The organism is Rossellomorea sp. QJM3NY_18, assembly GCF_056173145.1.
The window spans coordinates 3,315,501-3,373,051 of sequence record NZ_CM149659.1 but is presented as its reverse complement, the minus strand read 5'-3'; the positions used below and the strand labels follow the sequence as shown (position 1 = coordinate 3,373,051).

Here is a 57,551-nt window from a genome sequence, read left to right as displayed (position 1 = left end):
CTTTCGAAATATCTTCAAGCTTCACTTCTTCCCGTTCCAGGTCGGTCCGGAGTTTCCCGAGATAGACATCGTCCGAGAAGTAAAGTCGAGAGGTTTCCTCGTAGTTGTAGATGTCCTTTTTCATTTGGTCATAAGGACGGATTGGTTCTTCCTTGACGAGTGAAGCGAAATAACCCGCTCCGACTCCTCCTGCAAATGCGAATCCCAATACAAAGATCACGATCAGGATCAAAGACAGGTTCCAGAATACACCGTATGTAATTCTTGCTCGTTTTTGTAGTCTAGTATTTGAAAAGAACCTGATTGCAGGGTCTAATTTTTCACGTAATATGTTCCATTTTTCCTTCATATATCATTCCCCCCAGAACATTCCCATTATAGCATAATTACAGGAAGGCTGTCGTAAAAAGTCAAATAAAATGGTCTTTTATCATCCGTTTAGTTGACTATTATTTTGGAATATGGTAAAAACCTAATATAGCGAAATGAATGATGATCCGGCATATATTCGGATTTCTGTATGAAAAATAAATGTGTAAACGCAATGAGAGGAATAAGTAGTCTGCCTTCCCTGTTACGAAGAGAGTCAGTGGGTGCTGTGAACTGACACAAATGGCCGATGAATTACATCCTGGAGCTTTTGCTGTGAACTTCTAGTAGCAGCAAACGGTGCAAGCCGTTATCTTGAATGAGTGAAGGATGTTATTCCTTAATTTGGGTGGTACCGCGCGACAGCGTCCCTGCATATATGCAGGGACTTTTTTGTTGTCAGCATGTTTATCAAAAGGAGGAAATAAAGATGGATTTACTAAAGGACTTGGAATGGCGTGGGATCACGTATCAGCAAACGGATGCAGATGGCTTGAAGGACCTGTTGAATAAAGAAAGCATTTCGATTTACTGCGGGATCGATCCGACAGCGGACAGTATGCATATCGGGCATCTGCTTCCATTCCTGACGCTTCGCCGTTTCCAGAATCAAGGGCATCGTCCCCTTGTACTGGTTGGAGGGGCAACAGGTTTGATCGGTGACCCGAGCGGTAAAAACGAAGAGCGGAAACTGCAGACGGTTGAAGCGATTCAGGGGAATGTAGCGAGCATTAAAGGGCAGCTCCAAAGCATCTTTGATTTCGAAGGGGAAAACGGGGCAGTGATGGTGAATAACTATGACTGGATCGGAGCAATGGACGTTGTGACTTTCCTTCGTGATTTCGGTAAGCATGTAGGGGTGAATTACATGCTGGCGAAAGATACGATTTCGTCCCGTCTGGAATCGGGTATTTCGTTCACTGAATTTACGTATACGATTCTCCAGGCGATGGATTTCAATCATCTATACGACAACTACAATTGTAAGCTGCAGATCGGAGGCAGCGATCAGTGGGGGAATATCACGACCGGCCTTGAATTGATCAGACGTACACATGAAGAAGAAACGAAGGCATTTGGTTTCACGATTCCACTTGTAACGAAAGCGGACGGAACGAAATTCGGGAAAACAGAGAGCGGAGCAGTATGGCTCGATCCGAAGAAGACGTCTCCATATGAGTTCTACCAGTTCTGGATCAACGCGGCTGACGCAGATGTCGTGAAATACTTGAAATACTTTACCTTCCTTTCTCATGAAGAGATCGAGGCACTAGCTGCGTCCGTTGAAACAGAACCTCATCTTCGCAAAGCACAAAAGACACTGGCGGAAGAAATGACGAAGCTGATCCACGGTGAAGAAGCCCTTGATCAGGCGATCCGTATCACTCAAGCGTTATTCAGCGGTGACATCAAGTCATTGTCCGCTTCTGAAATACTGGAAGGATTCAAAGATGTCCCTTCTTTTGAACAGGCAAAAGGAGAAGAAATCGGATTGATCGATCTCCTCGTCAATGCGAAAATCTCGCCATCCAAGCGTCAGGCACGTGAAGACGTCGGGAACGGTGCGATCTACATCAACGGTGAACGTATCACGGATCTTCAGCATGTAATGGGCGAAGGGGATAAGATCGAAGGACAATTTACGATCATCCGACGCGGAAAGAAGAAATATTTCAGAGTTCAGTACGTATAATAGAATATAGAATCTATCAGCGCGGTATCCGTTTCTCTTATTTTGGAGCGGGTGCCGTGCTTTTTAAAATACAAAAAAACACTGCCCATAAAATGGACAGTGTCTCTTTCACAAAGATTAACGAGAGTAGAACTCAATGAATTAATCAACCCTTGATATACAACGCTTACAACAGTATTTTTTTAAGACGTTCTAATAAAAGAATACCTATTATGATTTGTTAGATGGCCAACCTGATTAATTGAATATTAAATTCAAGACCGATTTCTAGAGTTGTAAATACAGCTGCCTAGAAAAAGCGGTGCATTTTTGTATGACCAAGTAATGTAATCGATTATTAAAATATAGACTATATTTACCACTTAGTATTTTTGTATAATGATAATATAGAATATTTTGGTTTAATATTTGATAATAAAGTAGGTGTAATATTGAAGTTATTAGATGTTTTATTGCGAAACATAGATAATAAGTCACATAACCCAACAGAAAATGTAAACGATGATATACGAATACAGTATCTCGAGCAAGAATTGTCAAAACTTCAAGAAGAAATATTGCAGAAAGAGGAAGTATACAAACAATTAGACTATAAATTAGAAATTTACAATAAGATCGAAGAGAATGTAAAGAATGTTGAATTTGAAGAACTGAAACTATGCTACAAAAAACTTGAAGAGGAAAATAAAGATCTAAGTAAGCGTCCAACAATAGAAGACTATAACTCTAAAAATAATCTAATTCAGCAACTAGCAATGCGATTAAAAAAAGTCAACGAAGTAAATATATCTAAAGAAGTTTATGAACAATTAGAGATTGAGTCAGTGGCATTAAAAGAAGAGCTACAAACGATGACTAATAAAGTTGAAGAGTTAGAAAATATAGCTAGTGTTAATGAAACTCTTCAAATGCAATTGAATCAGTTAGAAGATAAGCAATCAACAATGATTGATGCAATGCTTTTTAACACGTTAAAGGAAAATTACGATGCATTACAAGCTACTAATGATGACTTGCAATATAAAAATAATCAATTGAATTTACAGATTCAGAAGTTACAAGAACAAATTGGTGAAATCCACCAATTTGATCAGGGAGAGTTACTACCAGATGTGGTAGAGGACGAAGTATCCCTAGATTTATTACCTGTACCTTCATCAAATTCAGATGAAGATGGAACTAATCATATAGAATTTGACGAGGTATCTCTAGAAGAATTCGATGAGAATGAGTTCTTTCTCGAACAAGAAGTTGATCACTTACATATGGTACAAGAAATGTCCGAGGTTTTGTTAAAAACTGTACCGACAATTGATGAAGGTGTAAAAGCTATATTTCCTGTATATGATTCTTCTTCTTTTTTACCACGTCATAATGAGTCAGAGTATAGCTATTTAACACGAGTAATTGACAAAATTAATGCGTCAATGCGTGAAATTTCTAATATACAGTTTAATAGTACATATGAAATAGATTATTCAACAGCATATGCAGAAGGGATATTGCGGAAGAGATTTTACGAACATAACCAAAGCTTAAAGTTTATAAAAGATCGCCCTTATATTGGACGTGTTGACTATGTGACATTAGCTGGTACAGAAACAATATATATTGGTGAACAAGGCATTGATGATTATGTAATCTCATGGAAGGCCGAAGCTGCATCTCTTTATTATCTACGCACTGTTGGTCAAGCAATTGCACATAAGACTCTTGGGGATGTCATTGTAGATTATATAAGACAAATAGATATTCAATCTGGAAAAATCAGGACTCTTCATCCGCCAATTACGGCGTCAAGCCAATATTTTAAAGATGAGGGATTAGTTTCTGCTCTTGCAAACAAACGTGGAACGGATATGCAAACTATTGTTGCGACATTACAAAAAGAGCAATATGAGATTATTCGTTTACCGATGAAACAACCAATTATTATCCAAGGTTCAGCAGGTAGCGGTAAATCTGCAATTGCGCTTCATAGATTAAGCTACCTACTCTACAAATATCAAAATTTAACACCTGAGAGTGTTGCGATATTAGGTCCAAATAAGGCATTCTTAAAACATATTCAAAATGTGTTGCCTACATTAGGTGATTATGGCATTAAACAGACGACATTTTTAGAAATAGCTTGCGACATTTTAATGATATCTACATCTAAAGTCAATCGTCATCAAGCATCTGATCTGGAAATAATAAAAATGAAGGGCTCTTTAGAGTTTAGAAATGTTGTTCAACAAACAACTATGGGCATTATCAATGATCTTCGAATTTGGGCAAAGGATTTTACATTAAAAGAGGTTTCGATCCCTATTGTACCAATCTTGAAGGAAATGGAAAGGTATCCGCAACTTACTTTAAAAGAGCGAGAAAACTTATATTTCAACTTCTTCTATAGAAGCTTACAGAAAGAGTTGCAAAATGAAAATGAAATTCAAAAGCAAATGAAGCAATGGGTGAAAGAGAAGGCCGAAGCTATATTGAATCAGGAAGTGAAGAATTTAACTCTCTATCAAAACGAATTCATCACTACTGATATAGCAGAACTAGGACAGCAATGGATCAAGTTCGTAGAAGAAAAAAGTGATAATCCTTCAAATGCTCAAAACAAGAGAGCTGATTTAATGCGCCAAAAGTTTTTAGCGGAGATTAAGAATGCCGTTGAATTAAAGATGACGGACCACTTAATAGATCTACAAAAAATGATTCCTGATACTATTGTTTACTCAATTATTGATGAAGCTTGGAAATACCAAATGAAGCGTGAAGTACTAATAGCGAATGATTCTGTTATCTTAAAGTATATAAGAGAGCAACCTGAAGAAGTACTTAATATAGATATCATTAAAGAAACTTCTATAGTCCAACATTATCTAGAAGAAGCGAAAGAGCGCGTACTTCAAGACTTAGAAAAGGAAAAGCAAGTATACTATAATGAGTTGCAAGAAAAGCTTCAACTAGCATTACTTGCAGAAAGTTTAATGTTGTTGGAACAAGCTTACTATAAACAGATTTTAGTAGCGTTGAAGAATATCTATCAGTTGGAATACAGTTTTAGCAATCAATATAAAGGCTATGACTTTGAGGAAGAGCATCATATCTCAACAAAAGAGAGCGACATAATGAAAAAATATGTAATCAAGCATCTTGAACTTGATTACATAGATTGCTTTGATGAGTCAATAAAAGTTGCAAAATCAAATAACCTACTACCCAATGACTATCAATCTTTTGATATTTTCTACGAAGATTTACCTGCATTATTGCATATTAACCGTTTATTGAATGGCATATTAAAAGACCACATGCTATCTTACTTAATCGTTGATGAAGCACAAGACTATATGCCTTATGAAATTGTTGAAATGAATTCATTAACTCGAAAAAATGGATTAATGTTAATAGGTGATCTCGGACAAAATTTAAATCGGTCAAGTTCTTTACAGGATTGGCATACTCTTGATACGTTAATTGGTGGGTCAGTTTACTATGAACTTCAAGCAACTTACCGTTCAACGGCTCAAATTGTAGAAGTGAGTAACGAAATTATCAAACCGTTCGCAAATGATAAATATAAGCTATCTACAGAGACATTCCGTGATGGTGAAGACGTAAAATGGGTAGAGTTTACACGCGCAACAGAAGAGAAAAAGCTCATTTCAATATTGGAAAAGGCGATCTTTACAAATAATTATGAGTCTGTAGCAGTTGTAGTAAAAGATGAATCTTTACTTCAGCGATATCAATATATGATTGATCCATATTTCTCTGTAGCTATACAAACTGAATTAGATCTACCACAAAGTGTAAAAGTAGTTGTTACCACCCCATCTGCAGTAAAAGGATTGGAATTTGAAGCTGTTGTAATTGCGCGTTTCAATGACTATAGTTTTACAGACTTTGATCGTAAGTTGGCATACGTTGCCACAAGCCGAGCGTTACATCAATTATATATTACGTTTGAACAGGGAAGAAAAACATTAATCCCTAAAATATACAACTCATGATTGATTGAAAAGCAGGCTATATGTACTGCTGTTGTCATTAACGAAATAATATTGGTGCGGAATGATTAGTTTTAAACAATGTTTAGTAATCGTATTGATACTAATAAGCATTGGGAGTACATTCCCAATGCTTATTTTTTGCTTCTCAAATAACTACAGTGAACCATACAACAGGTAAGAAAAAGTGAAGAATTCTATTTTAGTGGTTAGTATCATTCCTAATAAAGTTTATATATAAACGTTGTTTCCATAAACTCCGTTGTTTTTGTGAATTATTCTATGATAGTATTTTTCGAAAATATTTTTAATTATAAGTTATTCTGATTCGTATCTTTTGCATCTTAACCACGGTGGAACGTACTGTGTTAATAATCAATTACTGCCAATATATAGTATGGTATTTTTTTAACAGCGGTTGCCACAAAACCAGTTGCTATAGAGCGTTTAACAAGGAAGTAACGTCAAGGCTTTTCAAATAGCCCATAACACATGTAGAATATTGCTCTTTTCTTTCCATCCCTTCACCCATGCCAGTAATTTATTTGCTCCCAAAATTGGCCCAAGTTGGCCCCAATTTAGTGCATTAACCTGCATAATTTTGCAAAGTAGATAAAAATAAAAAATCCCCTGAAATGTTGTTACATCAACATTTCAGGGGATTTTTTGCATCACTCTGCAATCTAGAAAGATTAACGAGAGTAGAACTCAACGATAAGAGCTTCGTTAATTTCAGCTGGTAATTCAGAACGTTCAGGAACGCGTGTGAATGTACCTTCTAGTTTGTCAGCATCGAAAGTTAGGAATTCAGGAACAAAGCTGTTCACTTCCATCGCTTCTTTGATGATATCAAGGTTACGTGATTTTTCACGAACTGAGATTGTTTGACCAGGAAGTACGCGGAATGAAGGGATGTCTACGCGAGATCCGTTCACTGTAACGTGACCGTGGTTAACAAGTTGACGTGCTTGACGGCGAGTACGAGCAAGACCTAAACGATAAACAACGTTATCCAGGCGGCACTCAAGTAGCGCCATGAAGTTTTCACCGTGTTTACCTTGTAATTTGCCAGCTTGGTCAAATAGGTTACGGAATTGACGCTCAGTTACTCCGTACATGTGACGAAGTTTTTGCTTCTCTTGAAGTTGTAAACCATACTCAGAGATTTTTTTACGTTGGTTAGGACCATGTTGTCCAGGAGCGTAAGGACGCTTTTCTAATTCTTTACCCGTTCCGCTTAGAGAGATTCCAAGACGACGAGATAATTTCCAGCTTGGGCCAGTATATCGAGCCATGAATGACTCCTCCTTTATTGTTTTTATTTTGTTGTAAAATAAAAACACCTGTGAATAAACAATTATGTGCATTTTGTTTTCATGTACCTTCGCCCTAGCAGCAGAGGGTTACAAGATACACCTCAACACAGAGGAACAAAATACGAGCATAAAGGACTTCACTGAAGCTGCATTATTTTACACAAGAATATTATATGATGCGAGAGAATAGAAGTCAAGTGAGTATTTTATAGATTCATGAAAAGAGCAATCTGGATTGCACAAACAAAATAGTCCATAAGTCATTTGTTGTGATATAATAAAAGTTGAAAATTATGTTAAATAGGTGAGCAGATTTGCAGGAATCAAAGAGAGAGAAAATTCTTCGATATCTATTGATCGGTATCTGTCTGCTAGTCGTTTTAGGAGGTTTCCTTTATTCCTCCTCATCGGAGAAAGTCGAGGAGATCGAACCCTCCATTCATGCCGAAGTGTTGTCCAGGGGAGACGGCAGTCATAACCCGGTCATCGCAGTGGCAAAGGTGGTAGAAGAGCAGCCGGTCCTTGTCATATATGAAATTGATCAAAAAAATCATGATTACTTTAAGGTATTACATAGTGTGTCGTTACATAATTCAGTGAAAACGCTCGGCGTTACAAAGGAACATAATGGGATCTGGGTCCAGTTAGAAGAGAAGAAATGGGTACTATTTTCTGAATCATTAGAGGTATTACAGGAGCGGAATCGTGATCCGTCTTCCGTCATCTCAAGCCGGCAGCCCTTTCACATTGAGAAAGAAACCGGATTTATCAGCATTCCACAGGGGTCTCGTGATGTCCAACTGGATCTTACAGACAAAAGCGGGGAACCGAAAGAAATCCATTCCTTATCAGGAGACGATTCAGTATGGCTGGTTGTCTTTCAAAAGGATATGGTACTGGCCAGGAGCCGGTGATGTAATTCGTTTCACAAACCTTTCAGGTGTGGGTGAGAAAAATGTACGTTATCCAACATGCTTTGCATGAATACAAGTCAAAGTTATTCGATTTAATATACGAAGAAATGTCAGTAAATGCAGATCATTCTGTTCAATTGCAAAAATGGCTGACGGTTGTAAAGGATTGCCTGGAAATCGATCAGGCATTTTTATATTTTTATACCGATTCTATCTATTTCCTATACCATCCCCATCATAATGGTGGTGCTCCCCTCACACTTGCTGAAGCGACAGAGGAGTATATCATGCGTCCTATCTTAATAGAGAAGGAAGACCATTCCTCTATTAAGTTTCACTTTACGAAGAGTGATGGAAGTCCTTTGGCGATCCTCCAAGTGAAGACGGAGGATCCGAAAGGGTGGGCCGATGAAAGCTGGCTTCGTTCCTTTTGGAAGGCAAGCAATCAGTTTTTACAGCATACAGGAGGTATCCAGACCGTCCTTGAAGACGAGAGAAGATATAGGGAATTATTCAAAGTGACAGAGATCTTCCATTCAACGAGGGACGTTCATACTCTCCTTGTACAGATCATCGAGACGTTGAAACAGGTATTCCCGATTGATGAGTTCCGTTTGCTATTGTCCAATGACCGCTATGACTTCGGAGAACTGCCCATTAAGAGTTTCGATTTTGAGCGTGCCAATGAGTCGGCCATGCAGGCATTTGTGAACGGAAGCATTGAGTCCGGCGAAGAAGGCATCCTCTATGCACCTTTAAAAGGGAAGCAGGGGATCTACGGTGTCCTTGAGGTGAAGTCCGATTCCCGTGATTTTACGGATCAGAAGATCGAGTTCATCCGCCTCTTAGCCTATACGGGTGGGAGCGCCCTGGAGAACGCCAAGCTTTATGAACAGTCGAAAAGGCTTATCACCGATCTTCAGCTCATCAATGAAACGTCCCATCAATTAAACTTGAATTTACGTTTATCTGAAACCGTCCTGTTTTTAAAGAAACAGATTAAGCGTTCCTTCCAGGCATCCGCCATTGGGTTCGTCCTCCTTCAAAAAGGGGAGTATACCATTCTGGACGAAAGTTCCCCGGTCTTTTTTGAAGAGATCGGCAGGAGTTATATTTCTTATGTTAAGAAGCGTATTGAAGAGGAAAAGGACTCCATCTTTTTAGGGGATGTCAGTGATCGATTTGAAGACGCGACCGCCTTTCCGTCGATCATGGCTGCTCCCATGGTCCAAAACGAAGCATTGATCGGATTCTGTGTGGTGCTCCATAAGGAACCGTATATGTTTTCATTTGATATGTACAAGTTGCTGCAGTCGTTCATCCATCATTCCACCCTGGCCATCACCAATGCCACTCTCCGTGAAAAATTGGAGCATATGGTCATCACCGATCACATGACCAAACTGTTTGCACGGAATTATTTGGATGATGAAATGGAATCCTCCATGAATAAGGATGAACTGGGTACACTGCTCTTGATCGATATCGATGACTTCAAATCCATCAACGATAACTACGGTCATCAAATTGGAGATGAAGTCATCATAGAAGTATCCAATCTGATCAAGGGAATCGTCAGCCACCACGGATTCGTCGCAAGATGGGGAGGGGAAGAACTGGCCGTCTACCTGCCTTCCCTCGGTCGTAAAGAAGGAATGGAAATCGCAGAACGCATCATTAAGGACGTCCCATTGAAAACCGACCCATCCGTCACCCTTTCCTGCGGACTATCCATTTGGAGAGCCCATGACGACCACTGCCCCAAATCCGTCAAAGAATTAGTCAAAAAAGCCGACGAAGCACTCTACCTGGCCAAAAACAACGGAAAAAACCAGGTCGTGAAAGATTGTCAGTAAATCATATAAAATCAACAGGAAGAGCCGATAATGGTTCTTCCTTTTTTTTTGTTGGAAGACGTCACAAATAGGCACAACTTCCTTTACCACTTTAGTGTAAACGCTTTCTTTTTCACTCAGATTATCATATTCTAGAATAGTAGTTACTTAGACTTAAAGGGAATACTGGGAGGAATACTGGATGAGAGAAGAGAAACGTTTTGAAACAAGAGTGATTCACGAGGGGTATCAATCGTCTCAGCATTTTGATAGTTTAGCACCGCCATTATACCAAACCTCTACTTATACCTTCGCAAATGCGAAACAAGGTGAAAATCGATTCGCCGGTGAAGAAGAAGGATATATATATTCAAGACTGGGAAATCCGACGGTAGCGATCTTGGAAGAACGGATGGCGTCTTTGGAGGGGGGAGAAGCTGCCCTTGCATTCGGTTCCGGAATGGCGGCCGTAAGTGCGGTGTTATTCTCGTTAACGAAATCAGGTGATCACATCCTTTGCTCGCAAGGAGTGTATGGCTGTACGTTCGGTCTACTTGAGCTCCTAAAGGAGAAATTTGCGATCGGACATGATTTTTCTTCCATGGATTCTGAAGAGGAGATCCGCGGGAAAATCACGGATAACACCAGCTGCATTTATGTGGAAACCCCGATCAATCCGACCATGCAACTCATTGATTTGGAACTTGTGGTGAAGGTTGCGAAGGAAAAAGGGATTCCTGTCGTAGTGGATAACACATTCTGTTCACCGTATTTGCAACGTCCACTGGAGCTTGGATGTGACATCGTCATTCATAGCGCAACGAAATACATCGGGGGTCATGGAGATGTCGTTGCCGGCCTCGTCGTCGGTTCTCAGGAGAAAATGGCCGAGATCCGCATGACGACTCAAAAGGATATCGGAGGAATCATTTCCCCATTTGATGCATGGTTATTGCTGAGAGGATTAAAAACACTGGCTGTACGGATGGACCGTCACTGTGACAGTGCTGAAAAGATTGCCGATTTATTAGCCGGTCATCCCGCCGTGGAAACGGTCATCTATCCAGGACATGAGAGTCACCATCAGCACGCGGTCATGAAGAAACAAATGAAAAAACCGGGCGGAATGATCTCCTTCACGCTGAAAGGGTCCAAGGAAGAAGCGCAGAAGTTCATGGATGATCTCGGAATGATCAAGATCGCCGTAAGTCTAGGGGATGCCGAGACATTGATCCAGCATCCTGCCACCATGACTCATGCCGTCGTGCCGGAAGAGTCGAGAAAGACCATGGGAATCAATGATTCACTTCTGAGGCTCTCTGTAGGACTCGAAGCACCGGAGGATATTTGGAGTGACTTACATCAGGCGTTGGATAAAGCATAAGAAAAACAGGAAGGAACCGACCAGCGGTTCCTTCCTGTTTTTTGTCTATTATTTTTCCACATAGGCTTGCTTGGATTTCTTTGTGCTGACTCCATAAAGCTCAAACAGAATCCCATAAAGGAAGACCGATAGAAAGATCGAGCTGGTCACATCGAGGATATAATGCTGTTTCACAAAAAGGGTGGAAAGGATGATCAGCGATCCCATCACCGGTACAAAAGCAGTGTGGAATAGATGTTTATCCTTAATATTGAAATTTCCGAGAATAATGGCAAATGTCGTTAAAACATGGATGCTTGGAAACGCATTATAAGGCTGATCATGACTGTAAATCATCCGGACCAGGTCGACAAACAATCCGTCCCCCGCAACATCGGGGCGTGGTACCGTCGTTTGAAAATAAAAGTAGATGACAAAACAAACCAATTCACCGATGACAATGATGCCGAGGGTTTTCAGGAATGTCTGGACATCTTTATACCAAAAGTAAAAAAGGTATCCTAAAATAAAGGCGTACCATAAAATATACGGCAAAATGAAAGCCGGCACGAATGGGATCCATTCATCTATGGTCGTAGAAAGGATGACCGCTTCCCGGGCATCCGTATTCAATAGTGTATATAAAAAACCTAATGCCGGCATCACTAGCAAACATAATAAATAGGGTAAGTCTTTTTTCTTAGCGCTCATATCACACCTCTTTTTACTACTCCATTCTGGATATTGTATGGGATATCACTGTGTAAAGTTCTCAAGTATGTTACTCTTTTCCCTATAAAAAGGGCGGGGAAACGTGAACTTTTTAACAAGTCACCGAATTTCTTCCAACACAAAAAAACACCCTGGCGGAAATGTCGTATTCCCGGCAGGGCTTTATCCCTATTATACAGTATTAAAGATGTCTTAAAAGCTCATCTGTAAAGATTTCCAAATACTTCTGGTCTTCTTCATCAAATCTTTCTTTTTCAGGGCTGTCAATGTCGAGGACCCCGATCAGTTTTCCATCTTTGACGAGAGGGATGACGATTTCGGATTGGGAGGCAGCGTCACATGCGATGTGCCCGGGGAATTGATGGACATCCTCGATCCGCAGCGTCTTCTGTTCACTGGCAGCCGTACCGCAAACGCCTCTTCCTAAAGGAATCCTTACACATGCAGGCAGTCCCTGGAAAGGTCCGAGTACCAATTGATTGCTTTCTTCTTCAACTAAATAAAAGCCAACCCAGTTAATACGGTCCATGAATTGGTTCAGTAAGGCGGAAGCATTGCTCAAATTCGCGATCTGATTCGGTTCACCTTCCAATAAAGCCTTCAATTGTTTCGTGACAAGACCAAAGCCCTGTTCCTTTGTACCTTGATATTTTTCTACTTGAAACATCATAAACTCCCCCAATTCTACATATTCTGCGCTATTTCATGTCTAAGCGTTACCACAGGAACTCCAAGCGACAAATCCTGTCGAGAAATACTTAAAGGAAATCCATACGAAAACACGAATTCTTAGTGTAAACAACTTATAATAGAAACATCTATTGAACCATTTTTAGCATATTTCTTCATAACCTTCAATGATTTCGTTTTTATCTGAGAAGTTTTTATACATTGATCCTCGCCACTGTTTTTTTCATTCGCCTAATATACAGGAAAGAAGGGGAAATATGAAAAAACTAGATACCTCCAAGTCGACGAAAGAGTCCATCTTCAAAGCGGCTGTGTACCTGTTTAATGATCATGGTTTCGATGGGACGTCCGTCAGGGATATTGCGAAGAGAGCGGATGTGAATCCAGCTACGATTTCCTATTACTATAAAGGGAAGCAGGGTGTACTGGAAGCATGCTTCACCCATTTCTTTGAACCATACCTGCGTTTCCTTCAGGAAGAGGTGGAGGCGTTGAACTATATCAGTGCCGATCTGTGCCTGAAGCGGGCCGTCTATAAAATATTAAAATTCCAAAGCGAACATCATCAACTATCCCGATTCATCTGGAGGGAAATATCCATCGATTCCCAGGTGGTCCGGGAAATCATTTCTTCCTACTTAATGAAAGAAAGGCATTATATGAAGCGGTTGTTCGAACAGGGGATGAAAGACCATGCCTTGAAAAAACAGCCCGTCAGCTTCCTCGTCATCCAGCTCAAGTCCATGCTGACGATGCCGTTCCTTCATAGCCAGCAGCTAAGGGAAGTGTGGCAGATGTTCCCTCAGGAATACTATTTCATTGATCAATATTATAAAAACATTGATCAATGGATCGATCTCTTACTCGTTTCTGAAGCGAAAGAGATCATGAAAAAAGAGCTGATCATCTGAAAGAAAGAACTCTTCTCCGATTGAAGAAGAGTTCTTTCCTTTTATTTCATCAAGGCTCTTCCCTGATCCAGGCCATCAGCCGTATGGGCATCAGATCCATAGACGATTTTGATCCCCAACGTGCGGGCCTGTTTGATGACATCCGGCGGCGGGTAAGACTCACCGCAATAAGGTTTCACGAACCCCGCCCCGTTATAATCAAGCGCTAAATCCCTTCCGGTCATTTCCTGAAGGATGAGGGAAATCTCATCGGTAAAGGACTGGGAAGCAGGAAACAGCTTCTGAAATTTCTTTACGAGAGTGATGTGCCCGATACGCTTCGGCTTATAAAACCCCAAGTCTGCCCGGACCGATTGAAGGACCGTCTTATAATACCGCTTATAGATCTCATCGACCGATCCATAATAACCGATCATGGATTCGAACACATCGGGACTGTAATCAAGACAATCCCATTTCCCGCGGTGCTCTAAAAAATGAACAGAAAGAATACTGTCATCCATCCGCGGTCCGTAGGTCGAAAGGAAGTCTTCCGTCTCTTTCTCAAAACCTTCAATATAATCCACCTCGAGCCCCGAGCGGATGATGATCTTGTCCTTGTATTTCTCCTTCAAGACGTCCAGTGCATCAAAATAGTCCCCAATACGTGAAGGATCCATCCCGCTGTCCTCTTCAGGCGTCGTATCCCTGAACCCGACTGGCAGCGGAGCATGCTCCGTAAACGTTATAGCACTATAATCAAGAACAATCGCCCTCTCAACATACATCTCAAAAGAATCCCGACTCCCATGCGGACAAAACGGAGTATGCACATGCCCATCAACCTTAACCATTAGACTTCACATCCTTGTTATAAAAATCATTTGTGCTATTAAAATGGAATTTGGTAGAGATATTGTAAATTTGATAGGGAAAAGAATATATAGGGCCAAACGATGATTAGCTTAATTTATTTTTGGTTTATAGATTCTATATAAGTTGATTGAAGCGGAAGGTGCTCGACTCCGACGGGAAAAAACGAAAAGCGGAGGCGGCTTGCTCAGCCCCGACAAGCATAAGATGAATGGGCCGGGAAGGCGTTTTTTGCCTTCTTGGACCATTTAGCTTATGACCTCGAGGGGCTAGCCGCCGGAGCTGGACAAGGGTAGGACACCACTTGAAGCCGAGGAGGCTCACCGCCAGCCCCGCGGAAAGCGAGCACCTGGAACGGAAATCAACCACTACTCGCTCATTAAAACGGTGTTACAATTCCATTCTAATCAACACCAAACCCAATAATCATACCCATTTCCCCTCAAATCTGCTAAAATTAACTTTTATCACTAAAAAATCAGAAATTAATAGTCAAAAAATGTCGTTAACATGGTATCATTATAGCAATGACAAATTATTAATGAAACATTCACATTCATATAGATGTCTACTGAATAGTTGAACAGGGGGCTTAAGATGCAATACGTCATCGCTGGAATAATACTTATCTTAATCGTATTCCTAATCGGATTTATCTCTAGAAAGAAATATTACGCCGAAATCGATCGGTATGAAGCCTGGAAAATCGATATCATGAACAAACCGGTTTCAGACGAACTTTCCAGAGTGAAGCAACTGAATATGACGGGTCAGACGGAAGAATTGTTTGACGGCTGGAGACAGGGTTGGGATGAGATTGTTGCTGTGCAGCTTCCTGATGTTGAAGAACTACTATTCGATGCAGAAGAGTACACCGATAAATTTCGCTTTAATAAAACCAAAGAGGTCCTGTCAAGAATCGATCAGGTTCTCACCGATACCGAAAAGAAGATCGAACAGATCCTGAGCGAATTAAATGAACTGGTCGGCAGTGAAGAGAAGAACCGCGAAGAAATCCAGGCTCTTCAAGAAGAGTTCCGGAATAGCAAGAAACAATTGCTCGCCTATCGTCATACATACGGCCAAACGGCAAAGCATATGGAAGCCGTCCTTGATAAGCTTTCTGAACAGATCAAACAGTTCAATGAGCTGACGGAGCAGGGGAATTATCTGGATGCAAGGGAGATCGTGCTTAGCCTTGCAGAGGAAATGAAAATGGTTGCCTACAAGATGGAGACGGTACCGAAACTGATCACCGACTTTGAAAACGTATTGCCTTCCCAATTGTCCGAGCTTGAAGCAGGATACGTCGAGATGAAGGAACAGGGCTACACCCTTGATCATATTGAAGTGGACAAAGAAGTGGCCTCGTTGAAGGAAACCCTTCAAAACTTCAATAAAAATCTGGAAGAGCTTCAGGTCGAAGAAGTGGAAGCAGGCATACAGGAAATAAAAGTGAAGGTCGAGAGCCTTTATGATTTACTGGAAAAAGAAGTCCATGCCAAACATTTTGTAGAGCAGTATAGAGACCAAACGACGGAAGGGCTCATCAAGGCAAAGGAAGACAATGATGACATTCAATCGGAAGTAAGTATCGTGAAACAAGGATACCATCTTCAGGACGCGGATCTTAGTACACCGAGCGAGATTGATAAGAAGATCATCCAGCTCTCAAAGCGACATGAAATGCTGATGCACAAGGAAGAAACGAATGCGACGGCTTTCTCGAATTTAAGTGATGAACTGAAAGAAATCAGAAGTGGACTGGAAGAACTGAATCAACAACAAAGTGAGTTCTCCGTCTATCTGCAGAACCTCCGTAAAGATGAATTGGCTACAAGGGAAAAAATCCAGGAGCTTAAGAAAAAGGTGGCTGAAGCAAGCCGGATGATTTCAAAAAGCAATGTACCCGGATTACCGGCCGATTACAAGGATCTCCTTGATGAAGTCCATCGTAAGATCGAACAAGTGAATGCAAGTTTAACGGAAAAACCTTTAAACATGAAGTTCATCCAGGAAACATTATTGGGTGCTGAGGATACTGTTGACCATTTCTATACGAAAACGGGCGATCTGATCGAGAATGTTCTCTTATCCGAGAAAATCATTCAGTATGGAAATCGCTACCGCAGCAAATATAGCTCGGTACGGGAAGGTCTTCAGACGGCTGAACAAGCCTTCCGACAATATGATTACCGAAGAGCGCTGGAAGAAGCGGCCACAACCATCGAGAAAGTGGAGCCGGGCGCACTGAAGAAAATCGAGAAGATGATGGATCTTGAAGAAAGATCATAAATAAAAGGACTGATGTAGACGTTTCAATCTACATCAGTCCTTTTTTCATATGACTGCTTCAGCTCGCTTCGATCGTCCGTTTGGTTTGTCCTGCGAGTACGGCAATGACGAATCCGATAATGGCACCGATCATAGCTGGAACGATCCAGCCGATTCCTTGAGTATAAAACGGAAGGAATTCAAGTGATTGACTGACGGCCGTCACGTCAACACCAGCTGTCTTGATGCCATCGATCAAACTGATCAGACCCGTTGGAATCAATGCCCCTCCATAAACAAGGGAGTAACCGTTAAATCCATTATGCATGAATGATAGAAGAATCAGTACAATCGCCAATGGATAAATGAATATTAGAACAGGTAAAGATATGGCAATCAACTGAGTCAATCCGAAATTGGCTATGACCATGCTGAACAGAGAAATGATGATCACCAATTTAGGATAGGATACCGGCAGGATTTTTGCGAAAAATTGTGAGCATGCCGACACAAGTCCGACTGATGTCGTAATGCACGCAAACGTAATGGCAAGTCCAAGGATGACTGTCCCCATTGAACCGAATAAATGGCTCGCTGCAGCTGAAAGGATTGCTCCACCGTTGGCCTGCACGCCGATGGAATCCGTACTGCTCGCACCGATATAGCTTAAAGATAAATACACAAGAGCAAGTCCTGCGGCCGCAATGAATCCGGCAATGATCGTGATGCGCGTCAGGCTGGATTTATTGGTGATACCGCGATCTTTAATGGAATTGATGACGACAATTCCGAACACTAAAGCAGCGATCGTATCCATGGTCAGGTATCCTTCAATGAATCCCTTGAATAATGGTCCATCCTGATAGGCTTCATGCGGAGTGCCGAAGTCTCCCATCGGACTGATGATACTTTTGACCACTAGAATCGTCAGGATGACAATGAGGGAAGGAGTCAAGATCTTCCCGATTCGGTCAACAAGCTTTGACGGATTCATCGCAAGCCATGCCGTCAATCCAAAGAAGATAATTGTATAAATCAGTAAAGAAACTCCGTATTTTGCTGTTTCTTCAGGCAAGAATGGGATGACCCCGATTTCATATGCGACTGTTCCGGTCCGTGGAATTCCGAAGAACGGCCCGATCGCAAGGTACATAACAATCGTAAAGATAAGTCCGAATAATGGATGTACGCGGTTTGCAAGTGTCTGAAGATCCCCTCCGGATTTCGCAATGGCGATGACACCGAGTAAAGGAAGCCCCACTCCCGTAATAAGAAAGCCGATGATACCGGTCCAGACATGTTCTCCGGCCTGCTGCCCCAGGAATGGGGGGAAGATCATATTTCCTGCTCCAAGAAAAAGAGCGAAGAGCATTAATCCAATCGTCAAGATCTGACTGGATGATAGCGCTTTCTCGTTCATATATACCCCTCCGTTTGTAATCGTTATCATAAGCAAAAAATATCTTATCATAAGTTTGTAGAAAAATGTCGAAAAACTAAATAGTCTTACAATTTAGTATATTTAAATAACTTCGGATTCTGTTACCTTTTAGATTCTCGCAAAAATTCTGTCATTTTTCAATAATAATTTTTGGAAAATGAAAAAATATTTGTGAATGATGTGTTAAATCGTTTTTCTACTATAATTAATTCTTACGCCAAAATGAATTTCATATGGGATGGGCAGGATTTATGGTAAGATTAATGATTGAGTATAAAAGCGTTATGTAAAAGAAGGTGTAAACTTTGATCTATTTTGATAATAGTGCGACAACCAAGCCATATAAGGAAGTGCTGGACACATTCCTGAAAGTAAATGAAAGCTATTATGCCAACCCATCTTCCATCCATTCGTTCGGTGGTCAGGTGGAAAAGTTAATTCAACAATCCAGGGAGCAGATCGCTTCCCTAATAGGGATAAAGACAAAAGAGGTATTCTTCACCTCTGGAGGGACTGAATCAAATAATCTGGCTATAAAAGGAACCGCTCTGCAATACGGTCACAGAGGGAAGCATATCATTACGACCAGGATTGAGCATCCTTCCGTCATCAATGCCTTTAAGCAGTTAGAAGCGTTTGGTTACACAACGACCTATCTTGATGTCGATGCAGAGGGAAAGGTCCGTCCCTCAGAATTGAAAGAGGCGATTCAGGATGACACGATTCTTGTTTCGGTGATGCAGGTGAATAATGAAATCGGGAGCGTCCAGCCGATTAGGGAAATCGCGGAGATTTTGAAAGATTATTCTAAGATACTCTTTCATGTCGATGCTGTACAGGCCTGCGGGAAGGTCCCTCTTATTCTCGACGAAAAGCTCATCGATTTATGCAGCCTATCCGCCCATAAAATTCATGGCATCAAAGGAACCGGCATGCTATATGTGAGGGACGGACTTGAGATTTCGCCTATCCTGTCAGGTGGCGAGCAGGAAGGGAACCTGCGAAGCGGCACGGAAAACACCGGCGGGATCGTATCCTTCGCGAAGGCACTCCGAATGCATATGGAAGAAAGGAAACAAAAGTTGGTTATAATGGAAGAAAGCCAACAATTCCTGAGAGAAGAGCTGGAGAAAATCCAAGGTGTGACGATTCATACACCGGTCCGGAATCATGCCCCGCATATCCTGAATTTTTCAGTGGCGGATTTTAAAGGGGAAGTACTCATTCACGCCCTCGATCGGCATGAAGTGTACGTATCGACGACAAGCGCTTGTTCATCAAAGCAAAGTAAGCCCAGTCAGACCCTCTTATCCATGGGTGTACCGGACAACCTTGCCGGCAATTCGATCCGCATCAGTCTTTCCTTCCATAACACGATGAAAGAATGCAAAGAATTCATTGAATTACTAAAAAAAGAAATCGAAATCTTACAACATACAATGAGGAGATCAAGATGAAATATAATCGCATACTCGTACGATACGGTGAAATTTCAACCAAAGGAAGAAACCGTAAGATGTTCACAGCCAAGCTCCGTGAAAATATCCTGCACACGCTGAAGGATTTCCCGACGATTTCCGTTGCGGCGAGCAGGGATCGCCTCCATATTCAATTGGGAGACGAAAACGCAGAGGAAATCATTCCGAGACTTGAAAAAATCTTCGGAATCCAATCATTCAGTCCTGTTGTGAAAGTCCCTCAAAATATGGATGACATCATGAAAGCAGGGCTTACTCTCGTCGAAAAGAGCTTTTCCCCCGGCAAAACCTTTAAAGTGGCTGCCAGAAGAGCGGATAAAAAGTTTGAACTCGACACGAATGAATTAAACTATGAAGTGGGGTCCTATATTCTTCGCAATTTGGACGGATTGAAGGTGGATGTAAAGAATCCCGATATTCAACTGAATGTGGAAGTGAGGAAAGAAGGCGTATATCTTTCTTCTGAAATTTATCAAGGGTCCACTGGAATGCCGGTCGGGGCGAGCGGGAAGGCGATGCTTATGCTTTCAGGCGGAATCGACAGTCCAGTCGCCGGTTATCTGACAATGAAAAGGGGAGTGGAGATCGAAGCCGTCCATTTTCACAGCCCTCCATTTACAAGTGAACGAGCGAAGCAAAAGGTAATCGACCTCTCGAAAAAGCTCTCTGCATTCAGCGGAAAAGTGAAGCTTCACATCGTTCCATTTACAAAAGTTCAGCAAACGATCCATGATCAGGTTCCTGAAAATTATACGATGACGTCAACACGACGGATGATGCTCAGGATCGCGGATCAAATCCGTGAGAAGAATGAAGGACTGGCACTCATTACCGGGGAAAGCCTCGGTCAGGTGGCGAGTCAGACGTTAGAGAGCATGCAGGCGATTAACGATGTCACGAACACACCGGTGTTAAGACCTCTCATCGCCATGGATAAGCTTGAAATCATCGATATCGCCCAGAAGATCGATACCCATGACATTTCGATCCTGCCTTACGAAGATTGCTGTACGATTTTCACTCCGCCAGCACCGAAGACAAGGCCTAAAAAAGAAAAAGTGGAGTACTATGAAAGCTTCGTTGATTTCGAAACCCTCCTCAAAGAAGCTGTGGATGGTACAGAAACAATGACAATCGACGGTTCTACAGGCTCAAATGTAGAAAAAACGTTTGACGAATTACTCTAAAATTTTAGGATAATTTACCAAAGAAATTAACTGTATGAAGCCATGTGTTTTGACACAATCTATATTCAACAAGGAGGTGAAAACACATGGCAAACAACAGTTCAAATCAATTAGTAGCTCCAGGAGCTCAACAAGCAATCGACCAAATGAAATACGAAATCGCTTCTGAATTCGGAGTTCAACTTGGTCCAGATGCAACAGCACGCGCTAACGGTTCTGTAGGTGGTGAAATCACTAAACGTTTAGTTCAAATGGCTGAACAACAAATCGGTGGCGGATATTCAAAATAATTAAATACAATGGCTACAAGGAGCGGGATTCCCCGCTCCTTTTCTATTTATATAAAAAATGATGGCTGTTTTTCTTTTTAAGAAGCGAGTGGTGGTTGATTTCCGCTTCAATCAACTGTCAAAGTTTTTTTACTACATTCAAAATGCAGCCATTTTATTTAATATTAATAAGATAAAATGGCTCCAGTAACAGTGCATTTGAAAATGACAGTGTGAATTAACAAAAAAAATTTGAAATCATTCATTCTTAATAAATGTATTTTGCAGGTTCTAGCTGTTGATTGGAGTGCAAGACGTAGACTCCTACGGGAAAAGCGGAATAGGTAAGACCCCGCAGGAGCGAGAGCGACGAGGAGGCTTGCCTTCCGCCCGAGGAAAGCGAAGTCTTGCACGGAAATCAACAGCGGTATAACAAGTGATCCTAAAAATGTTTTATATCATTAGATAGAATTGATTTAGTTATGTCCCAGCCTTTTTGTCGATTAACCTCACATATTGACGATGATAGAATATAGCCAAATAATTTTAAAAATTTATATTATTTTGTATAATAGAAAAGAATCGACAAACAAGGGGGAGTCATAAGTGAAGAGGGAAGAATTGATCGCACCGGAAACGTACAATTTGGTGGAAGAAGTAGAGAAGTTTGCAAGTGATGGAGAAAAGCTTGCCATCAAGTGGGAAAACGAAGAAGGTAAAAAAGAAGACATTACATACAAACAATTATTGAAAAATGTAAATAAAATTGGAAACGTTTTCTCTGGAGAGGGGCTTGGAAAAGGGGATGTCATCCTTGTCATGGTTCCCCGCTTAATCGAGGCATATGCTGTCTATCTTGCCGCTCTGAAATCCGGGCTTGTCGTGATTCCAAGCTCTGAGATGCTGCGGACGAAAGATCTCGAATACCGCATCGATCATGGAGATGTGAAGGGGATTGTAGCGTATTCCCCTTTCGTCGAGCAGTTTGAAAACGTAAGGGGCATGGATAATCTCAAGAAGTTCGTAGTAGGGGACAAGCAGGACGGCTGGATTGCCATTGAAGAAGAAATGAAATCGGCCTCAGAGGATCTGGCATTCGCTGATACGAAAAGGGATGATATGGCCTTCCTTTCTTACACGTCAGGGACGACTGGGAATCCGAAAGGGGTTGTCCACACACACGGATGGGCCTATGCTCACCTGAAAACAGCGGCACGTGAATGGTTATGCATCGAAGAAGGAGACACGGTTTGGGCAACGGCAGGTCCGGGCTGGCAAAAGTGGATCTGGAGTCCGTTTCTGTCTGTCCTCGGTTCAGGTGCCACTGGTCTTGTGTACCAAGGGAAATTCGATCCGAACAAATACCTTCAGATGCTTGAGGATAACCATGTCAATGTTCTATGCTGTACGCCGACAGAGTATCGCCTGATGGCGAAAGTGGATAATCTGGGAACGTATAAGCTCGATCACCTGCACAGCGCCGTGTCGGCAGGGGAGCCGCTTAACAGGGAAGTCATCGATGCCTTCAAGAGACACTTCGAGATCGAAGTCCGTGACGGCTACGGCCAAACGGAGAATACCCTCCTTGTCGGAATTATGAAAGGGATGGAACTGAAACCGGGCTCCATGGGGAAACCAACCCCTGGAAACAGGGTCGAAATCATCAATGATGAAGGCTACCCTTGTGAAGTCGGCGAAGTGGGAGACATCGCGGTTCACGTAGAAACGCCGGCCCTGTTCAAAAATTATTACAAAGATCCTGAGCGCACGGCCATGCAGTTCAGGGGAGATTACTATATTACGGGAGATAAAGCCAAGAAGGATGAAGACGGCTACTTCTGGTTCGAAGGCCGTGGGGACGATATCATCATCAGCTCAGGCTACACAATTGGACCTTTCGAAGTGGAAGATGCCCTCGTAAAGCATCCTTCGGTTCAGGAATGTGCCGTCGTAGGAAGCCCCGATGAAGTAAGAGGACTGATCGTAAAGGCGTTTGTCGTCTTACGGGATGATGTGGATCAGAGGGATCCTGAGCTGATTCCTTCCCTTCAACAGCATGTAAAAGACTTAACGGCTCCTTACAAATATCCGCGTAAGATTGAATTTGTGAAGGAACTGCCGAAAACAACATCAGGAAAAATCAGAAGAATCGAACTGAGACAAAAAGAAATGAGTTCAGTGAAAAACTGATCAGGGATAGGGGGCCATTAAGGCTCTCTATTTTTTTTTGGTTTTTATCATTTCAGAATCTTCCTATAATATGATACATTTGAAAAATAGACTTTTATGAAAGAAGGCAATGCATCATGGGTACTTTATGGAGAAACGGCACCATCTATACAATGCAACAAGAAGGACATCATGTGGAAGCGGTTTTTACAGAGAATGGCCTGATTAAAGGATTAGGGACTTCGGAAGAACTTGAGCAGACGTTCACGATAGATTCAGTGGTGGATTTAGAGAAGAAGATCATGTTCCCGGGATTTGTCGATAGTCACATGCATCTCATCGGTCACGGTGAGACGCTGATGAGACTTGATCTTTCCAGTATGAACAGCAAGCGTGAAGTGCTGGATGCCATCAAGGAAAAAGCCAAAGGCGTCGAAGAAGGAAAATGGATCATCGGGGAAGGCTGGAATGAGAATTTATGGAGTGATGCAGCGGTCTTGACCAAGCAGGAAATCGATGCAGTCGTTCCGAACCATCCGGTGCTTCTAAAACGGATTTGCCGACATGCCATGGTGGTGAATTCACTTGCCTTTAAACATGCGGGTATCGATGAAAGCACTCCGAATCCAGCAGGCGGTTTAATTGAACGAGATGATGAAGGCGGGTTAAATGGTTTATTAAAGGATAAGGCACAGGATCTCATGGTCGATGCCCTGCCTGCCATTTCGTCAGAGTATCTTGTCGAAGCCCTGACAAAAGGAATCGAAAGCTGCTGGGAGCATGGATTGGTGGGCGGACATACAGAGGACCTGAGCTATTACGGAAACTTCAAGAAAACATATGGTGCGTTCCTTAAAACCATAAACGAAGGCAAAAGGAAATTCAGGGCCCATCTTCTTGTCCATCATGAAGTAATTGAAGATTGGAAGGAAGATGGCCATCAGTTCCTGAGCGGAAATGAATTCATTGAATTCGGTGCCATGAAAATCTTCGCGGATGGTGCACTGGGTGGCAGGACGGCACTCTTAAGCTATCCGTACGCCGATGATCCAAACACGACGGGAGTCAGTATCCACACGAACGAGCGACTTCTGGAACTTGTGAAGAAAGCAAGAAAATATGAACTGCCGATTGCCGTCCATACGATCGGGGATCAGGCATTTGAAAATGTCGTCGACAGTATTGTGGAGGCGCCGACCCTTCATGGTAGACGGGACCGGTTAATCCATGCCCAGATCCTCCGTAAAGAACTGATCGAGAAGATCAAAGGGCTGCCCCTCATCCTGGATATTCAACCAAGGTTTGTGGCATCGGATTTCCCATGGGTCGTTGAACGACTGGGTAAAGAAAACATGAAGTACAATTATGCGTGGAAAACGCTCCTGGACGAAGGCATCCCGTGTGCAGGCGGCTCGGATGCCCCGATCGAACCGATCAATCCACTTTGGGGAATCCATGCAGCGGTTACCCGCACGAACCCGCTGGACCCCGACAGAACCGTGTATCGTCCGGAAGAAAAACTGACGATGTATGAAGCCATATCCCTTTTTACAAAGGGAAGCGCGTATGCCTGTCACCATGAGGAAGATCGAGGAGAGATCCGTGAAGGGTACACGGCAGACTTCACCGTATTGGATATCGACCCATTCACCGTCGAAACAGACGAAATACTTGGCAAAGTCGTCGATATGACAATCGTTGACGAGACCATCGTCTATAAAAAAAGTAAATAATCATTGCCCCCAAAACTTTTCACCGATATAATGGAGATATTTCGGAAATAGAAATAGTTTTGGGGGTGTTTTTTATGAAGCAAGATCAAGCCGGTATCCTGTATACGGCGTTTTCATACTTATTATGGGGGATTCTGCCGATCTATTGGAAATGGGTTAATCATGTGTCAGCGGATGAAATCCTCGCCAACCGCATCTTTTGGTCGTTCTGGTTCATGCTTCTATTCTTGTTTGTCAGCAAGCGTTGGAGGGAATTCACCAACTATCTGAAAACATCTCTCACTAAAAAGAAGCAGTTATTCGCTTTGCTGGTTGCTTCACTACTGATCAGTACGAACTGGTTCATCTACATATGGGCCGTGAATACCAACCAGATGGTGGAAGCAAGCCTAGGTTATTATATCAATCCACTGGTCAGCGTGCTGCTCGGTGTATTCATCCTGAAAGAAAGCCTGTCGAAGGCCCAGATCATTTCCTTTGGATTAGCCGCCATAGGAGTGCTGATCCTGACTCTGTCATACGGGGAATTCCCCTGGATCGCCGTCGGTCTCGCATTCTCTTTCGGCCTATACGGATTAGCCAAAAAGCTCATCCAAGTGGAATCATCCATCGGCCTCACACTCGAAACGATGACCATCGCGCCATTATCCCTGATTTACCTTGGCTACATGTACAAAGAAGGAACCCTTTCCCTCTTCCATGTTTCAGTAGGGACGGACCTCTTACTGATGGGAGCCGGGGCAGCAACGGCGATTCCATTATTATTTTTCTCCAAGGGTGCCCAGCAGATCCCGCTATACATGGTCGGATTTCTGCAATATATCGCCCCGACGATCACGTTGATACTCGGTATATTCATGTACCATGAGGAGTTCTCTGTTACCCATCTCGTTTCGTTCTTGTTCATCTGGCTCGCCTTGACGGTCTTCACGGCGTCGCGTGTGCAGTATGCCAGGAAACGCAGAAGGGATGCCAGATTGTCGGCATGATGAAAAACGCTCCAGTCTTTTTGACTGGAGCGTTTTTGTTTGGGTTTTAGTTTTAGTATTTTAATCAACCCCAAAAAATCTCACTTTCACAACCCATTCAACCTACAAAAACGAACGCTTCACTTTCTCCCAGAAAGAATTATCCTTCAATTTCACCGTTTTGATGATTTTATCACTGAGTTTGGCTTCGACTTTTTCCACATGCTGAATGCTCAATGCCTCATTGTCCATTCCCATGGCAGGGTAGTCGTTTCCGTCCTGGACGATCTTCAGTACGAGGCGGCGCTGTCCGCTCACGATGAAGGAGGATCCGAGTGTACGGTAGCGGTTATTATTCAGGGAAGCCATTTCGCTCACCTGGATGCAAGGAAGCATCGGATCGACAATGGCGCCGTTGACGGATTTGTTATAGGCGGTGCTTCCCGTCGGGGTGGCGAAAATCATGCCGTCGCCCCGGAATGTTTCGAAATGTTTGTCGTCGATGAAGACGTCCATGACGAAGGTCTTGATGATGCCGGAGCGGATGCTGAATTCATTCAGGCAGTGAAAGGACGTCTGATTATCGACGGTCACTTCGATGGTCGGATATTTACGTACTTCGATCTGCTCTGTTGTCATGGCTTCGATCATCTTGGACGTGTCATCGATATGGAAGTCACAGTACATGCTCAATGTGCCTCCAGTGGAGATACCTGCGTACAGACAGTCCTGTCTGAAACCGGTTTGACGGACGGCCTGAAGGAATGTTCCGTCGCCGCCGATACTGACGATGATATTGGCGGTTTTAGGAGATTCGACAATAGTGAAATTATAGCGGGTCGCAAGTTCATATAAATGATCGAGCTTCGCCTGCATGCCTTCTTCGTGTAAAGCATAGAAATAGATATTTCGTCGGTTATTCATCATATGTACCTCCCTGAAATATAAAAATCAGATAATTTTTCCCATTTCCATGAAATTTTGCTAGAATCTAACTTAGTGAATATTCTATCATGTTTTCACATGAGAATGATATTCATATCCTTACATAAGATAGGGTAAACGAGGGAGGAATATACAGATGAATGCAAAAAGGTGGACAGCATTGGGAATCGCTGGCGCATTATTCTTTGTTTCGGTAATCGTCAACTTTGCGACCTCTGCTGTGACAAGTGATGTTAATCAAGCATTTGAAGACATGTTCGGAGGGACGGACAATCCTTTCTCCGAGGAAATCATCGATGAAGGAAATGCGAATAAACGGATCGCGGTCCTGGAAGTGGAAGGTGTCATCCAGGATACGGGTGGTGCAAGTTCCTTATTCGAAAGCCCGGGCTATAATCACGAGCTCTTTATGGATAAGCTTGATGCCGTTGAAAAAGACAAATCTGTCAAAGGGATTATTTTAAAAGTGAATTCCCCAGGCGGCGGCGTTGTGGAAAGTGCACAGATCCACTCGAAGCTTGTGGAAATCATGGAGAAGACGAAAAAGCCGATCTATGTATCGATGGGCGGTACGGCGGCATCCGGCGGCTACTACATATCGGCTCCTGCTACGAAGATTTTTGCCAGCAAAGAAACGCTGACAGGTTCTCTTGGAGTCATCATGCACAGCATCAACTACTCGGAACTGGCAGAGAAATACGGCGTCGATTTCGTCACGATCAAAAGTGGACCGTACAAAGACATTATGAGTCCAACTCGTAAAATGACCGATGAAGAACGGAAAATCATACAATCGATGATCGATAACTCTTATGAAGGCTTCGTGGATGTCATCGCCAAAGGCCGTGATATGTCTGAAGCGGAAGTGAAGAAGATTGCCGACGGACGTGTGTACGATGGAATCCAGGCGAAGGAAGTCAATCTGATTGATGAATTCGGCTATGTGGAAGATACGATTGCAGCGATGAAGAAAGATTATAAATTGAAAGATGCACAAGTATTTGAATACACGGCAGGCGATCCTTTCTCCGAATTCTTCAGTATGGGTGCAAAGAAAATGATGGGTCAGGACATGGAAGCGGCGGCACTGATGAAACTTCTATCAAACCCGGGTTCTCCACGATTGATGTATCTCTATTCTGAATAAGGAAGGTGAATGAAGTGAGTGATCGCTATGAACATAATGAAACACGGGAGCATATCGAAGTTCAATCTTCTTCTCCTGACTTTTCAAGGACAATCCCGCATGACGGATATTACCTGGCGGGATTCTGGATACGGTTCTGGGCATATCTGGTGGATCTGATCGTCATTGGAAGCATCACGCGGCTGATCGTGAATCCAATCTTCAAACTATTGGACATTTCTTTATCCGACGGCTCGATGTTTGCCCCGATTTCCATTTTGACGAGCATCGTGTTCTACGGGTATTTCGTTTTAATGACGAAATACTTCAGCCAGACGATCGGGAAGATGGTATTCGGTATTCGTGTCATTGAGCTGAAAGGCGGTAAACCATCATGGGGAACCATCCTCTTCAGGGAGCTGATCGGCCGGTTCATCTCCACGACCGTCTTTATTTTATACGTGGTCGTGGCCTTTACCCATAAGAAGCAGGGCATTCATGATCTGTTTGCAGATACGACTGTGGTCCAGGAAAAGAAAAAGCTGGAATTTACTCCAGCTGTGTGATTTAGAGAGGCAAACCTGCTGATGGGGCGGGTTTGTTTTTTTTGTGCGTGATTGGACTTCTGTGAAAAAAATGGACATTAAATAATGAGATGACGATTTGAATGGATTACCTTTTTATGGAAAATAACGCAATTACGTGGTGAAATGACGCAATTAAATAAAAAATGACGCAATCACGGGAATAATGACGCAATTAATCGAAAAACGACGCAATCACCACCCGAAATGACGCAATTCCCCCTCAGGACCCCTCCAAAAGACCCTCTTTTCACCGCAATTTCCATCAGCCCAAGTTTAATTCTCCCAATAAAGGCCATAATAACAGGTTGAAGGGTGTGAATGTATGAGCTGGTGGGTCTGGACGTTAATCATTATCGCGGCACTTATTATTTCTCTATTATTCATTCTTATAATCACGAAGCTGACGGTCACGATTTCCTTATACCATGGAAATGACAATGATCATTTCAAGGTGAAGCTGAGGGCGTGGTTCGGTTTGATCAAATATACGATCGACATACCGCTCGTGAAGCTTGATGACGACGGTCCGAATGTCGTCGTGGAACAGGAAACGAAGAAAGGGAAGGAAAGCGACCCTTCCAAGAAAAAGGCGTCCAAAAAGAAAATCACGCCTCATGATTTCATTGCCAGTTTAAATGATACGAAGGAAATCGTCATTCACGTACAATCCATGCACCGGATCATCCGGGGGTTTCTTAAAAAAGTCAAACTGGATCAGGTCAAGTGGAAGACTTTATTCGGGACTGGGGATGCGGCATCGACGGGGACGTTGACTGGGACGATCTGGGGAATGAAAGGGAGCATCATCGGCATCCTGAGCGGGTATATGCGCCTGCAATCCATGCCGGTCATCGAAGTGACACCGACATTTCAACATGCGGTGATTCAAACACAATTTTCATGTATTATCCAGTTTCGCATAGGGAATGCTATCCTAGTAGGTTTCAAGATACTTCGGTATTGGAGAGGCGGTATGGCTAAGTTCAAGACAAAGCCCCTTTCCACCATTTCTGGAGAAAAACATTCAGTCTAATTAGGAGGTCTTCATATGTCAGAACATCCGATTGAAGGTCTGATGACCACGGCAATGGAAAATTTAAAAGAAATGATCGATGTGAATACGATCATCGGTGATCCCGTTGAAACACCCGATGGAAGTGTCATCCTCACCGTTTCAAAGGTAGGCTTTGGGTTTGCTGCAGGCGGCAGTGAGTTCATCATCGACAATAAGGGTAAAGACGACAGCGGTAAAGGCGGAGAAGGCGGCGGTGATAAGTCATCCCCTAAGCAGCAGCCGTTTGGCGGAGGTAGCGGGGGCGGTGTCTCCATTACGCCGATCGCGTTTTTGATCGTCGGCTCGAAAGGTATCAAGATGCTTCATTTAGATGAAAGCACTCACCTGATCGACCGCTTGCTGGACCTTGCTCCTGGTGCCATCGAGAAAATCCAGGGCATGATGAAAAAGGATGGCAATAAAGAGGATCAAAACGGGCAGCACAATCAAAATCATAAGATGGAGCTGTAAATGATTGCGTGCTTACTCGAATGAGTGAGCTCATCTTTTTTTTGAAAAGGACCCCTATGATTTGCTTTCCCCCTTCCTTTTTCTGTACTATGAAGGGGTACATACTATTTATAGAGGAGGAACAAATAATGGCAAATATCACGTTTAAGAATAACCCTGTCACTCTATTAGGTAATGAGGTTAAAGTAGGCGACAAAGCTCCCAACTTCACAGTATTAGCTAATGATCTATCGGAAGTCACACTGAATGATTCCAAGGGCAAGGTACGTTTAATCAGTGTCGTTCCTTCCATCGATACCGGTGTTTGTGATGCGCAGACACGAAAATTCAATGAAGAAGCAACGAAATTTGATAACGTAGAAGTATTGACGGTTTCAGTTGATCTTCCATTCGCACAAAAGCGTTGGTGCGGAGCGAACGGAATCGAAAATGTCCAAACCCTTTCCGATCACCGCGACCTTTCTTTCGGTGAAGCATTCGGCGTGCACATCCAGGAACTTCGTCTTCTTGCACGTGCTGTATTCGTTGTAAACAGCAATGATGAAGTGACGTATGTGGAATATGTGAGCGAAGCGACTGACCACCCGGATTATGATGCTGCCGTAGAAGCAGTGAAAAACGCGAAATAATCCTGCCCCAACTGAACATATATACAGACATGCTGACCTGACTTACCCATGGTCAGCATTGTTTTTTTACAAAAGGGTGGGACAAAGGTAAAATAGATGAATGAAATTGTGATAAAGGAATGAATGCCGATGATTAATTCGCCAGTCGAATCATTATTTGGAATAATCGATGAAACGGCCACCCTTCTGAAGGATGAACTTGCCTGCAGTTATTTAGAAGCCGTTGCCGAAACGGGGGAAAACCTTTTTCAAGGGGACGTCCTCCAGGAAGAAGTCAGCGAACTGACGAAGAAGCGCCTGAACAAAAAGTACGACGAAGTAAATTTTTCTCAACTTGAGAATGAACATATCCGTAAAGCGTTTCAATTCGCGATTCTAAAAGGAATGAAAGAAAACGTACAGCCGAATCATCAAATGACGCCGGACTCACTTGGATTATTCATCAGCTATCTGGTGAATAAATTCACAGCTGGCGTGAATAAGCTGACGGTCCTTGATCCTGCGATCGGAACGGGGAATCTCTTAACGACAGTATTGAACCAGATGCCGGGGAAAGAAACCCAATCCATCGGTGTGGAAATCGATGAAGTACTGATCAAGCTTGCGTATGTGGGAGCAGATCTGCAGAAGCATCCACTGCAGCTTTTCAACCAGGATTCCCTTGAGCCATTGTTCATTGATCCCGTCGATCTTGTCCTTTGCGACCTGCCGATCGGGTATTATCCGAACGACCTGCGCGCCCAGGATTATGAGCTGAAAGCAGATGAAGGACATTCGTATGCCCACCATCTATTCATCGAACAAAGCCTGAAGCATACGAAAGACGGAGGATACCTCTTCTTCATCGTGCCGAACGGACTTTTCGAATCGCCCCACAGTGCACAGCTTCATGGTTATCTGAAAGAAAAAGCAGACATCCAGGGCTTCCTGCAGCTGCCGCTCTCCCTGTTTAAAAATAAAAATTCTGCAAAAAGCATCCTGATCCTTCAAAAGAAAAAAGAAGGAATTAAGCCTCCTAAAGAGGTATTGCTTGCGCAACTGCCAAGCCTTTCGAATCAGAGAGCCCTTCAGGACATCCTGTCGAAGATCGATCAGTGGCTTGTGCAGAATAAATAAACGTATGAATCGAGACTGCCTTCTGGCGGTCTTTTTTTTAAGGGTGTTTTATTGGATAGGTGTTGGGGGTATGCAGAGAATGAGAAGTTTATCGACCGTTATTTAGATTTATAGACCGCTCAACATTAAAAGACACATTTTGCACGAGTAGATACATGGCGCTCTGTTTTCTAATTTTTGTGAAAACATTTAATTTAACATGAAAACGATGTCATTTCAAGCTTTTTCTTGAAATAGGGTGGAGTCAGTGATTTAATGGGGAATTGAGAGATAAAAAACGATTCAATGAACAGAATAATGGTAGAGTCGATAGATCGAAAACAAAAGGAGCGATACAACGTGGCAAAAAAAGTGATTGCAATTAATGCTGGAAGCTCTTCGTTAAAGTTTCAGCTTTTTGATATGCCTGAAGAAACAGTCATTACCAAAGGTCTAATTGAACGTATCGGATTAAACGATGCGGTTTTCAATATAACAGTGAACGATGAGAAATGTGAAGAAGTGACGGATATCCCGAATCATGAAGTAGCGGTAAAAATGCTGCTTGAAAAGCTGACAGGCTTTGGCATCATCAACTCACTTGATGAGATCGATGGAATCGGTCACCGTGTCGTGCACGGCGGAGAGGTCTTCAATGATTCCGTTTTGATTACAGACGAAGTTGTGACGAAAATCGAGGAACTGTCTGATTTGGCTCCACTTCATAACCCGGCAAACTTAACAGGAATCAAAGCATTCCATAGCGTGTTACCGAATGTTCCTGCGGTTGCTGTGTTTGATACAGCGTTCCACCAAACAATGCCCGAAAGCTCGTTCTTATACAGCCTTCCGTATGAGTACTATGAAGATTTCGGAATCCGTAAATATGGTTTCCACGGAACTTCCCACAAGTATGTATCACAGCGTGCAGCTGAAATGCTAGGACGTCCGGAAGAGCAAGTGCGCCTGATTTCCTGTCACTTAGGTAACGGTGCAAGTATCGCAGCCATCGAAGGCGGTAAATCCATCGACACGTCCATGGGCTTCACACCACTTGCCGGTGTTGCCATGGGAACTCGTTCAGGTAATATCGACCCGGCCCTTATCCCGTTCATCATGGAGAAAACAGGATCAACGGCTGATGAAGTATTAAATATCCTCAACAAGAAGTCCGGTATGCTTGGTGTATCAGGATTCTCAAGTGACCTTCGTGATATTGAGCTGCAGGCTTCAGAAGGTAACGAGCGTGCGGAACTGGCTCTTGAAGTGTTCGCTAACCGTATCCACAAATACATCGGTTCATATGCATCACGCATGTACGGTGTAGACGCAATTGTCTTCACGGCAGGTATCGGTGAAAACAGTACGCTGATCCGTGAAAAAGTCCTTCAAGGCTTGGAATTCATGGGCGTATACTGGGATCCGGCACGCAATCAGGTCCGTGGTAAAGAAGCATTCGTCAACTATCCGCATTCACCGGTAAAAGTCATGATCATTCCTACGAATGAAGAAGTCATGATCGCTCGTGATGTTGTGGAAAAAGGAAATATCTAATATAAATGAAACGGGATCGCTATCTATGGCGGTCCTGTTTTTTTATAAAGCATTTCCTTTCCGTTCAAAATAACTGACTATTCCCACCATTCTCCCCTTCACCAACGAATTGTCCCTTCCATATATGGTATACTATACGTAATTTAAGGAATGTAAGGAGTGGGGAGAAGTGAACTGGTCAGAACGAGATAAGCAGGTATGGCAGGGGATCAAGGCTTGGAGAGAAGAGTTGTATGAATATGAAGCGAATGATTTGGAGCATACATATGTGAAGTGGCTGGATTACGCGTTTGAATCGATTCCTGAAGATGTTCAGGATCAATTTTTTCAGCGGCTGGATGGCTGGTTGTTTCATATGCATTCCCTGATTCAAGGTTCACAGATGCAAAATGACGCACGGGAGCGGATCCTTGTGACGGCGCGGGCATTCAATCAGGACATTCAGACGGTCGAGGATCTTCATTATTTAACGATTGACCAGCTTCATTACATAGCGGAACAGCATGCGGGACGCCATCGCATCTATTCCCTGTTGCAAGGAGGGGTGACGGGTACCGGGGGGCTTGTGGCTCTTGGATCGGATCTGCCTGCCATGCTCGTCATCAATCTTCGTTCGGTGCAGCTCATCGCCATCACCTACGGATTTGATGTTCAGACGCCGTTTGAAATGATGACGTCGCTGAAGGTGTTCCATGCAGCGACCCTGCCGGCAAGACTCCGGGCCCTTGCTTGGGAGGATCTGATGGAGGACTTGAATAAGAAGGATTCGAATTACTTCTATGACGGGTCAGAGCAGCTGACGGATTATACGTGGCTGGAAGGGTCCATGAAACAGGCACTGAAAGCAATGGCCATCACCATGTTCAAAGGGAAGAAGTGGTCGGGTCTGCCTCTTGTCAGCATTGCCATCGGAGCGGGATCCAATTATCAGCTTTCGAGGAAAATTACTGATTTTGCCGAAAAATATTATCAATACCGCTATTTGCGCGATAAGAAAAATGAACAATAAAAAAGGGGAATGATGTGTGCAACGCATCATTCCCTTTCTGTTTTTTCCGGATTGGTCCGGTACCAGAGCCATAGATCATTGATTTCCGAAGCCCGTTCAGAGATTTCATGATTGATCATGCAGGATCGTTCAAAATCATCTTCCTGAGCGAGTTCATCCTGAAGGCGCTCGATCTCCACATCAATTTCCCCGATTCGGTCTGGAATCGTTCCCCGGACACGCTCCCACTCTAGGAGAATTATTTCCTGTTCCTCTGGAGAATACATCGGCCATTCCTTCACCTGCAGTGGAAGGTGGATGCCGAGTCTTGAATCATATGAAAAAAATTCGTTCCACATCTTTCTGAATGCTCCTCACATTTCATTCTTCTTTCATCCTACAATAAATTCTGCGTGAAGCCCAGTGCGAAGGCGATGTCATTATTTGTCCATAAAATATTTATACAAATTAATGAATAAGTATTGATGTATTTCTCGTAAACTGCTAATATAAATTCATCTTAAAGAATAAATATTCATTTATATAGAAAATCAACAGGAGGAGATACGGATGAATAAAAAAGTGGTATTAGCCTACTCAGGTGGTTTGGATACGTCGGTAGCGGTTCAATGGTTAAAAGAAAAAGGATACGAAGTCATTGCATGCTGCCTGGATGTCGGGGAAGGAAAGGATCTTGATTTTGTACAAGAAAAAGCGTTGACGGTTGGAGCGTCCAAAAGCTTTGTCATTGATGCAAAAGAAGAGTTCGCGAATGAATACGCACTTCTTGCCCTGCAAAGTCACGCACTGTATGAAGGGAAATACCCACTGGTGTCCGCACTCTCAAGACCGTTGATCGCAAAAAAACTTGTTGAGATTGCAGAACAGGAAGATGCAACGGCTGTTGCACATGGCTGCACGGGGAAAGGAAATGACCAGGTGAGATTCGAAGTGTCCATTGCGGCATTGAATCCTTCACTGGAAGTAATCGCACCGGTTCGTGAATGGAAGTGGTCACGTGAAGAAGAAATCGAATATGCGAAGGATAAGGGGATTCCGATTCCCATCAATCTCGATTCACCATACAGTATCGACCAGAATCTTTGGGGCAGAAGCAATGAATGCGGGGTGCTGGAAAATCCTTGGACTGCACCACCTGAAGATGCATATGATCTAACAGCAAGCATCGAAGAATCTCCAAATGAAGCGGATGTGGTTGAAATCACGTTCTCAAAAGGGGTGCCTGTGGAGCTGAATCACGTGGCATATCCTCTTGATGAAATTATTGCGAAACTGAATGTGCTTGCCGGTAAGCACGGAGTCGGCCGTATCGATCATGTAGAAAATCGCCTTGTCGGGATCAAGTCACGTGAAGTATATGAATGTCCTGCAGCCATGACCCTTTTAAAAGCACATAAAGAACTGGAAGACCTCACACTGGTGAAAGAATTGGCCCATTTCAAACCGGTGATCGAGAAGAAAATGACAGAATTAATTTATGAGGGACTATGGTTCTCTCCATTAAATAAAGCATTAAAGGCTTTCCTAGATCAAACTCAGGTGTATGTGAACGGTGTGGTACGCGTGAAATTATTCAAAGGCCATGCCATCGTCGAAGGAAGAAAATCACCGAATTCCCTGTATGATGAAAACCTTGCGACGTACACAAAAGCGGATGAATTCGATCACGATGCTGCCATTGGATTCATTCAACTATGGGGTCTGCCGACGAAGGTGTCTTCCATGGTCAACGCTGAGAAGAAAGAGAAAGTCACTCTATGAGTAAGCTGTGGGGAGGACGTTTCACCAAGAAGCCGGAAGAGTGGGTGGATGAATTCAATGCATCCATCTCATTCGACCAGGAGCTCGTACTAGAAGACATCGAAGGCAGCATCGCCCATGTGAAAATGTTAAAAAAATGCGGGATCCTGACGGAAAGTGAAGCCGATCAGATCCTCGATGGCCTCCATGTGCTGTATGGAAAGGCTGAAAAGAATGAACTTCAGTTTTCCGTTGAGTATGAAGATATTCATTTGAATCTGGAGAAGCATCTGATCGATTTAATCGGTGAGGTCGGCGGCAAGCTCCACACGGGAAGAAGCCGTAACGACCAGGTTGCGACAGACATGCATCTCTTTTTAAAAAGACGGGTGGAGGAAATCGTCAAGCTCGTTGAGGACCTTCAGGAAGCGATCATCGTTCAGGCGGAAGAGAATGTGGAAACGATCATTCCTGGCTATACTCATCTGCAGCGTGCCCAGCCGATTTCGTTCGCTCATCATTTGATGTGTTATTTCTGGATGTTGAACCGTGATAAGGAGAGACTTGTCGACTCGTTAAAACGAATTGATATCTCTCCATTGGGTGCCGGTGCACTTGCCGGGACAACTTTCCCCATTGATCGTGAGTATTCATCCGAACTTCTTGGCTTCGATTCTTGCTATGAAAACAGTCTCGATGCCGTAAGTGACCGTGATTTCATCCTGGAATTCCTGAGCAACAGCTCGATCATGATGACTCATCTTTCCCGTCTGGCGGAAGAGATGATTCTGTGGTCCACGGAAGAATTCCGATTCATCGAGCTCGATGACAGTTTTACGACTGGAAGCAGCATCATGCCACAGAAGAAGAACCCGGATATGGCGGAGCTAGTCAGAGGAAAGACGGGCAGGGTGAATGGGAATCTCATTTCCCTTCTTACTGTGTTAAAAGGACTGCCGCTTGCGTACAACAAGGATATGCAGGAAGACAAGGAAGGCATGTTCGATACGGTGAAGACCGTGGTGGGATCGCTTAAGATCTTTACGGGCATGATTTCGACGATGAAAGTGAATACGAAGCAGATGGAGGAAGCAGTCGGAAACGATTTTTCCAATGCGACAGAGCTTGCGGATTACTTGGCGACGAAGGGGATTCCGTTCAGGCAGGCCCATGAAATCGTTGGGAAGCTTGTGTTGTATTGTATTGAGAAGGGCTGTTATTTGAAGGATGTTCCGCTTGAGGAGTATGGTGAGTTTTCTTCGTTGATCGAGGAGGATATTTATTCGATTTTGGCTCCGTATTCGGCTGTGGAGAGAAGGAAGTCGTATGGTGGTACGGGGTTTGAGCAGGTGAAGGTGCAGATTGGGAAGGGGAAGGCTGAGTTGGGGTCTTTGGCTACTCAATCTGTGTAATAGATAGTGCTGGTTGATTTTCTTTCTAATATCACCAAAAAGAGCGGTTGAAAAGGAACCTCCTCCTTCAACCGCTCTTTTTTTGTTGGAAAGATGGTAAAATCAATCTTCCACTTCTTCCGTTCTGACAACCAGTACGTCGCAGTGGGCAGCCCGGGTGATGTGTTCGGAGACGCTGCCGATGAGGAACCGTTCGACGGCGTTAAGGCCGGTGGCTCCGCATATGATGAGGTCTGCTTTGACGTTTTTGTTTGCTTCTCTTGGGATGATCACTTTCGGGGAGCCATATTCGACATAGGTTTTGACTTTGGTCAATCCGGCTTTGGCCGCTTCTTCTTTGTATTCGTTTAATAATTCTTCAGCATACTTGATGGCTCTTTCTCCTACTGTACGGTCGTAGGATTCGATGGCGGCGAAAGAGCGGGTGTCGATGACGTGGATCAGGGACAGAACGGCATCGTTCCGTTTTGCGATGGCAATCGCTTTTTTGAAGGCCCATTCTGCTTCCCTGGATCCATCTACAGCTACTAATATGTTGTGGTATTTTAAACTCATTGTGATCCCCTCCTTACATTCATCATACTATATTTTCCCACTTATATCTGTAGCCAATTTTCGAACAATAAAGGAGAATAGACTACTTATTTTTTTAAGGGGGAATCACCATGAAGAAGAGAGATCCGAAAGAGCAGTTCACGTATGATGAAAATGCGAACCAACAGGTAAGCCAGCAGATCATGGATTCGTATACGAGCGGTGTCATCGATACGGAAAATGGTCAGTACGGGACGTATGAAAACGAACAATATGAAGAGTAGGTAAAGGAAAAGCTTGCAGAGACAGTAAATGTTTCTGCAAGCTCTTTTTTTTGCTCAAGCTCCCCTGAATGAAAAGGTCCGTCCCTTCTGCTACAATACTCTTTAGTATAAAAAGAGATAGGAGGTCACGGCATGAAGAAACCTGTGATTATTATCGGGGCAGGCCTGAGCGGTCTCAGGGCCGCTTCCCTTCTCCACGCGAAAGGCATTGAGTGTGTGGTCCTTGAAGCCAGGGAAAGAATCGGAGGAAGAGTCATAAGTGAGACCATCGGAGGGACGGACCTTGCGAAAATCGACCTTGGACCGACGTGGTTCTGGCCGGATTATGAGCCGCTCATTACACGTCTTGTAAAGGAGCTCGGTTTACAGACGTTCCTGCAGCATACGGAAGGAGCGCTTCTCTATGAGCAGTCAGAAAACGCCAGACCGCAACGTCATGTATTACCGGAAGGGGCTGTGCAAAGATCTTTCAGGCTGCATGGAGGCATGGAGGCAATCATTGATGCCGTCTATGATACTCTTCCGCCCGGTACTGTTCATTTGAATACAACCGTAAAGGCAATCCATATGGATAACGAAGGAGAAATCACGGTCGAAGCTGATGAACAAGGCGGGAAGAAGGAATGGAAGGCGGAAGCTGTGATTCTTGCAATGCCACCAAGGCTTGTGGCACGACGTCTTGCCTTCTCACCTTCTCTTCCTGAAGAACTCATGCAAAGTCTGATTGAAACACCAACTTGGATGGCGGGACAAGCGAAGGCAGTGGCCGTTTATGAAACTTCATTCTGGCGGGAAGAGGGACTTTCCGGTCAGGTGACGAGCTGGGCGGGTCCGCTTCAGGAAATACATGACGCCTCACCAGAAAAAGGGTTAGGTGCACTTTTTGGATTCTTCGGAATGCCGGCAGCTGTGCGCAAAGAGCTTGGGGAGGATAAAGTATTGAGTCTTGTCCTGGAACAGCTGACACGCTTATTCGGTGAGCAGGCGGGTTCGCCCATCTCACTTCTGTACAAGGATTGGTCAGATGACCCACATACTGCGGTATTAGAAGATGCTGAACCGCTGACAAGTTTTCCTGAATATGGTCCACCGGGGAATGCAGGCATATGGGAACAGAAGATCCTATTTGCCGGGACCGAAACCGCAGCAGCAAACGGGGGTCATCTTGAAGGCGCGCTATTATCAGCTGAGCTTGCAGTTTCGCAATTCTTCGCCAATGTTTACAAATGAAAGAGCCATCACCTCCTACGGTGATGGCTTTTATCTGTCATGCTTCTTCGTACACAACCTCAAGGGCCCCTTTAATCTGCATATCGAATAAAGCTGTAAAGCTGTCTCGAAGCTGATTCCTTTACCGGCTCCAATAATCACAATCGTTTTATTCATCATGAATTCCTCCAATTATTTATATTTGTATATGCAAATGAATGGTCAAAAAAAGAGCGCCTAGACATGATCACTCTTTTTCAAGCTTCAAACTTGCCTCATGCAGCATCCGGCTCAAATCCAGGCTGAAATCCTTCCCAAGTGTTTGGGAATAGTCATCGAACAGCTCTTTGATCGATACTCGGAACTCCCGATACAATTCTTCCCCTTCATCGGTTAAAGAGATGAACGTTTGCTTGCCCGACATTTTGCGCAGGACGATGTTTCTCTTTTCCAATTTATCGATGAACCGTGTACTGGTGGAAGGGGCAATGGCCAGCTTCTGGCACAGTTCCTTCTGTGTGATCCCCGGCTTATAGTGGATGACCATGATCATATAAAAATACGATGGAGCAAGTCCGCCGGCATCCAGGTGTTTTTCTGCAAGCTTGGTGATGCTTCTGGAAAAACGGCTTGCCGTGAAGTATAAGCAGTGAATCAGAACGTCGTCTTGTTCTTCGTTCATTAGATCAACACCCTTTCATTTGCACATACAAATTAACATAGAGAAGAACATCTTGTCAATATAAGCGCAGATTATGGATGTTCTTTCAGTTTTTCTATTATCTCAATCTTACTCTGTTACAGTAGAATGAAAAGGAGATGTTGGAAAAGGGGTGTTGTGATGAAAGCAGTGATTCAAACCGAATTTGGAGATTCCGGTGTGCTTCAACTAGCAGATGTAGAGACTCCAAAAATAAGAAAAGAAGAAGTGTTGATCAAAACGGCGTTTACCAGTGTGAACTATGCAGATATCAAATCCCGGAAAGGCAGCAAAGGAAAGGGGAGTTTCCCCCTCACTCTTGGGCTCGATGCAGCGGGGACCGTTGTGAAAGCAGGGGAATCTTCCGGTTTTGCAGCCGGGGACCGCGTCATCGCTTTTCCTATAGGCGGTTCTGAAGGCCCATAAACAATTGACGTTCAAGATTCCTGAGAGTCTTTCTTCTGAACAGGCGGCTGCAATGCCTACTGTGTCGATCCTGTCCCATATCCTCCTACACGAAATAGGCCAGGTAAAGAAAAACGATGCGATCGTTGTTCATAGCGGGGCTGGTGGTGTCGGTTCTATGCTTATTCAATTAGCGAAGCTTGCCGGGGTTGAGACGGTCGTTGCAACGATTGGCACCTTAAGCAAAGAGGACTATGTAAAGAGGTTGGGTGCAGATCATGTTTCTACATATGACACGTTTTCAGAAGAAGTGCTTCAGCTGACGAACGGCAAAGGGGCAGATGTCGTTTTCGATTCCATGGCAGGAGAAGTCACGACGGCGAGCCTCGACTGCCTCGGTCTATACGGAACCCTCGTTCAATTCGGCAACAGCAGCGGCAGTGCCGGACACTTCAAAACGAGCGATGTTCATTCCTCCTGCCGAAATGTAAAAGGATTCAGTCTTGGAACGACGAGGAAACATCGACCGGACATGTTGGCTCCTGCTGCTGAAAGAGTGATTGAGCTATTTGCAACAGGCAAAGTAACGCTTCCCATTGCCAGGGTATTCGATTTACGTGAAGCCAAACAGGCTCATGATTTGATCGAGAGTCGTGCATATGAGGGGAAAGTGTTGATCAAAGCATAAAGGGAGCCACGGGGTGAGGTACATTTGCTCTAAAAAGGCCAGTTGTACCTGTCCCCTTGGTGCTTTTGGAACTAGACTGAAAAGGAGTCAAGATTTATGGGATACGTAGAAGAACTAAGGGAAATCGTGGGTCACAGGCCATTACTGTTTGTAGGTGCCGTTACGGTTATAGTGGATGAACTGGGAAGGATACTGCTTCAACAACGGACATTTCCGAAGGGTGTCTGGGGAATTGCGGGAGGACTAATGGAACTTGGAGAATCAACTGAAGAGGTTGCGAGAAGAGAAGTATATGAGGAAACGGGATTGAGAGTAAATGAACTACATTTAATCAATGTTTATTCAGGGCCGGAACATTATGTTAAGGCCGAAAATGGTGATGAGTTTTATGTCGTGACGGTGGCCTATTATTCGGAGGGGTATGAAGGGGAATTGAACATAGACCAGTCTGAATCGATTACATGTGAGTTTTTTTATCCAGATGAACTGCCAACCAATATGGTGAAAAGCCATAAAGTGATCTTGGATGAATTTTTGTCTAAACATTATCGAAAAGGTGTATAATCTTCGGTTTATGTTCAACTTAGCTGGTAAGTAACTGAGCAACACTTGATTGTAAATAAACATGGTCGTTCATCCAAAAAGGATAAACGGCTATTTTTGTTGAATTCCTTATGTAACAAGTTGCTCTGGATTGAGTGTGTAAAAACAAAAGGATTCAGAGTGTTTGAACACACAAAGGAGATGAAATCATGAAATTACTGCTCACATCGGCAGGCGTCAATAACAATAGCATACACGAAGCCCTGGTTGCCATGCTCGACAAACCAATCGCCGATTGCACTGCCCTGTGCATACCCACCGCCATGTACGGACACCCATGGGTCGGTCCCGGCGTCAGGACATGGGAGTTCATCAGCGGGAATTCAGAGAATCCCATGGTGGACCTCGGATGGAAGTCTGTCGGCGTGCTGGAACTCACAGCGCTGCCAAGCATCAACAGAGACCGATGGGTACCGCTTGTAAAAGAAACAGACGTCTTTCTTGTATCGGGCGGAGACGCTCTCTACTTAGCTCATTGGATGCAACAATCAGGACTTATAGATCTCTTGCCGTCGCTGAACGCAGTTTATGTGGGAATGAGCGCAGGGAGCATGGTGATGGCGCCTAACATTGGGGAAGATTTCGTTGGCTGGAAATCTCCGAACGGCGGGGATGCAGCGCTCGGAATGGTTGATTTTTCAATCTTCCCTCACCTGGATCATGAGATGCTGCCGGAAAATACGATGGCTGATGCAGAGAAATGGGCCGCCAGCATGAAGGGGCCGGCATATGCGATTGATGATCAGACTGCCATCACGGTGATCGATGGTGAAGTGGAAGTTGTTTCGGAGGGGAATTGGAGACTGATTCCATAAAGGTTAATACCTCTTCAAAAATATAAACATATAAGGTGGGTTAATGATTAATAGAATAGGATTATTGAGAGGAACTAAACGGAAACTAATATTCTCTGTAATATTAGTTGCTTCAATTCTGTCAATATTATTTGTCTGGTCGGAGCTCCGTGGCAGGATGTACGATCTACATTTCACTCCAAAGACAAGCCAAATGTCATTTGAGTTCAAGACGCCGACACAGGTTCCATTTGCTGAAATGAAGGTCACGGATTTTTCAGTTGGAGAGGTTCAAGGGGAAGCGGAAATGTCGTTATTAAACGCTGACAAAAATATGATGGATATCCGAGTTACTTCATCCAAACCAGAGTATGAAGCAGATAAGATCGAAAGGGTGAAAATCGGAAATGATATTTACGGAGATTTCATCCCGAATGACTCGGATAGAAGAGTTCTTACCTGGAAAGATGACAGGTATTATGAAGTGATTTATTACCCTAAACTAACCCCAAAAGAAGTGAGTAAAACACAGTTGATTCAAATGGCAGAGTCTTTTCAATAAAAAAATTCAGGTGGTTAAGAACAATGAAATGGAGAGCTTTTATCAGCAGTATATCGAAAGAAAGTCAGTTCAAACCACCCGCAAGTGAATCTGAAATATCAGCAATGAAAGACACATTAAAGGTTGAACTGCCGTGGAGACTCACCCAAATATACAATGAGACAAACGGGGTCTATGGAGACTATGGAATATCATTTATTTGGTCAACAGAACAGATGATCAGGGAAAACGTATTTTGTAGGAAGGCCCATCAACATAGTGATGTGAATTCAATGCTATTTTTCACCGACGCTGGCAATGGTGATTTATTTGGATATCTCATAGAAAACGAGACAATACAATCTGAGGATATCCACATATGGAACCACGAAAACGGAAGTCGAAGGGTAGTAGCAGTGTCTCTAGAAGAGTTTGTGGAAGGGTGGATTATGGGAGAACTGAGTGTTTAATTCACCGCAGTAGTAAGTGATACTTATTACTGATTTAAATTGTAAGCAGAACCGTAGAGGGAATAAGGGAGGTGTGAAGGAGTATTTACGAAAGTGCTGTAATAGAAATAGATGCAAAAGGGCCTGGTATGACTTTTTAGTAGCCAATCGAACTTTTGTGTCTTTTTTTTCGTTAGAATGAATGAGTTAATGTTCAAATAGCATTTTGCACAATTTAGAAGGAAGAATTGGAGGGGGGATGGAATACATTTAGTATGATATTTGACTTAGATCCGGTCCTGTTTCTATAAAAAGACTATAATGGGAGGAATGTGTATGGCAATCGTTTCAATTTATACTGTTGGCAGGTTACATCACCCTTATGACCACCCGGCATCACGTGAGTTTTACGAAATGGGATATAAAGTGATGCGCCAGGCATATTTATCAGGATATCTTATAGAAGAGTTTTCATCAGAGGGTGTCTCTTTACCTGAAGAAGGAGATGGAGGCGGCTACCCCGTCCTGACATTAACGGTATGGAAAAGCCTGCAATCCTTATATCGCTTTACATATGCCGGGAAGCACAGTCAGGCACTGCGGAACAGGAACAAATGGATGGAGCCTGATGATGGGAAGCATTCTTCGTATGTAGTCTGGTGGACAGAGATGGTCAAGGATGTCTCATGGGAGGAAGCTTTTACGAGATACCAATATTATCTTGAACATCAAGCTACTCCTTTTGCGTTTGATTTAAAGAGAGCATTTGATGAGAGTGGAAAACCGTGTATTCTGAAGTGAAGATAACGAGAAGTGCGGGAAGAAGGATGTTTCTATGCTGTTTATGATGATCGTCAAAGCCTCAAGAAACTCGGAAGCCGGAAATCCAACGAGCCCCGAGCTCCTGGAAGCCATGACAAAGTACAATGAGGATTTAGTGGAAGCAGGCGTGCGGGTGATGGCGAAAGGACTCCATCCGAGCTCTGACGGTATTCGCGTATCGTACCCGAAACCAGGTGGTGAACCGGTTGTAACCGAGGGTCCATTTGAAGTCGGCGGGTTAGTGGCGGGGTTCTTTCTGATCGATGTGAAGTCAAGGGAAGAAGCCATCGAATGGGCCATGCGGATGCCGGATCCTCAAGGATATGGGGAAGGACAGGTGGAATTGCGGCAAGTCTTCTAAGGAACGGAACAGATATAAGTGAAAGAAAAGTAAGTATTAGCACAGTTATTTACAATTGAAAATTGGAGAATAGTGAATGGAAAATGGAAGGTTATAAGAGAAATAGAAGAACCGAGGAGAAAGAGATCTAGTGAACATTGATTTATATAATAATGTAGTAAAACAAAAGGGAGCGATGTTAGATGATAAAAGGATTCGGAGGAATCTTCTGGAGAACGAAAAACCTGGATGCTCTAAAGAAATGGTACGGTGATGTGTTGAAGATTGAAATGGGAGATTGGAGCGGAACCATGATTAAACCTGATCCGGAAAATGAAACGATCTTTTCTTTCTTTAAAGAAGATGACCCCTATTTCCCGACAGATCAGCAGGTCATGTTGAATTTTCAAGTACATAATCTTAACGAAACGATGGAACATCTTGAACGAATGGATGTACCCCTTGCAAAGGAAAAAGAAGTGAGTGAATTTGGTCAGTTTATCTGGATTAAAGATCCTGAAGGCAGGCTGATCGAGCTTTGGGAGAAATAATGGTTGAAGTCATACGGTTAGGAGCGTCGGATCTTTATGGGATTAACCTCGTCACAGCGTCAGGCAATTGATTATTTTACGGCCTATGCACTTAAGCATAAATCGGATGCAAAGGCTACCATCCATCATGTCCTGAACATGTCCAATATTTCAGATGAAGTGTTTGCACGGGCAGTTCATCATATGAAAACTTACGCACAGATCGGTCTGCACTTCCATCCGGATCGACCGACTCCCACGATGAAGACCGTTGCCCAGTCCCTGCTCGAACTAGGGGAATACAAGAGCCAGTTCGAAACATTCATATCGAATGGGAAGGTGTCCCCCCATTTAGGTGGTGACCGGGATAGGTGGGAAGAGAGTATGTTTGGAGGAGCTTATCAATCGGACGGTACATTGATGAGTGAACGGCCAAAGTACGGGGCATTGAATCTCATGTTACATCCAGATGGACCTTCCCCCCGGTTCGGCTCATGCTATTTTTTGCTGAGCCCTAACGTATCATCCCGCTCTACTTATACATATTTGGACTCCCATCAAAACCCATTCGAAAAGGGGACGTATCAAGCATTTGATATGATCCTCGCCGCGCTTTTGGAAGAAATATTCTTAAGAGATTTTGCACTTGGAGAGAAGGATTTGACTCATGCAAAGCTCATTCATCATCTACTGAATCATCTTGAAAATGGCAGGAAAGAAAGCGTGGCGAATCGAAATTTGAATCATTATATAGAATCACAGATTCACGGGCCGATTTCTCTGAAAGAAGATGTGGAAGTGCTGGTTGCCGATCCATCTTTTAAGGACACAAATGTTGGTGAAACCCTTGAGCAAATGTGCTCCAGGTATTCCATCAATCTTAAATGGCATATGGGCTTTATCCTTCAAGTGGACGAGGTTCCTGCTGACTTTAGAGGACCATCCATGCCATCACTGGCAAAGCGGATCGCTTATAAAGACAGGATTGATGCCCACACAATCGGGTTAGCCGTCATGAATTTGAAACGAGATCCAGATTCCTGGAGTGATCGGGGTACTTATGAAGACGTGCTGCAGGAATTAAAGCTTTTATGGCATGTCTTGGTGAAGTGCGGAAGACCAAAGGATCAGTAATAGAGGTGATTATAAGGTGAAAAAAACATCTGTGACTGCAGTAGCTTTAAGTATGATTTTAATCTGTATACTATTTAATGAATACTCTTTTTATCATGCCGAGCAGTCTTGTATCAAAATTGATAAAACTCCAATCGTAGAGAAGACCTTTCTATCTTTTCATTGGAGTGTATCTTGTAACTAAATCAGGTCTGGCCCTCACTCTTAGGGGTCAGACCTGATTCATGGTTAGTGAATATTTCTCTCTGTCGTATTCCCCTTATAAACAAAATAAAGGGCCAGTACCATGCTCACCAATGCGAGCCATCGTTTCGGGTCCATTGAAATCTCTATACCGCCGAACCACCCGAAGTGATCGATGACCATACCGGCAATGAGCTGTCCGATCACGGTTGAGATATTGGCTGCCGTCACACCAATGATCGGTACGGTAAGGACAGTCAAGAACAAATAACCGACCCCGAAGAGTACGGCACTCAATTGCCATTTAGGCGCATCAAGGAGAGCAAGGACATCGCCTCTTCCAAAAAATAAGACGATAATGATAAGAAAAAGGGTTCCGCTTGCAAACGTAAGGAACGCACTTTCCAAAGTCCCGGCTTTTTTACTGAAGGTCCCGTTGATGGAGGATTGTGCACTTAACATGATCCCTGCAAGCAGAGTGAATAGAATGATAAATAAACTCATGGTGTTTCCTCCTTAAAAGATTAATAGTAACGCGATGGACATAAATCCAACGGCTAATAGTTGATAAGCGTTAACCGGATTCTTCCGGCTTCCAAGCCACCCAAAGTGTTCAATGAGAATACTCACGGCCATTTGTCCGAGTATGACAGAAACCATTGAAAGACCCACTCCCACGATAGGGATACTGATAACCAAGATCGTTAAATAAACGACACCGAGAATCCCTCCAAGGAGATTCCATTTTGGCGCTTTAAACGTATACGATAGCTTGCCCTTTCCGAAAAAGAGAAGGGCGAGCCCTAAAATGATCGAGCCTGTAAAGAAGTTATAAAAGCTGCTTTCGAGTTTGCCGACACTTTTACCGAGTTCACCGTAAATCGCACCCTCGATACTGAGTGCCATCCCAGCGATCAGCGCAATGATGTAAATGAGGAATTTTTTCATGATGGACTGTGTCTCCTTTAATATTATATTTTTAGATATCGGGAATTGACGATATATTGCGCGAAAAATAAATCTATATATCGAGAAATATAGATGTGATAAACGAAGAAAAAACCTGTTACAGGTCTTTTCCGATATATTCAGCTAATGTCGAGATGGTCTCTTCGTTTCTTCGATAGTACGTCCATTTTCCATGCCGCTCCGATTCAAGAAGGTTTGCTTTTTGCATCATCGATAAATACTGTGAAATCGTCGATTGCGATAGATTCGCCTTCTCTTGAATGTCCCCGACACAGACACCACCTTTTTCGTGCATATTTTTTGATAAGTGAGCGGTCGGCTTATCAAAATGTTTATGCGGTTCTTTCAGCCACTGCAAAATATTCAAACGTGTTTCATTGGATAATGCTTTGAATAAATCGATTGTATTCATGGCGTATATACTAATCGGTTTTTCTCGATATGTCAATGTTTGTGTTAAACGTAATCTTCTAAACAAATAAAAAGCCTGTCCACACAAATTTATTTGGCGGACAGGCAACGCTAAAGATGTTCCGCTGAGATGGATGAACTCTGTAAATAATGACCTTTAAATCTTATCCAAACAGGATCATGTTCACTTCGCTTTAACCAACCGAATTTCTTCCGCCTTCGCTAATACACATTTCTTTTCATCCGAACTCAATTCCACATATTCGGAATCATAGATCCAAAATACGGTATACAACTTATCTTCATACTCTACAATATCGCCGAGATTATATTTCATTTTCTCTCCTTGAAGAAGATCGATCCATTCTCAGTGAACAGTGTATATTTTACCATTACCTTGGAACTATTAATGTTTCATTGTTATTATTGAGAGACTATTCAGGTTGGTTTTCATCATGAAACCTCAGGCGTACGTTGAAATTTATCTGAAATTATTCTTCTAAGAATGTATGGAATCTACCCCTGCCAAATTTTTAGACCGGTCCATTCGGAAGGGGGAAACGCATGTTTGCCTGTGATATAATGGAAGGACACAACATAATACGGAAGATGGGGTAGCGGCTCACACTCCCGAGTGAAGGGAGGTGATACGCTAATGATTGCTGTAGGAGATGTATTGCAAATTATGATTGCCTTTGGAACATTGATTGTAGCAATTGTCGCGGTTACACAAAAAAAGAAGTAACCATCGTCCCCACCGCTCATGAGGATCATTGATGATTACTTCTGTTTCGATTGACTCTGAAGTGAGCCGCTGCACTTTTCCATGCAGTTTATGTTGTGGAGGAGTCCTGATTGCCGTCAGGACTCCTTTTTTAGTGTACTTAACTACTTTTATTATATACATAACTCCATTCGTTAGTAAAGAATAGTGAATAAATGGATCATTTTTCGTCAAAAATGAAAGAAAGTATTGACAAATTTATCCTGTTTCGTATAGATTATTTATAATATAACACTTACATTCCATGACGAGAACGAGTAGGTATGGAGTCTGTTCTTACAGAGAGTTGACGATTTGGTGGAAGTCAACGTTCAGATCATATTGAATATCCTCTCCGAGAAGCAAAGCTGAAGGTACTTTAAGCTTTGACGGGTTTCCGCCGTTACAAGGAACGCGTATGATTGTACGTTGAATGAGCGCTGTCACGTAAACTTGAAATCGAGTTTATGGACAGAATCAGGGTGGTATCGCGGGTTACAAACTCGTCCCTAACTTAGGTTAGGGGCGGGTTTTTTTATTTATAAAAAATGAAGGTGTGATGACATGGAGAAGGTAAATGTAAACGAAAAGTCGGTCGAAAGGGAGCAGCGGATCCAGGATTTCTGGAATTCGAATCATATTTTTGAAAAATCAGTGGCAAACCGGGAAGGGGAAAAGACATTCGTCTTCTACGAAGGTCCCCCGACGGCCAATGGCCTGCCTCATGCCGGGCATGTCCTCGGACGTGTGATCAAAGATTTCGTCGCAAGGTATCAGACAATGCGGGGGTATCAAGTGAAACGTAAGGCAGGTTGGGATACTCACGGCCTGCCTGTGGAACTCGGTGTCGAAAAGAAAATTGGCGTCTCCGGAAAACAGGAAATCGAGGATTACGGTGTAGAGAAATTCATTGAAGAATGTAAAAAGAGTGTGTTCGATTATGAGAGACAGTGGCGTACATTCACTGAGGCAATCGGATACTGGGTGGATATGGACGATCCTTATGTGACCCTTCAAAATGATTATATCGAAAGTGTCTGGCACATCCTTTCGAAGATCCATGAGAAAGGTTTGCTCTATCAGGGGCATCGGGTCGTTCCGTACTGCCCGAGCTGTCAAACGTCCCTCAGTTCCCACGAGGTGGCTCAAGGATATAAGGATGTAAAAGATCTTTCTGCGACAGCTAAATTCAAGATAGAAGGAAAAGAAAATGAGTACTTTCTTGGATGGACGACGACACCTTGGACGCTTCCGTCAAATGTGGCTCTTGCCGTCCATGAAGACGTGGATTATGTGAAAGCGAGGCGCGGAGAAGAGACATATATCCTGGCGAAAAACCTTGCGAATGAGGTGCTCGGAGACGACTTCGTTTTGGTAAGTGAGCATAAAGGACGCGAATTTGTTGGCGTTTCCTATCAACCGCCATTCGATAATCTCACGCTTAACCGCGGGCATGAAGTGATCTCGGCAGGGTTTGTGACCGACGACAGCGGGACCGGGATCGTTCATCTGGCGCCGGCTCACGGGGAAGATGATTACAATGCCATCAAAGAAAGCGGATTAGATTTCGTGAATATCGTGGATGAGAAGGGCTGTTACACCAGTGATTTCAAGCCTCTCCAAGGGGAATTCACAAAGGACAGCGATGTGAAGATCATCAAGATGCTGGCAGACAGCAACCTTCTTTTTTCCAAAGAAAAGTATGAACACAGCTATCCGCACTGCTGGCGCTGTGACTCACCGCTCATCTACTACGCAATGGAAGGCTGGTTCATCAAAACAACGGCTGTGAAAGACACGATCATCAAGAACAACCAATCCGTCGAGTGGTACCCGGATCATATGAAGGAGGGCCGCTTCGGGAAATTCCTCGAAAATATGGTCGATTGGAACCTTGGAAGGAACCGTTACTGGGGAACACCGCTGAACGTCTGGGTTTGTGGGGGATGTGACCATCAATTTGTCCCGGGAAGCGTTCAGGAGCTAAAAGAACATGCGAAAAGCGGCTGGAGTGAGGGTCTTGAGCTTCATAAACCGTATGTCGACGAAGTGACCGTGGAATGTCCTTCCTGCTCTCATGAGATGAAGAGGACGAAAGAAGTCATCGATGTCTGGTTCGACAGTGGTTCGATGCCATTTGCCCAATATCATTATCCATTCGAGAATGAAGAGTTATTCCAACAACAGTTCCCTGCGGATGTAATCGCAGAAGGAGTGGACCAGACGAGGGGATGGTTCTACAGTCTGTTGACGGTTTCGTCTCTCTTCACAGGGAAAGCGCCTTATAAGCGTGTTTTATCACTTGGGCACATCCTCGATGAAGACGGACGGAAAATGTCCAAGAGTAAAGGGAATGTCATGAATCCAATGGAACTCGTGGAGAAGTTTGGTGCCGATGCTCTCAGATGGGCATTGCTCGCAGACAGTGCTCCGTGGAACAATAAACGCTTCTCGGAAAACGTCGTCAGTCAGGCAAAATCAAAGCTGATCGACACGCTGAATAACGTTCATTCCTTTTACACCCTGTATGCCGTGATCGATGGGTTCGATCCTGAAAAACACGAAGCCGGAACTCCTTCCCTGCTTGATCAGTGGATGATATCACGACTGAATTCAGTGACCAAAAATGTAACGGAGCATTTAGATGGATATGACTTTACTGCAGGTGCCAGGGAATTATCCATCTTGGTTGATCAGGTGAGTAACTGGTATATCCGCAGGTCACGTGAACGCTTCTGGAGTGAAGGATTGAATGAAGATAAACTGGCAGCGTACCACACGTTACATCGAGTATTGGTCAGTATAAGCCGGTTGCTTGCTCCATTCACACCGTTCATCGCAGAAGATATCCATATGAACTTGACGGGTGAAAGCGTCCATCTGGCCGATTTTCCTAAAGCAGACGGAGATGAGATCAACTCCGCGCTTGAAATGGAAATGGATCATGTGCTGCAAGTCGTCGAGCTTGCCCGTTCTGCCCGGAATATGACAAGCATCAAAACGAAACAGCCCCTAGCAGAGCTTACGGTGGTTGGTTCAGAACAAGATACAGAGCGACTCCAGAAGTATGAATACATCATCAAAGAGGAAATCAACGTGAAGAACGTCCAATTGCAGGACAATGCAGGGGATTCCGTACAGTATGAACTGAAACTGAATTTCCCGACTGCCGGCCCGAAACTAGGTAAGCTGGTAGGGGTTGTGCAGAAGCATTTACAAACCTTATCATCCGAAGAAGCTAAGAAGGTTGTAGAACAAGGGTTTGTTGAATTTGAGTCTTCTAACGGCGAGAAGGTTTCTGTTGAGAAGGATGACCTGATCGTTCATCAAAAGACCCATCAAGGACTGGAAATGGCTTCAAACTCTCAGTTCAGCGTATTCCTGGATACAACCATCACAGAAGATCTGCGGAAAGAAGGGAAGGCCCGGGAACTTGTTCGTGCCGTTCAGCAATACCGTAAAGAATTGAATCTACCGGTGGAACAGCGTGTGGATCTTGTGTTGGATGTGGATGATTCGATGAAAGAGGTAGTGGAGCAATTTGAAGACCTACTGCAGGGAAGTCTCTTGATCAAGAGCATGGCTTTTGAAAAAAGAGAAAGCATGAAGGCAGTCGATTTGGATGGGGATCGCTTAGGGATCTTTATAGGAGTGTAATACAGAGAAGGGCTTATCCAAACCAGGGTGAGCCCTTTTCTAGTTAGAATTATCTTGAGTTAGTGGGAATAATTTGAAATAATTGGTAGGGAGGAGTGATGGATATGCGAAAATCATGAATACCAAATTACATGAGTGTTTTGATGTCATTTTGATTTCTGAAGAAGTTGGATTGGAGAAGCCTGATCCACGCATATTCCAATTGGCGCTAAATAAGCTTCAAGTCCAGCCGGAAGACGCATTATTCGTCGGGGATGATCTGGAGAAGGATGTGGGTGGGCCACAAGATGCTGGTCTTAAGGGTATATGGTTTAATCCAAGTGGAACGGAAAATGATTCTGATATAAAGCCAGATGACGAGATTCAATCGTTGGATGAACTGTTATATTATTTTACACCTAAACAATTATCTTGATGAGGAGGCACCGCCTTGAGTATTCAATACCAACAGTTTAGCACGTTACCCGAAGACCCTATCGTGAATGGAATTGTGACATTACATCAATCCGTATTTGGAAATTCGGACGATTTGATTAACAAAATGGCTCATAAGCCTGAAATACTAATAGATATGGCGATGGAAGATTCCAGAGTCATTGGATATAAAATAGGCTATGAACTGGACCCCGACACCTTTTACAGCTGGTTGGGCGGTGTAGATCCGGAATATCGAAAACAGGGCATTGCGGCAGAGTTGATGAAGCGGCAGCATCAAACCTTGAAGGAACGTGGTTATACGGTGGTGCAAACCAAAACGATGAATAAATGGCGTAGTATGCTGATTCTCAATATAAAGAATGGTTTTGATGTCATCGATACGTGTACAGATGAGAAAGGCTTGCATAAGATCATTCTGGAAAAGAAGTTATAGCAGAGCGGGGATTTTCTTGCAAAATATTTAACGCTGACTGCGTATAAAATCAAATCCTTCCTGCCCGCGATAGTCGCTCATTCACTCTGGAATTTATATATGGTGCAGCTGGTTCTATATTTTTAAAAACTTGTAAGAAAAAGACAGGTAGGATATTCATCTTACCTGTCTTTATATGAAGAGTGCTAACTTCTAATTATATCCCTGTTCCCCATAAGGCTGCATTTTCTCCAACCACTTTTCCTCCAGCTCAGCCAGAGCTTCTTTTTCAGTAACGAATGGATCATCATTCTTTTTCAATTTCTCCAGCAGCTCAAAGGTAAAAGCATCTTTCCCGAACTGGTTCCAGTCGGATTGTAACGCTTTGCTGGTGGTGAATCCGTTGTTCTCAAGCATGAACTTAATCCCGTTCAGGGTCTTCAGATTCTTCGTGCTTCCGATATAGATTTTATTGTTTTGCTTGTTTGTGATTTGAAAGACACCAGCTTCAACCGGTGTTTCTTTATACTGTTGTTTTAACTCCCGTTTTCGTTCCATGGTTCTGACCTCCCGTTTATTTTTTCACCCAATACTTGCTGCCATCAGGTTTCCGGTCCAGTAAGCCGTATTCAATCATGTATCTTCTGATGAGGGCGTAATCGTCATAGATTACTTTAAGTATTTGATTCAATTCTTTTTCATCGTACATATCGTCTTTCTTCAATTGTTTTGAAATCTGACGAAGGACGACCAGCCTTTGCTTTTCCTTAGGGGGGAATTTCGTCAATGCCCCGTTGGAGAAATACTTCTTCAATATTTTATCCTGTTCGTCCTGAGTGATATTGTACCGTTCGTCTACCATGGTGGCGGTTTTATGAACGGGTACAAACGTCGGGGCGTTCTCATCTTTTTCTTTCAGTAATTCCATCATGCTCAGGAAGGTCTTGGCCTGACGCTCCTTTTCTTTTAATGCAAACCGGTGATGACGGATGGTGGAGGCACTGCCGATTTCCAGTTCTTCCTGAATGTCCTTATCGTTTTTCCCTTGGTAAAAAAGGGTCAGTAAACGTTTCTGATGATCGGTAAGCCCCGTTAGCTTTTTATCCATCCCGATCAAATAATCGAATACAGATGTGTGCGCCTTTTCAATATGAACAGCCATATATTTTTCGGCCAGGTAAAATTGATTTTCGTATGGATAGACCATGCCTTTTTCAAGGGTCTCTCCGCACATAAGGCAAATACATGCATCATTTTCTTCAATATAGCCTCTCTTCATTTCTTCCAAAGAGGCGCTCCAAAATAGGTTGGAAAGTTCCATTTCTTCACACGTCCTATTTAAACTTAATTTAATTTTGTTTGTTTATTTATAAACATATTATATTTTTGTTTATTAAATGTCAAACAGATTTCTGAATTCAACTTGCATTTTTCCTCTATATAAAGGAGATTGATCTATAAGAATAGAATCTATCCTTACAAGATTCATCCACTGGAGGTCATAAACATGAAAGAACATATCGTCGACGTCATCAATCAAATCGAAATCGATCACTTTGTGAAAATTTTATTTGCCTGCGAATCGGGCAGCAGGGCATGGGGCTTTCCCTCTAAAGACAGTGACTATGACGTCCGCTTCCTTTATATCCATAAACCAGACTGGTATTTGTCCATCGATCAGAAAAGGGATGTGATCGAAGTTCTGGCGGGAGATTCCGTCTCGCTTCCGATTGATCCGCTGTTGGATATGAGCGGCTGGGAGCTGACGAAGGCACTGAGATTATTCAGGAAATCGAATCCGCCTCTTCTCGAGTGGCTCCAATCAAACATTGTCTACTACAAGTCTTATTCCACCATTGATCAAATGAGGGAACTGGAGCAGAAGATCTTTTCCCCCGTTTCCTGTATGCATCATTATTTAAGTATGGCGAAGGGGAATTTCCGGGATTATGTTCAGGGAAAGGAAGTAAGGGTTAAAAAGTATTTGAATGTACTTCGTCCCCTGCTGGCTGCCAAATGGATTGAGAAATATGATTCGATCCCACCGATTGAATTTCAAGAGCTGGTTGAAGAACTGGTGGCTGCGGGAGAATGGAAAGATTCGATCGCAAACTTGTTAGAACGGAAGAGAGCGGGAGAAGATATATTTGTTGAAACGAGGATCGATACCATCAATGAGTCTCTTTATAAAGAAATCGAACATTTGGAAGCATATGCGAAGTCGTTAAATAAAAACATTCCTGATCCAATTGCTGAATTGGACATGTTGTTCAGGATGACATTGAGGGAAGTGTGGGGTGAAGAGTGGATGGAGTTGGGACATCGAGTATAGGTGAAGATTATTCAGAGACCGATAAAGGAAAGTGTTTAGTTGAAAACGTTATAAAATCATTGATTAATAGAGCAAAAGGCTCAAGAGTACGTTCAGACTAAAGAGTTCCAACCTTGCTCATGGGGTTGGAGCTCTTCTTTAGTCGTAATTATCCTGAAGAGAGAGGAGGAGAGGAATTAATTGCGTCATTTTCGGCGATGATTGCGTCATTTTAAGATTTATTGCGTCATTTTTTCGTTAATTGCGTCATTTTTAAATTTATTGCGTATTTTTCCAAATATTCCCTCACTCCCTTTACTAACGACGTCCTGCTCCCTTATCACTACCCCGATTAAACCAATACATAAGAAAAAACCCGAGTGTAAATCCACCACTCAATGTCAGGATCAAAGTCATCTCATAATTCCCAAGTAGGAATAAGAACAAGAATATAATGATCCCCACTATGAATGGAAAGTACCAGCGATTCATATCTACACCACCTAACATAACGTTTTTTAACGAAAATAACCAAGCGACTGCAACTGTTGCCACTTGGTGAATAATAAATTACCGGATTAACTTCAACAATTCCTCATTGCACTTTTCTTTCTCATCATAAACCAGTCTGTGTCCGCTCTCCTGGAATGTAATCAATGAAGAATTCTTTATATGTTTGTGGAGTTCGACAGAGAAATCAAAATCACACGTCTGATCATGTTTGCCATGCATGAGAAGCGTTGGGACGCCAATGTCACTCAGTTCCTTTCGAAGGTCTTCATCCCTCAAAGATTTGGCGCAAGCGATGGTTGCGTGGGCAGAGGCTTCGAGAGCGAGTCCATCAAACCATGCGGAGAGTTCATCAGAAACCTCAGAGTGAAAGGAGTTAGTGCCAATATCAGCTATTGTCGCCGGTCGGTCATTTTCAATGTCTCGAATGAGCACATCTACTTCTTCTTTTTTTATTCCATAGGGGAAATCGTCCCTCTGGGTGAAAAGCGGTGCAGCTGGTCCCATTAAGATCAATCTTTTTAAGCTGTCGGTCGCAAATTTCGTTGCGTAACGGATCGCAATGGGTCCACCCATCGAGAAGCCTGCAAGAAAAAAGCTTTCCAAATTCAGTTCTTTGACGACTGCGTCTATATCCTTTGCAAGAGTAGTATAATCATATCCATGAACAGGTTTGTCTGATTGACCGTGCCCTCTTAAGTCCACTCCAATAAAACGGTAACCTTTTTGAGGTAATTCGTTCATTTGATATTCAAACATTTTATGATTCAACGGCCATCCGTGGATAAACACGATCGGCTGCCCTTTTCCGATATCTTCTACAAATAATGAAACGTGTGGCTCTACTTCAACGAATCGACCCATTTATCTTGCACTCCCTTTGAATATGAGATACACACTATTTACCCTATGAGAAAAAGAGAAAACGTAACATTGAGCAGGTAAGCCAAACTGAAAGCATTTTGGAGAATTGATATCGTAAGGGACGTCACGAGTGCCAAGATACCTCAATTCAATGGTTCAATCCCGATTCGTGTGGGGGTG

At 43.3% G+C, this 57,551-nt stretch carries 59 protein-coding genes, 1 pseudogene and 2 other annotated features (1 of these 62 only partly in view); of the genes and pseudogenes, 41 read left to right on the top strand and 19 right to left on the bottom strand.

The features are described from left to right. Window positions 1-349, bottom strand: partial view of a transglycosylase domain-containing protein gene (locus AC0VXY_RS17450; RefSeq protein ID WP_475526033.1) — the start only. It extends 2,615 nt beyond the left edge of the window; 349 of the gene's 2,964 nt are visible here — the first part of the coding sequence; the start codon lies at window positions 347-349; its stop codon lies beyond the left edge, outside the window. Window positions 350-535: 186 nt separating this feature from the next. Next, window positions 536-745, top strand: a binding site (T-box leader). A 54-nt stretch (window positions 746-799) separates the two neighbouring features. On the opposite strand from AC0VXY_RS17450, the gene tyrS reads away from it, so the two are divergent. Then, the gene (gene tyrS / locus AC0VXY_RS17445) at window positions 800-2,062 is read left to right on the top strand and encodes a tyrosine--tRNA ligase (RefSeq protein ID WP_475526032.1); all 1,263 of its coding nucleotides are present in this window, start codon (window positions 800-802) and stop codon (window positions 2,060-2,062) included. A 431-nt stretch (window positions 2,063-2,493) separates the two neighbouring features. Then, window positions 2,494-6,069 (top strand): 3'-5' exonuclease, encoded by a 3,576-nt coding sequence (locus AC0VXY_RS17440; protein ID WP_475526031.1) that lies wholly within the window; start codon window positions 2,494-2,496, stop codon window positions 6,067-6,069. Between the two features lie 689 nt (window positions 6,070-6,758). Here AC0VXY_RS17440 and rpsD read toward each other — a convergent pair. Then, window positions 6,759-7,361, bottom strand: coding sequence for a 30S ribosomal protein S4 (gene rpsD / locus AC0VXY_RS17435; protein WP_034765742.1), 603 nt, complete (start codon window positions 7,359-7,361; stop codon window positions 6,759-6,761). 335 nt (window positions 7,362-7,696) lie between these two features. On the opposite strand from rpsD, the gene AC0VXY_RS17430 reads away from it, so the two are divergent. The 3 genes from AC0VXY_RS17430 to megL all read left to right on the top strand — a co-directional run bounded on the left by AC0VXY_RS17430 (window position 7,697) and on the right by megL (window position 11,515). Beyond that, window positions 7,697-8,296 (top strand): hypothetical protein, encoded by a 600-nt coding sequence (locus AC0VXY_RS17430; protein ID WP_475526030.1) that lies wholly within the window; start codon window positions 7,697-7,699, stop codon window positions 8,294-8,296. A 41-nt stretch (window positions 8,297-8,337) separates the two neighbouring features. Further along, complete coding sequence (locus AC0VXY_RS17425; RefSeq protein ID WP_475526029.1) at window positions 8,338-10,152, top strand: sensor domain-containing diguanylate cyclase; 1,815 nt, start codon at window positions 8,338-8,340, stop codon at window positions 10,150-10,152. Between the two features lie 181 nt (window positions 10,153-10,333). After that, the gene (gene megL, locus AC0VXY_RS17420) at window positions 10,334-11,515 is read left to right on the top strand and encodes a methionine gamma-lyase (RefSeq protein ID WP_475526028.1); all 1,182 of its coding nucleotides are present in this window, start codon (window positions 10,334-10,336) and stop codon (window positions 11,513-11,515) included. Between the two features lie 48 nt (window positions 11,516-11,563). Here the strand turns inward: megL and AC0VXY_RS17415 are convergent, their stop codons facing one another. Both AC0VXY_RS17415 and AC0VXY_RS17410 read right to left on the bottom strand, forming a co-directional pair. Then, complete coding sequence (locus AC0VXY_RS17415) at window positions 11,564-12,205, bottom strand: phosphatase PAP2 family protein (protein WP_475526027.1); 642 nt, start codon at window positions 12,203-12,205, stop codon at window positions 11,564-11,566. A gap of 202 nt (window positions 12,206-12,407) precedes the next feature. Beyond that, a complete protein-coding gene (locus tag AC0VXY_RS17410) occupies window positions 12,408-12,893 on the bottom strand; it encodes a GAF domain-containing protein (RefSeq protein WP_435994405.1) in 486 nt (161 codons plus the stop codon). 280 nt (window positions 12,894-13,173) lie between these two features. On the opposite strand from AC0VXY_RS17410, the gene refZ reads away from it, so the two are divergent. Beyond that, window positions 13,174-13,827, top strand: a complete 654-nt coding sequence (gene refZ / locus AC0VXY_RS17405; protein ID WP_435989643.1) for a forespore capture DNA-binding protein RefZ — start codon at window positions 13,174-13,176, stop codon at window positions 13,825-13,827. A gap of 41 nt (window positions 13,828-13,868) precedes the next feature. On the opposite strand, the gene hisJ is transcribed toward refZ, so the two are convergent. Continuing rightward, window positions 13,869-14,660, bottom strand: coding sequence for a histidinol-phosphatase HisJ (gene hisJ / locus AC0VXY_RS17400; RefSeq protein ID WP_475526026.1), 792 nt, complete (start codon window positions 14,658-14,660; stop codon window positions 13,869-13,871). A 616-nt stretch (window positions 14,661-15,276) separates the two neighbouring features. On the opposite strand from hisJ, the gene ezrA reads away from it, so the two are divergent. Further along, on the top strand, window positions 15,277-16,974 hold the full coding sequence (gene ezrA / locus AC0VXY_RS17395) for a septation ring formation regulator EzrA (protein ID WP_435989645.1): 1,698 nt from the start codon (window positions 15,277-15,279) through the stop codon (window positions 16,972-16,974). Between the two features lie 58 nt (window positions 16,975-17,032). Here the strand turns inward: ezrA and brnQ are convergent, their stop codons facing one another. Further along, window positions 17,033-18,373, bottom strand: a complete 1,341-nt coding sequence (gene brnQ, locus AC0VXY_RS17390) for a branched-chain amino acid transport system II carrier protein (RefSeq protein ID WP_435989646.1) — start codon at window positions 18,371-18,373, stop codon at window positions 17,033-17,035. Window positions 18,374-18,699: 326 nt separating this feature from the next. On the opposite strand from brnQ, the gene AC0VXY_RS17385 reads away from it, so the two are divergent. The 7 genes from AC0VXY_RS17385 (at window position 18,700) to rarD (ending at window position 26,219) form a co-directional block, all read left to right on the top strand. Then, complete coding sequence (locus tag AC0VXY_RS17385) at window positions 18,700-19,851, top strand: cysteine desulfurase family protein (protein WP_475526025.1); 1,152 nt, start codon at window positions 18,700-18,702, stop codon at window positions 19,849-19,851. Then, on the top strand, window positions 19,848-21,059 hold the full coding sequence (gene thiI, locus AC0VXY_RS17380) for a tRNA uracil 4-sulfurtransferase ThiI (RefSeq protein ID WP_475526024.1): 1,212 nt from the start codon (window positions 19,848-19,850) through the stop codon (window positions 21,057-21,059). Before AC0VXY_RS17385 ends, thiI begins: the two co-directional genes overlap by 4 nt. A gap of 86 nt (window positions 21,060-21,145) precedes the next feature. Continuing rightward, window positions 21,146-21,349, top strand: coding sequence for an alpha/beta-type small acid-soluble spore protein (locus AC0VXY_RS17375; RefSeq protein ID WP_034765764.1), 204 nt, complete (start codon window positions 21,146-21,148; stop codon window positions 21,347-21,349). A 58-nt stretch (window positions 21,350-21,407) separates the two neighbouring features. Continuing rightward, the gene (locus tag AC0VXY_RS17370; protein ID WP_475526023.1) at window positions 21,408-21,539 is read left to right on the top strand and encodes a hypothetical protein; all 132 of its coding nucleotides are present in this window, start codon (window positions 21,408-21,410) and stop codon (window positions 21,537-21,539) included. A 395-nt stretch (window positions 21,540-21,934) separates the two neighbouring features. Further along, window positions 21,935-23,518 carry an acyl-CoA synthetase MbcS gene (mbcS, locus tag AC0VXY_RS17365; RefSeq protein WP_475526022.1) on the top strand — a complete coding sequence of 528 codons (1,584 nt, stop codon included), beginning with the start codon at window positions 21,935-21,937 and terminating at the stop codon, window positions 23,516-23,518. 116 nt (window positions 23,519-23,634) lie between these two features. After that, window positions 23,635-25,230, top strand: a complete 1,596-nt coding sequence (locus tag AC0VXY_RS17360; RefSeq protein ID WP_475526021.1) for an amidohydrolase — start codon at window positions 23,635-23,637, stop codon at window positions 25,228-25,230. 74 nt (window positions 25,231-25,304) lie between these two features. Next, window positions 25,305-26,219, top strand: a complete 915-nt coding sequence (rarD, locus tag AC0VXY_RS17355) for an EamA family transporter RarD (protein ID WP_475526020.1) — start codon at window positions 25,305-25,307, stop codon at window positions 26,217-26,219. Between the two features lie 102 nt (window positions 26,220-26,321). On the opposite strand, the gene AC0VXY_RS17350 is transcribed toward rarD, so the two are convergent. Then, a complete protein-coding gene (locus AC0VXY_RS17350; protein ID WP_435994407.1) occupies window positions 26,322-27,122 on the bottom strand; it encodes an NAD kinase in 801 nt (266 codons plus the stop codon). 157 nt (window positions 27,123-27,279) lie between these two features. Between AC0VXY_RS17350 and sppA the strand changes: the two genes are divergently transcribed. The 8 genes from sppA to AC0VXY_RS17310 all read left to right on the top strand — a co-directional run bounded on the left by sppA (window position 27,280) and on the right by AC0VXY_RS17310 (window position 34,668). Then, a complete protein-coding gene (gene sppA / locus AC0VXY_RS17345) occupies window positions 27,280-28,290 on the top strand; it encodes a signal peptide peptidase SppA (RefSeq protein ID WP_061810667.1) in 1,011 nt (336 codons plus the stop codon). A 92-nt stretch (window positions 28,291-28,382) separates the two neighbouring features. Beyond that, window positions 28,383-28,835 (top strand): RDD family protein, encoded by a 453-nt coding sequence (locus AC0VXY_RS17340; protein ID WP_435994409.1) that lies wholly within the window; start codon window positions 28,383-28,385, stop codon window positions 28,833-28,835. A gap of 343 nt (window positions 28,836-29,178) precedes the next feature. Further along, window positions 29,179-29,889, top strand: a complete 711-nt coding sequence (locus AC0VXY_RS17335) for a DUF2953 domain-containing protein (RefSeq protein WP_475526019.1) — start codon at window positions 29,179-29,181, stop codon at window positions 29,887-29,889. 15 nt (window positions 29,890-29,904) lie between these two features. Then, on the top strand, window positions 29,905-30,381 hold the full coding sequence (ytfJ, locus tag AC0VXY_RS17330) for a GerW family sporulation protein (protein ID WP_435989653.1): 477 nt from the start codon (window positions 29,905-29,907) through the stop codon (window positions 30,379-30,381). A 128-nt stretch (window positions 30,382-30,509) separates the two neighbouring features. Beyond that, the gene (gene tpx / locus AC0VXY_RS17325) at window positions 30,510-31,010 is read left to right on the top strand and encodes a thiol peroxidase (RefSeq protein WP_258265333.1); all 501 of its coding nucleotides are present in this window, start codon (window positions 30,510-30,512) and stop codon (window positions 31,008-31,010) included. A 132-nt stretch (window positions 31,011-31,142) separates the two neighbouring features. After that, window positions 31,143-32,126 (top strand): class I SAM-dependent methyltransferase, encoded by a 984-nt coding sequence (locus AC0VXY_RS17320; protein ID WP_475527893.1) that lies wholly within the window; start codon window positions 31,143-31,145, stop codon window positions 32,124-32,126. A gap of 297 nt (window positions 32,127-32,423) precedes the next feature. After that, a complete protein-coding gene (locus tag AC0VXY_RS17315) occupies window positions 32,424-33,659 on the top strand; it encodes an acetate kinase (RefSeq protein ID WP_475527892.1) in 1,236 nt (411 codons plus the stop codon). A 169-nt stretch (window positions 33,660-33,828) separates the two neighbouring features. Further along, complete coding sequence (locus AC0VXY_RS17310) at window positions 33,829-34,668, top strand: EcsC family protein (RefSeq protein ID WP_475526018.1); 840 nt, start codon at window positions 33,829-33,831, stop codon at window positions 34,666-34,668. 26 nt (window positions 34,669-34,694) lie between these two features. Here the strand turns inward: AC0VXY_RS17310 and AC0VXY_RS17305 are convergent, their stop codons facing one another. Continuing rightward, window positions 34,695-35,006, bottom strand: a complete 312-nt coding sequence (locus AC0VXY_RS17305; protein ID WP_475526017.1) for a hypothetical protein — start codon at window positions 35,004-35,006, stop codon at window positions 34,695-34,697. 211 nt (window positions 35,007-35,217) lie between these two features. Between AC0VXY_RS17305 and AC0VXY_RS17300 the strand changes: the two genes are divergently transcribed. After that, a complete protein-coding gene (locus tag AC0VXY_RS17300) occupies window positions 35,218-36,429 on the top strand; it encodes an argininosuccinate synthase (RefSeq protein ID WP_475526016.1) in 1,212 nt (403 codons plus the stop codon). Further along, window positions 36,426-37,820 (top strand): argininosuccinate lyase, encoded by a 1,395-nt coding sequence (argH, locus tag AC0VXY_RS17295; protein WP_475526015.1) that lies wholly within the window; start codon window positions 36,426-36,428, stop codon window positions 37,818-37,820. The genes AC0VXY_RS17300 and argH overlap by 4 nt, the downstream gene beginning before the upstream one ends. A gap of 102 nt (window positions 37,821-37,922) precedes the next feature. Here the strand turns inward: argH and AC0VXY_RS17290 are convergent, their stop codons facing one another. Continuing rightward, window positions 37,923-38,375: a universal stress protein gene (locus AC0VXY_RS17290; protein ID WP_435989659.1), complete on the bottom strand. Its 453-nt coding sequence runs from the start codon at window positions 38,373-38,375 to the stop codon at window positions 37,923-37,925. A 110-nt stretch (window positions 38,376-38,485) separates the two neighbouring features. Here AC0VXY_RS17290 and AC0VXY_RS17285 point away from each other — a divergent pair, with 110 nt between their 5' ends. Together AC0VXY_RS17285 and AC0VXY_RS17280 are read left to right on the top strand one after the other, a co-directional pair. Further along, window positions 38,486-38,638, top strand: coding sequence for a hypothetical protein (locus AC0VXY_RS17285; protein WP_167562120.1), 153 nt, complete (start codon window positions 38,486-38,488; stop codon window positions 38,636-38,638). 132 nt (window positions 38,639-38,770) lie between these two features. Next, entirely contained in the window at window positions 38,771-39,868 is a 1,098-nt protein-coding gene (locus AC0VXY_RS17280) for a flavin monoamine oxidase family protein (RefSeq protein ID WP_475526014.1), read from the top strand. A gap of 30 nt (window positions 39,869-39,898) precedes the next feature. On the opposite strand, the gene AC0VXY_RS17275 is transcribed toward AC0VXY_RS17280, so the two are convergent. Continuing rightward, complete coding sequence (locus tag AC0VXY_RS17275; protein WP_435989662.1) at window positions 39,899-40,027, bottom strand: hypothetical protein; 129 nt, start codon at window positions 40,025-40,027, stop codon at window positions 39,899-39,901. A 67-nt stretch (window positions 40,028-40,094) separates the two neighbouring features. Continuing rightward, window positions 40,095-40,529, bottom strand: a complete 435-nt coding sequence (locus tag AC0VXY_RS17270) for a MarR family winged helix-turn-helix transcriptional regulator (RefSeq protein WP_435989663.1) — start codon at window positions 40,527-40,529, stop codon at window positions 40,095-40,097. A gap of 159 nt (window positions 40,530-40,688) precedes the next feature. On the opposite strand from AC0VXY_RS17270, the gene AC0VXY_RS17265 reads away from it, so the two are divergent. From AC0VXY_RS17265 to AC0VXY_RS17220, 10 genes are all read left to right on the top strand, one after another. Beyond that, complete coding sequence (locus AC0VXY_RS17265; RefSeq protein ID WP_475526013.1) at window positions 40,689-40,973, top strand: alcohol dehydrogenase catalytic domain-containing protein; 285 nt, start codon at window positions 40,689-40,691, stop codon at window positions 40,971-40,973. A 4-nt stretch (window positions 40,974-40,977) separates the two neighbouring features. Further along, window positions 40,978-41,640: a quinone oxidoreductase family protein gene (locus AC0VXY_RS17260; protein WP_475526012.1), complete on the top strand. Its 663-nt coding sequence runs from the start codon at window positions 40,978-40,980 to the stop codon at window positions 41,638-41,640. Window positions 41,641-41,736: 96 nt separating this feature from the next. Then, the gene (locus tag AC0VXY_RS17255) at window positions 41,737-42,204 is read left to right on the top strand and encodes an NUDIX hydrolase (protein ID WP_475526011.1); all 468 of its coding nucleotides are present in this window, start codon (window positions 41,737-41,739) and stop codon (window positions 42,202-42,204) included. A 188-nt stretch (window positions 42,205-42,392) separates the two neighbouring features. Beyond that, a complete protein-coding gene (locus AC0VXY_RS17250) occupies window positions 42,393-43,058 on the top strand; it encodes a Type 1 glutamine amidotransferase-like domain-containing protein (RefSeq protein ID WP_475526010.1) in 666 nt (221 codons plus the stop codon). Window positions 43,059-43,101: 43 nt separating this feature from the next. Continuing rightward, window positions 43,102-43,599, top strand: a complete 498-nt coding sequence (locus AC0VXY_RS17245; RefSeq protein WP_475526009.1) for a hypothetical protein — start codon at window positions 43,102-43,104, stop codon at window positions 43,597-43,599. A 23-nt stretch (window positions 43,600-43,622) separates the two neighbouring features. After that, on the top strand, window positions 43,623-44,048 hold the full coding sequence (locus AC0VXY_RS17240) for an SMI1/KNR4 family protein (RefSeq protein ID WP_475526008.1): 426 nt from the start codon (window positions 43,623-43,625) through the stop codon (window positions 44,046-44,048). Between the two features lie 315 nt (window positions 44,049-44,363). Further along, the gene (locus tag AC0VXY_RS17235; protein WP_475526007.1) at window positions 44,364-44,828 is read left to right on the top strand and encodes a DUF3291 domain-containing protein; all 465 of its coding nucleotides are present in this window, start codon (window positions 44,364-44,366) and stop codon (window positions 44,826-44,828) included. Window positions 44,829-44,862: 34 nt separating this feature from the next. After that, window positions 44,863-45,210, top strand: coding sequence for a YciI family protein (locus tag AC0VXY_RS17230; RefSeq protein WP_475526006.1), 348 nt, complete (start codon window positions 44,863-44,865; stop codon window positions 45,208-45,210). A gap of 182 nt (window positions 45,211-45,392) precedes the next feature. Further along, entirely contained in the window at window positions 45,393-45,740 is a 348-nt protein-coding gene (locus AC0VXY_RS17225; RefSeq protein ID WP_475526005.1) for a VOC family protein, read from the top strand. A gap of 36 nt (window positions 45,741-45,776) precedes the next feature. After that, entirely contained in the window at window positions 45,777-46,853 is a 1,077-nt protein-coding gene (locus AC0VXY_RS17220) for a DUF3626 domain-containing protein (RefSeq protein ID WP_475526004.1), read from the top strand. Between the two features lie 228 nt (window positions 46,854-47,081). Here the strand turns inward: AC0VXY_RS17220 and AC0VXY_RS17215 are convergent, their stop codons facing one another. The 4 genes from AC0VXY_RS17215 to AC0VXY_RS17200 all read right to left on the bottom strand — a co-directional run bounded on the left by AC0VXY_RS17215 (window position 47,082) and on the right by AC0VXY_RS17200 (window position 48,753). Then, on the bottom strand, window positions 47,082-47,540 hold the full coding sequence (locus tag AC0VXY_RS17215; RefSeq protein WP_475526003.1) for a DMT family transporter: 459 nt from the start codon (window positions 47,538-47,540) through the stop codon (window positions 47,082-47,084). A 12-nt stretch (window positions 47,541-47,552) separates the two neighbouring features. Next, entirely contained in the window at window positions 47,553-47,984 is a 432-nt protein-coding gene (locus AC0VXY_RS17210) for a DMT family transporter (protein ID WP_475526002.1), read from the bottom strand. A 118-nt stretch (window positions 47,985-48,102) separates the two neighbouring features. Further along, on the bottom strand, window positions 48,103-48,417 hold the full coding sequence (locus AC0VXY_RS17205) for an ArsR/SmtB family transcription factor (protein ID WP_475527891.1): 315 nt from the start codon (window positions 48,415-48,417) through the stop codon (window positions 48,103-48,105). A gap of 183 nt (window positions 48,418-48,600) precedes the next feature. After that, window positions 48,601-48,753, bottom strand: coding sequence for a hypothetical protein (locus AC0VXY_RS17200; protein WP_475526001.1), 153 nt, complete (start codon window positions 48,751-48,753; stop codon window positions 48,601-48,603). 297 nt (window positions 48,754-49,050) lie between these two features. Between AC0VXY_RS17200 and AC0VXY_RS17195 the strand changes: the two genes are divergently transcribed. The 4 genes and pseudogenes from AC0VXY_RS17195 to AC0VXY_RS17180 all read left to right on the top strand — a co-directional run bounded on the left by AC0VXY_RS17195 (window position 49,051) and on the right by AC0VXY_RS17180 (window position 53,707). Then, a complete protein-coding gene (locus AC0VXY_RS17195; RefSeq protein WP_475526000.1) occupies window positions 49,051-49,161 on the top strand; it encodes a putative holin-like toxin in 111 nt (36 codons plus the stop codon). A 274-nt stretch (window positions 49,162-49,435) separates the two neighbouring features. Next, window positions 49,436-49,693, top strand: a binding site (T-box leader). Window positions 49,694-49,743: 50 nt separating this feature from the next. Then, on the top strand, window positions 49,744-52,836 hold the full coding sequence (ileS, locus tag AC0VXY_RS17190; protein WP_475525999.1) for an isoleucine--tRNA ligase: 3,093 nt from the start codon (window positions 49,744-49,746) through the stop codon (window positions 52,834-52,836). Between the two features lie 106 nt (window positions 52,837-52,942). Then, window positions 52,943-53,251, top strand: a pseudogene (locus AC0VXY_RS17185) (HAD family hydrolase); the annotation flags it as partial. A gap of 15 nt (window positions 53,252-53,266) precedes the next feature. Next, complete coding sequence (locus AC0VXY_RS17180) at window positions 53,267-53,707, top strand: GNAT family N-acetyltransferase (RefSeq protein WP_435989674.1); 441 nt, start codon at window positions 53,267-53,269, stop codon at window positions 53,705-53,707. A 192-nt stretch (window positions 53,708-53,899) separates the two neighbouring features. Here AC0VXY_RS17180 and AC0VXY_RS17175 read toward each other — a convergent pair whose 3' ends face one another. Both AC0VXY_RS17175 and AC0VXY_RS17170 read right to left on the bottom strand, forming a co-directional pair. Further along, entirely contained in the window at window positions 53,900-54,244 is a 345-nt protein-coding gene (locus tag AC0VXY_RS17175) for a GIY-YIG nuclease family protein (protein WP_475525998.1), read from the bottom strand. 16 nt (window positions 54,245-54,260) lie between these two features. Next, the gene (locus tag AC0VXY_RS17170; RefSeq protein ID WP_475525997.1) at window positions 54,261-55,007 is read right to left on the bottom strand and encodes a DUF2087 domain-containing protein; all 747 of its coding nucleotides are present in this window, start codon (window positions 55,005-55,007) and stop codon (window positions 54,261-54,263) included. A gap of 186 nt (window positions 55,008-55,193) precedes the next feature. On the opposite strand from AC0VXY_RS17170, the gene AC0VXY_RS17165 reads away from it, so the two are divergent. After that, the gene (locus tag AC0VXY_RS17165; protein WP_475525996.1) at window positions 55,194-56,018 is read left to right on the top strand and encodes a nucleotidyltransferase domain-containing protein; all 825 of its coding nucleotides are present in this window, start codon (window positions 55,194-55,196) and stop codon (window positions 56,016-56,018) included. A 297-nt stretch (window positions 56,019-56,315) separates the two neighbouring features. Here AC0VXY_RS17165 and AC0VXY_RS17160 read toward each other — a convergent pair whose 3' ends face one another. After that, a complete protein-coding gene (locus tag AC0VXY_RS17160) occupies window positions 56,316-56,489 on the bottom strand; it encodes a hypothetical protein (protein WP_475525995.1) in 174 nt (57 codons plus the stop codon). Window positions 56,490-56,567: 78 nt separating this feature from the next. Next, window positions 56,568-57,371 carry an alpha/beta fold hydrolase gene (locus AC0VXY_RS17155; RefSeq protein WP_475525994.1) on the bottom strand — a complete coding sequence of 268 codons (804 nt, stop codon included), beginning with the start codon at window positions 57,369-57,371 and terminating at the stop codon, window positions 56,568-56,570. Window positions 57,372-57,551: the final 180 nt, after the last annotated feature.

What these genes read in the sequence shown, in the direction of transcription:
- tyrS (WP_475526032.1), top strand. Translation starts at nt 800, where the DNA reads ATGGATTTACTAAAGGACTTGGAATGGCGTGGGATCACGTATCAGCAA.
- rpsD (WP_034765742.1), bottom strand. Translation starts at nt 7,361, where the DNA reads ATGGCTCGATATACTGGCCCAAGCTGGAAATTATCTCGTCGTCTTGGA.
- AC0VXY_RS17425 (WP_475526029.1), top strand. Translation starts at nt 8,338, where the DNA reads ATGTACGTTATCCAACATGCTTTGCATGAATACAAGTCAAAGTTATTC.
- megL (WP_475526028.1), top strand. Translation starts at nt 10,334, where the DNA reads ATGAGAGAAGAGAAACGTTTTGAAACAAGAGTGATTCACGAGGGGTAT.
- AC0VXY_RS17415 (WP_475526027.1), bottom strand. Translation starts at nt 12,205, where the DNA reads ATGAGCGCTAAGAAAAAAGACTTACCCTATTTATTATGTTTGCTAGTG.
- AC0VXY_RS17410 (WP_435994405.1), bottom strand. Translation starts at nt 12,893, where the DNA reads ATGTTTCAAGTAGAAAAATATCAAGGTACAAAGGAACAGGGCTTTGGT.
- refZ (WP_435989643.1), top strand. Translation starts at nt 13,174, where the DNA reads ATGAAAAAACTAGATACCTCCAAGTCGACGAAAGAGTCCATCTTCAAA.
- hisJ (WP_475526026.1), bottom strand. Translation starts at nt 14,660, where the DNA reads ATGGTTAAGGTTGATGGGCATGTGCATACTCCGTTTTGTCCGCATGGG.
- ezrA (WP_435989645.1), top strand. Translation starts at nt 15,277, where the DNA reads ATGCAATACGTCATCGCTGGAATAATACTTATCTTAATCGTATTCCTA.
- brnQ (WP_435989646.1), bottom strand. Translation starts at nt 18,373, where the DNA reads ATGAACGAGAAAGCGCTATCATCCAGTCAGATCTTGACGATTGGATTA.
- thiI (WP_475526024.1), top strand. Translation starts at nt 19,848, where the DNA reads ATGAAATATAATCGCATACTCGTACGATACGGTGAAATTTCAACCAAA.
- AC0VXY_RS17375 (WP_034765764.1), top strand. Translation starts at nt 21,146, where the DNA reads ATGGCAAACAACAGTTCAAATCAATTAGTAGCTCCAGGAGCTCAACAA.
- AC0VXY_RS17370 (WP_475526023.1), top strand. Translation starts at nt 21,408, where the DNA reads ATGATGGCTGTTTTTCTTTTTAAGAAGCGAGTGGTGGTTGATTTCCGC.
- AC0VXY_RS17360 (WP_475526021.1), top strand. Translation starts at nt 23,635, where the DNA reads ATGGGTACTTTATGGAGAAACGGCACCATCTATACAATGCAACAAGAA.
- rarD (WP_475526020.1), top strand. Translation starts at nt 25,305, where the DNA reads ATGAAGCAAGATCAAGCCGGTATCCTGTATACGGCGTTTTCATACTTA.
- AC0VXY_RS17350 (WP_435994407.1), bottom strand. Translation starts at nt 27,122, where the DNA reads ATGAATAACCGACGAAATATCTATTTCTATGCTTTACACGAAGAAGGC.
- sppA (WP_061810667.1), top strand. Translation starts at nt 27,280, where the DNA reads ATGAATGCAAAAAGGTGGACAGCATTGGGAATCGCTGGCGCATTATTC.
- AC0VXY_RS17335 (WP_475526019.1), top strand. Translation starts at nt 29,179, where the DNA reads ATGAGCTGGTGGGTCTGGACGTTAATCATTATCGCGGCACTTATTATT.
- ytfJ (WP_435989653.1), top strand. Translation starts at nt 29,905, where the DNA reads ATGTCAGAACATCCGATTGAAGGTCTGATGACCACGGCAATGGAAAAT.
- tpx (WP_258265333.1), top strand. Translation starts at nt 30,510, where the DNA reads ATGGCAAATATCACGTTTAAGAATAACCCTGTCACTCTATTAGGTAAT.
- AC0VXY_RS17315 (WP_475527892.1), top strand. Translation starts at nt 32,424, where the DNA reads ATGGTAGAGTCGATAGATCGAAAACAAAAGGAGCGATACAACGTGGCA.
- AC0VXY_RS17305 (WP_475526017.1), bottom strand. Translation starts at nt 35,006, where the DNA reads ATGTGGAACGAATTTTTTTCATATGATTCAAGACTCGGCATCCACCTT.
- AC0VXY_RS17300 (WP_475526016.1), top strand. Translation starts at nt 35,218, where the DNA reads ATGAATAAAAAAGTGGTATTAGCCTACTCAGGTGGTTTGGATACGTCG.
- argH (WP_475526015.1), top strand. Translation starts at nt 36,426, where the DNA reads ATGAGTAAGCTGTGGGGAGGACGTTTCACCAAGAAGCCGGAAGAGTGG.
- AC0VXY_RS17290 (WP_435989659.1), bottom strand. Translation starts at nt 38,375, where the DNA reads ATGAGTTTAAAATACCACAACATATTAGTAGCTGTAGATGGATCCAGG.
- AC0VXY_RS17285 (WP_167562120.1), top strand. Translation starts at nt 38,486, where the DNA reads ATGAAGAAGAGAGATCCGAAAGAGCAGTTCACGTATGATGAAAATGCG.
- AC0VXY_RS17280 (WP_475526014.1), top strand. Translation starts at nt 38,771, where the DNA reads ATGAAGAAACCTGTGATTATTATCGGGGCAGGCCTGAGCGGTCTCAGG.
- AC0VXY_RS17275 (WP_435989662.1), bottom strand. Translation starts at nt 40,027, where the DNA reads ATGATGAATAAAACGATTGTGATTATTGGAGCCGGTAAAGGAATCAGC.
- AC0VXY_RS17270 (WP_435989663.1), bottom strand. Translation starts at nt 40,529, where the DNA reads ATGAACGAAGAACAAGACGACGTTCTGATTCACTGCTTATACTTCACG.
- AC0VXY_RS17265 (WP_475526013.1), top strand. Translation starts at nt 40,689, where the DNA reads ATGAAAGCAGTGATTCAAACCGAATTTGGAGATTCCGGTGTGCTTCAA.
- AC0VXY_RS17255 (WP_475526011.1), top strand. Translation starts at nt 41,737, where the DNA reads ATGGGATACGTAGAAGAACTAAGGGAAATCGTGGGTCACAGGCCATTA.
- AC0VXY_RS17250 (WP_475526010.1), top strand. Translation starts at nt 42,393, where the DNA reads ATGAAATTACTGCTCACATCGGCAGGCGTCAATAACAATAGCATACAC.
- AC0VXY_RS17245 (WP_475526009.1), top strand. Translation starts at nt 43,102, where the DNA reads ATGATTAATAGAATAGGATTATTGAGAGGAACTAAACGGAAACTAATA.
- AC0VXY_RS17240 (WP_475526008.1), top strand. Translation starts at nt 43,623, where the DNA reads ATGAAATGGAGAGCTTTTATCAGCAGTATATCGAAAGAAAGTCAGTTC.
- AC0VXY_RS17235 (WP_475526007.1), top strand. Translation starts at nt 44,364, where the DNA reads ATGGCAATCGTTTCAATTTATACTGTTGGCAGGTTACATCACCCTTAT.
- AC0VXY_RS17230 (WP_475526006.1), top strand. Translation starts at nt 44,863, where the DNA reads ATGCTGTTTATGATGATCGTCAAAGCCTCAAGAAACTCGGAAGCCGGA.
- AC0VXY_RS17225 (WP_475526005.1), top strand. Translation starts at nt 45,393, where the DNA reads ATGATAAAAGGATTCGGAGGAATCTTCTGGAGAACGAAAAACCTGGAT.
- AC0VXY_RS17220 (WP_475526004.1), top strand. Translation starts at nt 45,777, where the DNA reads ATGGGATTAACCTCGTCACAGCGTCAGGCAATTGATTATTTTACGGCC.
- AC0VXY_RS17215 (WP_475526003.1), bottom strand. Translation starts at nt 47,540, where the DNA reads ATGAGTTTATTTATCATTCTATTCACTCTGCTTGCAGGGATCATGTTA.
- AC0VXY_RS17210 (WP_475526002.1), bottom strand. Translation starts at nt 47,984, where the DNA reads ATGAAAAAATTCCTCATTTACATCATTGCGCTGATCGCTGGGATGGCA.
- AC0VXY_RS17205 (WP_475527891.1), bottom strand. Translation starts at nt 48,417, where the DNA reads ATGAATACAATCGATTTATTCAAAGCATTATCCAATGAAACACGTTTG.
- AC0VXY_RS17200 (WP_475526001.1), bottom strand. Translation starts at nt 48,753, where the DNA reads ATGAAATATAATCTCGGCGATATTGTAGAGTATGAAGATAAGTTGTAT.
- ileS (WP_475525999.1), top strand. Translation starts at nt 49,744, where the DNA reads ATGGAGAAGGTAAATGTAAACGAAAAGTCGGTCGAAAGGGAGCAGCGG.
- AC0VXY_RS17175 (WP_475525998.1), bottom strand. Translation starts at nt 54,244, where the DNA reads ATGGAACGAAAACGGGAGTTAAAACAACAGTATAAAGAAACACCGGTT.
- AC0VXY_RS17170 (WP_475525997.1), bottom strand. Translation starts at nt 55,007, where the DNA reads ATGGAACTTTCCAACCTATTTTGGAGCGCCTCTTTGGAAGAAATGAAG.
- AC0VXY_RS17165 (WP_475525996.1), top strand. Translation starts at nt 55,194, where the DNA reads ATGAAAGAACATATCGTCGACGTCATCAATCAAATCGAAATCGATCAC.
- AC0VXY_RS17160 (WP_475525995.1), bottom strand. Translation starts at nt 56,489, where the DNA reads ATGAATCGCTGGTACTTTCCATTCATAGTGGGGATCATTATATTCTTG.
- AC0VXY_RS17155 (WP_475525994.1), bottom strand. Translation starts at nt 57,371, where the DNA reads ATGGGTCGATTCGTTGAAGTAGAGCCACACGTTTCATTATTTGTAGAA.